We start from the raw sequence: 52,939 nt of genomic DNA, 5'->3' as shown, positions 1-52,939 counted from the left end.
TGTCCATCTCAAAGGAACCTCATTTGACGAGGTTCATAAAAGCTCTACTGGCTTTCAATAGATCGACACACTGTTGAGTTCTCAAACAACACACGCACATCTCTCAGGGCGACACTGGGTCAACCTTCAAGAGGCTGGTTACTTCTAGGTTCTTGGTCCTGCGCTCCGTTCCCCCGACTTTCTGGGGCCCGTTCCGCGCTGACCTGGATAAAGTTACACGGCCGCCAACGAGAGGTCAAATCGCGCCCCTCAAGCCCCGCTGCGAGGTAAAGCCGCAGGTGAGCGGCCCTACAACGGGGCTACCGCCACGCTATCGGACCTCAGCCGGAGCGCAAGTGTGTTGCCCGTCACACCAAGATATTCAAAGTTCCTTGTTCTGATCATGAAAGGTGTCCGTGAGCTGGGCAAACATGCGAACAGGCCGCCAGTCGAACCGACTGACGGCCTGTGCTACGGAACAACTCGATCAGGGCGTGACACGCACTCCAGCGGTATTCCGCTTGCCCTTGCGCACCACAAGCCACTTGCCGTGCAGCAGGTCATCGGCCGTGGGACGCCAGTCGTCAGCGCTGACACGCGTGTTGTTCACGTACGCGCCTCCCTCACTGACCGTCCGCCGTGCAGCGCCATTACCTGCGGCAAGGCCGCTGGCCACGAGGATCTCCACGATCGTCGGCTGGTCCGCCAGGCGCAGATCCCCGGTCGGGACCTCGGCCATCGCGGCGTCCAACGTGCTCGCGTCCAGCTCACGCAGCTCGCCCCGGCCGAACAGGGCCTGGGACGCGGCGATCACCTGCTGGGTCTCCTTCTCGCTGTGCACGAGGTTGGTGAACTCCTCGGCCAGCCGCTTCTGCGCGGCGCGCAGCTGCGGCTTCTCCTCGGTCTGCCTGGTCAGCTCCTCGATCTCCTCGCGGGGAACGAACGTGAGCATCCGCAGGTAGGTCAGCGCTTCCGCGTCGTCCACGTTCACGAAGTACTGGTACCAGGCGTACGGCGAGGTCATCGCCGGGTCGAGCCACACGTTCCCGCCGCCGGTGGACTTGCCGAACTTGCGGCCCTGGGAGTCGGTGACCAGCGGCGCGGTCAGCGCGTGCACGCTCTTCTGCTCGACCTTCCTGACCAGGTCGACCCCGCCGACGATGTTGCCCCACTGGTCCTGGCCGCCGAGCTGCAACGTGCACCCGTGCTTGCGGTAGAGCTGCAGGTAGTCGTTGGACTGCAGGAGCAGGTAGCTGAATTCGGTGTACGACATCCCGTCGCCTTCAAGCCTGCGCTTGACCGTCTCACGGGCGAGCATGACGTTGACCGAGAAGTGCTTGCCGATGTCCCTGAGGAACTCGGTGACCGGCACGTTCGCCGTCCAGGTCAGGTTGTTCTCGACCAGCGCGCCTGTGGGTGACGAGTCGAAGTCGACGAAGCGTTCCAGCTGACCGCGGATGCGCTCGGTCCACTCGGCCACGATGTCCAGCGAGTTCATGGTGCGCTCACCGGTGTCGCGCGGATCGCCGATCATTCCCGTGGCCCCGCCAGCCAGCACGATCGGCCGGTGGCCTGCCTTCTGGAACCGGCTCAGGCCGAGCAGCGGGACCAGGTTGCCCGCGTGCAGGCTGGGGGCGGTCGGGTCGAAGCCGCAATAGAGGGTGAGCGGGCCCGAGCCGAGGTCACGGCGCAGGGCGTCGAGGTCGGTGGACTGCGCGATCAGGCCGCGCCAGGACAGCTCGTCAAGGATGTGCTCACTCACGAAACCCATCATCCCCCACGACGTCGAGCGCTTATCGCACGGCGTTGACGTCCTCCGGGTACAGGATCTTCAGCGGAGCTGCCTCGTCCGTTTCCCGCCACGGCGGTACGCGCTCACCGCGGGTGAATCCACCCAGAACCGCCATGGGACGTCCATCGCGACGGCCACGCCGACGCGAGGCCCGCTGTACATGTCACCGGCGGGCTCGCCCTCGTAGAGCTTGATCGGCGAGTCGGGGTCGGTCAGGTCCACGCCGTTCTGCGCACGGTCGATACCCAGAACGCCGGTCAGCCTCGCCGGGCCTTTGGCCAGCTCGGCGTCCTTGCGTGCGCTGGGCCTGCGACTACGGGCCAACTCGACCCCGTCGATCACCTCACCCGCGCGCAACAGCACGGCACCGGGAACGCCATCGGTCAACGAAACGATGTTGGCGCAGAAATGCATGCCGTACACGAAGTACACATAGAGATGCCCGGCCGGACCGAACATCACGTCGTTGCGAGGAGTCCGGCCGCGGTAGCAGTGCGACGCCGGGTCGTCACCGCCTCGGTACGCCTCCACCTCGACCAGACGGACCCGCACGATTCCTTGCGGGCTTCGGGATTCCAGCACGCTGCCGAGCAGGATCTTCGACGCGTCGACGGGATCGATGGCGAGTTCGTCGCGGGTCAGTTGCCTCACCGGATGACCACTTCGCCCTTCGGCGTGCGGATCGTCGCCGTCAACCCCGGCGGTCCGGCCTCGACGGCCACATCGATGTCGAGGGCTTTCAGTGCCGCGTCGAGCCCGTCGCCCTGGATCCGGAACGACACCAGCTCCGCGCCAGTCGGCAGGGAGTCGGCCGGGTGGGGCGTGGTTCCCCAGTCGACCAGGAACGGCAGGGGACTCGGGACCATCGGCGTGTGGCGCCACTCCAGCAGCACACCGTCCGCGCGCTTGCGGGACATCGCGGCGACCGGCCCGGGGTCGTACCCCCGGGCCTTCGCACGCTCCACCACGTCGTCGATGTCCTCGACCCTCGCCGCCCACGTCACCAGCTTCGGCTCGGTCAGCTCGTCGATGCCGAACGGCCGGGGCACGCCGGGCTCCGGCTGGTCCCGGTCCGGGCCGATCACCTCGAAGTACGCGCCGCCGCCGAGGTTCGCCAGCAGGTTGCGCGTGCCGCGGCCGACGTGCCTGCCGCCTTCGGTCAGGTCGATCCCCAGGTCCCCGAGTTCCGCCAGGTCAGGCACCGCGTACACCAGGTGGTCGATCAACGCCGCTCCCCTTTCGCCTGGCACCACGATGCCACGGCTGGTGCCTCAGGGCGTCAACCACTCCCGGTGCCCTTGGACGCGGGCGACAAGGCGCTCCCGCTGTTCGGCGACGCGTGCGGGCGCCGTACCGCCGTACGCGTCGCGTGAGCCGATCGATCCGGCGACGGTCAGCACGTCACGGACCTTCGGCGTGAGGTTCGGGTCGATCTCGGCGAACTCGGCGTCGGTGAGCTCGTCGAGCCCCACGCCCCGGGTCTCGGCCGCACGGACGCAGGCGCCCGCGGCCTCGTGTGCGACGCGGAACGGAACGCCCTCACGCACCAGCCACTCGGCGATGTCGGTGGCCAGGGTGAAGCCCTGCGGCGCGAGTTCGGCCATCCTGGCCGTGTCGAACGTGAGCGTGCCGATCATCCCGGCGATCGCGGGCAGCAGCAGTTCGAGCTGCTCGACCGAGTCGAACAGCGGTTCCTTGTCTTCCTGCAGGTCACGGTTGTACGCGAGCGGCTGGGCCTTCAGGGTGGCCAGCAGGCCGGTCAGGTTGCCGATCAGCCTGCCGGACTTGCCCCTGGTCAGCTCCGCGACGTCCGGGTTCTTCTTCTGCGGCATGATCGAACTGCCGGTGGCCCACGCGTCGTCGAGCACCGCGTAGCGGAACTCCGCGGTGGTCCAGATGATCATTTCCTCGGCCAGGCGGGACAGGTTCACACCGAGCATGGCCAGGGCGAACGCGATCTCGGCGGCGAAATCACGCGACGCCGTGCCGTCGATCGAGTTCTCCACCGGGCCGTCGAAGCCCAGGTCGGCCGCGACCGCGGCCGGGTCGAGACCGAGCGACGAACCAGCCAGCGCGCCCGAGCCGTACGGCGACAGCGCGGCGCGGGCGTCCCAGTCGCGCAGGCGCTCGATGTCCCTGGTCAGGGACTGGGCGTGGGCGAGCAGGTGGTGCGCGAGCAGGACCGGCTGCGCGTGCTGCAGGTGCGTCCGGCCCGGCATGACAGCCGTGTCGTGCTGGGTCGCCTGGGCGATGAGAGCGTCGACAACGTCGAGGGTTCCCGCCGTGACCCGGCGGGCGGCGTCGCGCAGCCACATCCGGAACAGGGTCGCGACCTGGTCGTTGCGGGACCGGCCCGCGCGCAGCTTGCCGCCGAGCTCGGGGCCGGCGCGCTCGATCAGGCCGCGCTCCAGCGCCGTGTGCACGTCCTCGTCGGCGATGGTCGGGGTGAACGTGCCCGCGACGACGTCCTCCTCCAGGGTGTCCAACGCCTGGAGCATGCCGTCGAGCTCGTCCACGGTCAGCAGACCCGCGCGGTGCAGGACGCGGGCGTGCGCCCGTGATCCGGCGATGTCGTGCCTGGCCAGTCGCCAGTCGAAGTGCGTCGACGCGGACAGCGCCGCCATCGCCTCGGCCGGACCAGCGGCGAACCTGCCGCCCCACAACGAGCTCACAGTGCAAACTCCCAGGTCAGAGCTCGTGAATGAGTACCGGGGTCAGAACACGGGTAAACACTCACGAGGTTTCTTTCAGTCCGGCCATTGTCCTGAACCGGTCGGCCAGCTCCGCGCCGGTGGTCAGTTCACGGGCGATCACCATGACGGTGTCGTCGCCCGCGATCGTGCCGACCACCTCGTGCAGCGCCGCCCGGTCGATCGCGCTGGCCAGGAACTGCGCCGCCCCGGGCGGGGTGCGCAGCACAGTCAGGTTGTGCGAGTAGTCCGCCGAGACGAGCACCTCGCTGAGCAGCCTGGTCAGGCGGCTGGTGCCGCCCTGCACGCCGCGCACGGGCGAGCCGTCCTCGGGGATGACGTACACGGGGGCACCCGCGTCCGGGCCGCGGAGTTTCACCGCGCCGAGTTCGTCCAGGTCGCGGGACAGCGTCGCCTGGGTGACGTCGACGCCTTCCGCGGCGAGGATCTTGGCGAGCTCGGTCTGGCTGCGGATCGCCATCCTGGACACGAGCTCGACGATCCGCGCCTGCCTGGCGACCCGGGTGCCCGCGGCCGTCACGGTTGCTCCAACAGCCAGGTCAGCAGTGCTTTCTGCGCGTGCAGCCGGTTCTCCGCCTCGTCCCACACCGCGCTGGCCGGGCCGTCGAGCACCTCGTCGGTGATCTCCCAGCCGCGGTGTGCGGGCAGGCAGTGCAGCACGATCGCCTCCGGCGCGGCCCGCTTCAGCAGTTCCGCGTTGATCTGCAGGCGGCGGAACGGGGTCACGCGGTCGCGGCCGTCGTTCTCCTGCCCCATCGAGGTCCACGTGTCGGTCGCGAGGACATCCGAGCCGTCGACCGCCTCGTGCGCGTCGGTCAGGATCGTGACGCTGCCGCCCGTCTCCTCCGCGCGCTTCTTAGCGTCGCCGACGAAGGCGTCGTTCGGCGAGAAGCCTTCCGGCGTGACGAGGCGGATGTGCATGCCTGCCGTGACTCCGCCGAGCATCAGGGAGTGGGCCATGTTGTTGGCGCCGTCACCGAGGTACGTCAGGGTCAGCCCGGCGAGTTTTCCCTTGCGCTCACGGATGGTCTGCAGGTCCGCGAGCACCTGGCACGGGTGGAACTCGTCGGTCAGCGCGTTGACGACGGGCACGCTGGACACGGACGCCATGGCGTCGATGCGCTTCTGCGCGAACGTCCGCCACACCACCGCGTGCACGTACCGGGACAGCACGCGTGAGGTGTCCTCGATGGTCTCCTCACGGCCGAGCTGCATCATCCGGCCGTCCACGATGATCGGCTGGCCGCCGAGCTGGGCGATGCCGACCTCGAACGACAACCGGGTGCGGGTCGAGTTCTTCTCGAACAGCACCGCGACGCTCTTCGGCCCCGCCAGCGGCTTGTGCCCGGTCGGGTCCTTCTTCAGCTCGTCGGCCAGATCGAGCACGGCGAGCTGTTCCTGCGGTGTCAGGTCGTCGTCACGCAGGAAATGCCGGATCGTCGGCGGGGTCACAGTCCCTCCAAAGCGGACGGCAGGTCGGCCACGAACCGCGCGGCGTCGCCGTGGTCGAGGATGAGCGGGGGCGCCAGCCGGATCACGTCCGGCTGGATCGGGTTGATCAGGTACCCGGCGTCCTTGGCTTTCGCCGCGACGGCGGTGGAGACCTTCTCGCGCAACAGGATACCGATCAGCAGCCCGGCACCGCGGACACCGCCGACCAGCGGGTGCCCGAGCGCTTCGACGCCCGCGGCGATCTCCTTGCCCACCGAGGAGACGTGGTCGAGCAGGCCCTCGGACTCGATCGTGTTCAGCACGGCGAGACCGGCCGCGCAGCACACCGGGTTGCCGCCGAAGGTGGTGCCGTGGTGCCCTGGCTGGAACAGGTTCGCCGCGTCACCGAACGCGAGGCACGCGCCCAGCGGCAGGCCACCGCCGAGCCCCTTGGCCAGCGTCACGACGTCGGGCACGACACCGACCTGTTGGAACGCGAACCACGTGCCGAGGCGGCCGATCCCGGTCTGCACCTCGTCGAGGATCAGCAGCGCGCCGTGATTCGCGGTGATCTCCCGCGCGGCCTGGAGGTAGCCCTCCGGCGGGACGACGACGCCCATCTCGCCCTGGATGGGTTCGACGACGAACGCGGCCGTCTCACCGTCCACAGCGGACTCGATGGCGGCCACGTCGCCGTACGGGATGTGGGTGACGCCAGGCACGAGCGGCCCGAACGGGGTGCGCTTTCCTGCCTGCCCGGTCAGGGTCAGCGCACCCATCGTGCGGCCGTGGAAGCCGCCCTGCGTGGACACGACCTTGGTGCGCCCGGTGAGGCGGCTCAGTTTCAGCGCCGCCTCGACGGCTTCGGCGCCGGAGTTGCTGAACACGACCTTGCCTTCGACACCGGCGACGTCGAGCAGGCGCTCGGCCAGTTCCAGCGCGGGCAGGTTGATGTTGAGGTTGGACGTGTGGCCGAGCTTGCCGATCTGCTCGGTCACCGCGGCAACGACCGCCGGGTGCGCGTGCCCCAACGCGTTCACCGCGATCCCGCTGAGCAGGTCGAGGTACCGGTTGCCGTCGGTGTCCCAGACGTACGCGCCCTCGCCTCGTTCGAGTCCCAACTGCGGCGTACCGTAGTTGTTCATCATCGCGGCTTCCCACCGCCGTTGGAGCGTCATCACGCGTTCCCTTCATCCGGTAGCACCATGGTGCCCACTCCCTCGCTCGTGAACACCTCCAGCAGCACCGAGTGCGCTTGCCTGCCGTCGATCACGTGTGCCTGTGGCACCCCGCCGCGAACCGCACGCAGACAGGCTTCCATCTTCGGCACCATTCCGCTTGCCAGGTCCGGCAGCACCTTCTCCAGTTCGGCGGCGCCGATCCGTTGCACCAGCGAGGACTTGTCCGGCCAGTTCTTGTACAGCCCTTCGACGTCGGTCAGGACGACGAGTTTGCGGGCCTTCAGCGCCACCGCGAGCGCCGCGGCGGCGGTGTCGGCGTTCACGTTGTGCACGACGCCGCGTGCGTCTGGGGCCACTGTGGACACGACCGGGATGCGGCCAGCCGCGACGATGTCCTCGACCGCGGCGGGGTTCACCGTGACCACGTCACCCACCAGGCCGAGGTCGACTTCCTCGCCGTCGACCAGCAGGCCGCGGCGTTCGGCGGTGAACAGGTGCGCGTCCTCGCCGGAGATCCCGACCGCGTACGGACCGTGCGCGTTGATCAGGCCGACGAGTTCCCGCCCGACCTGGCCGACGAGCACCATGCGCACGACGTCCATCGTTTCCGGTGTGGTGACACGCAGCCCGCCGCGGAACTCGCTCTCGATGCCGAGCTTGCCCAGCATCGCGCCGATCTGCGGGCCACCGCCGTGCACGATCACCGGTCGCAGCCCGGCCAACCGCAGGAACACCATGTCCTGCGCGAACGCGCGTTTGAGTTCGTCGTCGACCATGGCGTTGCCGCCGTACTTGACGACCACGAGCGCGCCGTGGAACTCCTGCAGCCACGGTAACGCCTCGATGAGGACCTCGGCCTTGCGATCCGCGTCGTTGTTCATGAGGAGTAGGCGCTGTTCTCTTCGACGTACCCGTGTGACAGGTCCGTGGTCAGTATCGTGGCTTCACCGTGGCCGAGCGCCAGCTCGATGACGACGTCGACCTCCCTGCCGGACAGGTCGGCGTTCGCGCGGTCCTCGCCCCTGGTTCCCTTGTCCATCACGCGGATCCCGTTGATCACGATGGACAGCTGGTCCGGGTCGATCCGGGCCTTCGCCCGGCCGAGGGCCATCGCGATCCGGCCCCAGTTCGGGTCCGAGCCGAACAGCGCGGTCTTCACCAGGTTGTCCTCGGCCACGATCCGTCCGATGTGGACCGCTTCGTCCTCGGTCGCCGCCCCGGTCACGGTGATCGCGATTTCCTTCGTAACGCCCTCGGCGTCACCTTGCAGCTGTTTGACCAGGTCCGCGCTCACCTCGGTGAGCAGCGCCGTGAACTCCTCGGCACTCGGCCTGACGCCGGAAGCGCCGGAAGCGAGAACGAGGACGGTGTCGTTGGTCGACGTCCCGCCGTCCACGTCGAGCCGGTCGAAGGTCCTGCGGGTGGCCGCACGCAACGCGGCGTCGAGGGTGTCCTTGTCGACGTCGGCGTCCGTGGTGATCACCGAGAGCATGGTCGCCAGGTTCGGTGCGAGCATGCCCGCGCCCTTCACGAACCCACCGACCGACCAGCCCCGCTCGTGCGCCTGCCACGACTGCTTCGGACGGGTGTCCGTGGTCATCACACCCGTCGCCGCGTTCAGCCCGGCGGTGTCGTCGGCCGCGAGCGCGCCCACCGCGGTGTCCACACCGGACAGGACGTTGCCCATCGGCAGGCGCTCGCCGATCAGGCCGGTCGAGCACACCGCGACCTCGATCGCGCCGCACGCCAGGACTTGCGCGACCTTCTCGGCGGTCGCGTGCGTGTCCTGGAAGCCCTCGGGGCCGGTGCAGGCGTTCGCGCCGCCGGAGTTGAGCACGACCGCTTTGAGGCTGCGCTGCTTGAGCACCTCCTGCGACCACAGGACCGGCGCGGCCTTGACCGCGTTCGTGGTGAACACGCCCGCGGCAGCGGTGTTCGGCCCGTCGTTCACCACCAGCGTGAGGTCCGGTGCGCCGCTGGCCTTGATCCCGGCGGCGATCCCGGCGGCACGGAACCCGGCGGGCCCGGTGACACCCTTGTCACGGTTCACGGAGCGACTCCCACGGTCGAAAGTCCGGTCGTCTCGGGCAGTCCGAGAGCGATGTTCATGCACTGCACAGCGGCACCGGCGGTGCCCTTGGTCAGGTTGTCGATCGTGCCGACGACGATCAGGCGCCGCAGGTCCGGGTCGACGGTGATCTGCAGCTGCACGGCGTTGGACGCGAGCACCGCGCCGGTCGTCGGCCACGAGCCGGTCGGCAGGACGTGCACGAACGGCTCGTCGGCGTACGCCTTCTCGTACGTGGCGACCACGTCGTCGAGCGTCTTGTCCGGCTTCAACGTGGCGCTGCACGTGGCCAGGATGCCGCGCGGCATGGGCGCGAGGACGGGTGTGAAACTGACCGAGACCGGTTCGCCGGACACGCGGCTGAGGTTCTGGATGATCTCGGGCGTGTGCCGGTGTGTGCCGCCGACGCCGTAGACGCTGACCGACCCCATCACCTCGGAGCCGAGCAGGTGCGGTTTCAGCGACTTGCCCGCACCTGACGTGCCGGACACGGCGACGATCACCGCTTCGGGCTCGACCAGGCCGTCGGAGAACGCGGGTATCAGCGCCAGCGAGGAGACCGTCGGGTAGCAGCCGGGGACGGCGACCCGTTTGGCGCACTGAAGCACGCCCCTTTGGTCCGGCAATTCCGGCATTCCGTACGGCCACGTGCCCGCGTGGTCACCGCCGTACCAGCGGTTCCACGCCGCCGGGTCCTCCAGGCGGTGGTCCGCGCCGCAGTCGATGACCAGGGTGTCCGCCCCGAGCTCGGCGGCGATCTTCGCGGACTTGCCGTGGGGGAGGGCGAGGAAGACGACGTCGTGGCCGCCGAGCTCGGCGACGGTCGTATCGCCGAGCACCCGGTCGGCGAGGGGCAGCAGGTGCGGCTGGTACTGGCCGAGCGTCATCCCCGCGCTGGCGCCCGCTGTCAGCGCCCCGATCTCGACATCGGGGTGCCCCAGCAGGAGCCGCAGCACCTCACCGCCCGCATATCCGCTCGCCCCGGCTACCGCCGCCCGTACCGTCATATGGATGATTATGCACAACCATGCAAACTCACTCAATCAACGGAGGAGCGAGATCACACCATCGGCGCCAGCGCGGCGAAGTCGTGATCCGCCCAGATGAGCCGGGAAGCCTCCTCCGGATAAGTCGCAACAGTGGACTCGACGTCGAACAACCTGGTGAGCCGCTGCTCTGCCCCGAACGCGGGCCAACCGGGGTCGCCGTGCTTGGCGAACGCGGTCCAGGCGGTCCGCATCTCGGCCGACAACGTCTCCGCCTCAGCCGACGGACCGTCGATCAGCATGGCGGGTTGTCCTTTGTCCAAGTTGCCGAAAACAAGCGGCACGTCCAGACCGTGACACGCGCCGAGTACGCCGCCCATCCCCGGTGCGGGCCAGGTCAGCTCGTACATGTAAGCCCGGCCGCCCCCGGCCACCTGCGCCTCGGCGAGACGCAACGACGACATGCGCATCAGCCAGTCGCTGTGCACCAGGTCGTACAACTGCTCCGGGCTCGCGTCCGGGAACGCCTCGCGATAGCGGCGCGGGTCGGGCGCGAAGATCTCCAGCGCTGCCTGCGCCTGGTCCGGCGTCACCTGCCCGAGCACGCCCTCGACCAGGCTGAACAGCCGTTGTTCGGCACGGGTGTGCCCGGCGATGATGTCGATGCCGCGACCGGCACCGTCGGCCAACGCCTGCCACGGCGTCCTGGGCAAGACATCACCGTCCACGACAGGAGCGAACGGGATCCGCCGGTGCCCCGGTCTTCCCCACGCGGCGGCCCACTCCCCCATCTTGGCCACCATCGCGTCACCGGCACCGGACAGTTGGGCCGGAGTGAGCGCGGCCAGGTCCGTCTTCGCCTCAACCGCGAAAGCGGTAGCGACGCGGTCGGCGAGTTCCGGGGTGAAGACCGTGCTCGGCACGCTCTGCGCGATGGCCCGGTGGAACAGACCGGCCGCCCGGGGCATCGCCAGCAGCGCCGCGACCGAGCCGCCACCTGCCGACTCGCCGAAGACGGTGACCTGGCCCGGATCGCCGCCGAACGCGCTGATGTTGTCGCGCACCCACGCCAGTGCGGCGACCTGGTCCAACAAGGCCCGGTTGTCCGGTGCGCCCTTGATCCGCAGGAAGCCCTCGGGGCCCACGCGGTAGTTGAACGTGACCACGAGGACGCCGTCGCGCGCGAGCCGGGCGCCGTCGTATTCGGGCTGGCTCGACATGCCGTACACGTATCCGCCGCCGTGGATCCACACCATCACCGGCAACCCCGCGTCCAGGCTGGGCTCAGGTGACCAGATGTTGACCGTCAGCCAGTCGTCGCTGTCCTGCACCAGCGCGTCCATGCCGAACACGCCCGCTTGTGGCGGCGGTGGGCCGAACTCCACGGCGTCCCGTACGCCGTCCCAGCGCCGGGCCGGCCTTGGTGCGGCGAAACGCAGGTCGCCGACGGGTGGTTCGGCGAACGGGATGCCGCGGAAGACCGCCACGCCTTCCTCCCAGACGCCGCGGACGGCACCGACAGGCGCGCGAACCACTGCCGGATCGGTCATGTGCTTGCTCCTCTGGACTCGCGGGGAACTGACACGGCGGATCCTCGCCAACGCTCCGGCACCGGTGCCAGCCAATTGACGCCCCTTCGGGCACCTTGCGGTGACTTTTCCGCAGGCGCGTGGTCTACCGGTCATGGACCTGAGCAAGTCCGTGGCCGATGGCAGGTTGCCGGGCGTGGTCACGCTGATCGCCCGAGGCGACGACGTCGACGTCGCGGTCGCGGGCCCGTACCGGCGGGACACGATCTTCCGGCTCGCCTCGATCACCAAGCCGATCACGGCGGCCGCGGTGATGCTGCTGATCGAGGACGGCCGGATCGGCCTCGACGACGCGGTCGACAAGTGGCTGCCGGAACTCGGCGACCCCCAGGTCGTGCGCACCCCGGAAAGCCCGGTCGACGACGTCGTCCCGGCCGCGCGCGCCGTGACCGTGTTCGACCTGCTCACCTCCCGCGCCGGATACGGCTTCGCGCCCCGGTTCGAACTGCCCGCCGTGCATGCGTTCGGCGACGTGATGGGCTGGGACGGCCGCCAGGTCCAGGATCCGCCCCCGCCCGACGAGTGGATGGCCCGGCTGGCAACGATTCCGATGGCCGCGCAGCCCGGCGAGGCGTTCCTGTACCACGCCGCGTCCGACTTGCAGGGCGTGCTCGTCTCGCGCGTGTCCGGGCAGTCGCTCCCCGACTTCCTGCACGAGCGGGTCTTCGAGCCGCTCGGCATGGTGGACACGGACTTCTGGGTCACACCGGACAGAATCGACCGGTTGCCCGGCTACTACCGCAGTGGACTGGACCTGGTCGACCCCGCCGAAGGACTGTGGAGCAGGCCGCCCGCGTTCCCGTCCGGCGGCGGTGCCTGGTCGCCACGGCGGACGACTGGCTGCGCTTCGGCCGTGCGCTGCTCTCGGACACGCTGCTCACGCGCGAGTCCGTGAAACTCATGACCACCAACCACCTGACCGGCGAACAACGCGTGGGCGGCGGCTTCTTTTTGGACGAACAGGGCTGGGGGTTCGGCGGTTCCGTCGACGTCACCACCAAGAACCCGTGGAACGTGCCCGGTCGTTACGGCTGGACCGGCGGAACCGGGACGACCGCGTACATCTACCCGGCCACCGGCACAGTGGCGATCCTGCTCACCCAACTCGAGGCCGAAAGTCCCGAATCCGCGGCGCACCTCATGGAATTCTGGTCCTACACGAACCGCTAGGAAGGCGAACTGATGGATCTGCGTGCCTACGTCGACAACGGCACTGTGCCCGGAGCGGTGTCACTGGTCGCGAGCGGCGGCTCCGTGGAGGTTCAGAAAGCCGGGATCGCCCACGGCACGACCCCGATGCGCCGGGACACGATCTTCCGGATCGCCTCGGTCACCAAGACGATCACCGCCGCCGCGGTGATGCTGCTGATCGAGGACGGCCGGATCGGCCTCGACGACGCGGTCGACAAGTGGCTGCCGGAACTCGGCGACCCCCAGGTCGTGCGCACCCCGGAAAGCCCGGTCGACGACGTGGTGCGCGCCAAGCGCCCGATCACCGTCTTCGACCTGCTCACTTTCCGCGCCGGCTACGGGTTTCCGGCCGACTTCTCGCTCCCTGCGGTGGATCTGCTGATCCGGGCCGCGCACCACGGCGGCGAGTTCCACTCGCAACCCGCGCCGGACGAGTGGCTGGCCGCGCTGGCCGCCATCCCCATGCTCGGCCAGCCCGGCGAGAAGTGGCTGTACCACACCTGCGCGGACATCCAGGGCGTGCTGATCGCCAGGGTGTCCGGCCAGTCGCTCCCGGATTTCCTGGCGGAGCGCGTGTTCGAGCCGCTGGGTATGTCCGACACCGCGTTCGAGGTGCCGCCGGGCAAACGCGACCGGTTCACCACCAGCTACAGCCACGACCTGGAACCCGCCGACCCGGTCGACGGCAGGTGGAGCACTGCGCCGCCGTTCCCCTCCGGCGGAGGCGGGCTCGTGTCGACCGCGGACGACCTGCTCAGCTTCGGACAGGCGCTCTTGGGCGACACGCTGGTGTCCCGCGCGTCTGTCGACCGGATGACCACCGATCACCTGACCGCCGAGCAACGTGCCGCCAGCGAGGTGTTCCTGGAAGGTCAGGGCTGGGGCTTCGGCGGCACGGTCGACATCGCCACGCGCGACCCGTGGAACGTGCCCGGACGCTACGGCTGGGTCGGCGGGACCGGGACCGCCTTCCACGTCATCCCCGCCACCGGCACTGTCACCGTCCTGCTCACCCAGGTCCACATGACCGGTCCCAGCCCGACGGCGATGATGCGCGACTTCTGGACCGCCGCTAGCTGACGTGGGTCAACCGGCCGCCGACCATCGTCAGCACGATCGGGATCTCGCGGAGTTCGTGCGGTGCGAGGGTTCCCGGGTCGACCGCGGTCACGGTCAGGTCCGCGGTGTCACCGACGGCGATCGCGCGGCGGCCCCGGCTCGCCGCGGCCAGCGCGATGTCCAGGGCAATCGCCTGCTCCGGGTGCCAGGCCGGCCGGGTGTCGTCGGTCCGGCTCACCGCCGACGCGATGCCGTCCCACGGATCCAACGGCGAGACGGGCGCGTCCGACCCGATCTCCAGCGTGGCCCCCGCCGCGAGCAAAGCCCCGTAGGGGAAGGCGTTCGCGGTCCGGCCCGACCAGTGCTGGTCGGCCACGTCCCGGTCGTCGGGCTGGTGCGCGGGCTGGACACCGGCGATCACACCCAGTTGCGCGAAGCGCGGCAGGTCGTCGGGGTGCACCAGTTGCGCGTGCTCGATCCGCCCGGTACAACCGACTTTGGCGAACGCGTCGAGCGCGATCGTGTTGGCCCGGTCGCCGATCGCGTGCACGGCCGGGCTGATGCCGTTGCGCGAGGCCTTGTCCATCAACGTGACCAGCTCGTCGAAGGGCAACTCCAGCAGGCCGTGCGAGTCCTGCCCGGGATACGGGTCGTGGCAGTACGCCGTGCGGGTGTTCAGCGAGCCGTCCACGAAAAGCTTGTACGGGCCGACTTTCAGCAGCCCGTCCGCACCGGGCACGACGTCGCCGGTGCGGTGACCGCGTTCGATCGCCGTGTCGAGCAGCGGCCGCGAGACCACAGCGGACACGCGGGTACCCAGCACCCGCCCCAGCGAGGTCGCCAGCGCCGACCTGCGCAGCCAGTCGGTCACCGTGTCGCTGTACTCGTAGTCGACGATCTCGGTCACGCCCCGCGCCGCGGCGGCGTCGGCCGCCTCGAGCACCCACTCGTCCGTGGCGCCGGGGAGCGCGGCGGTCGCCGCCATGCAATCGTTCTCCAGCAGTACGCCCGTCGGGTGCTCGCGGCCGACCAGCCGCAAAGCCGCCGGGCTGAGCCAAAGCGTGTGCAGGTCGTTGCTGAACAGCGCGACCGGTTGCCCCGGCAACGCGCGCTCCAGCAGATCCTTGTGCGGCACGTCCGGCCAGGCGCTGTCACGGAAACCGTGACCCATCACCAGTTCGCCGGGCCTCGCCGGGCCCGCCGCGGCGATGATGTCCACCACCTCGACAGCGGACTTCGCCTGCGCCAACGAAATACGGCGCCGCGAGCTGGCCCATTGCGTCACGTGCGCGTGGACGTCGACCAAGCCCGGCAGCACCGTGCCGCCCCGGCCGTCGACGACCTCACCCGTCCGGGGAAGGCCGGGACCGACAGCCGAGACACGCCCGGCGGTCACGGCCACGTCCACCCGGGGGCCGCCCAGCCCGAGTCGGACATCACACAGTAGTAACGCGGTCACGCGCGCCACGCTACACGCTGGACGCGGGTACTCTGACTTGGTGGCACGTATGAAAAGGATGGTCGGCGCAGCTGTCGGCATCACCGTCGCGAGCCTGTTCGCGCGTGCGGTGTGGGGAGTGCCTGCCGCGATGGGTGGCGTGCCGCGGGGCGAGCGCGCCGATCGCGTCCGGCGATCTCCGCAGTTCCGGGATGGCAAGTTCCGTAACGAACACCAGACGCAGTCGATGCCGAACGGTGACGCGGGCGACCTCGTCCGCCGGTACCGGGCGGACAAGGAGCGCCGCAAGCCCCGCCGCCCCGTCCCCCTTGTCACACAACCGGGAGACCGGCCGCGTCAGGACGGTCTGTTCGTGACGTGGTACGGCCACGCCAGCGCGCTGGTCGAACTCGACGGCGCACGGGTGTTGTTCGATCCAGTGTGGAGCGACCGGGTGTCACCGTCGGCGCACGCCGGCCCGCGTCGGCTACACCCCGTACCCGTATCGATCGACGAGCTGCCCGAGCTGGACGCCATCGTCATCTCGCACGACCACTACGACCACCTCGACCTGCCCACGGTACGCGCGCTCGTGCGCACGCAGCGTGCGCCATTCGTTGTGCCGCTGGGAATCGGGGCGCACCTGGAACGCTGGCACGTGCCCGCCGACCGGATCGTCGAACTGGACTGGAACGAGAGCACCACGGCCGGTCCGCTGCGGCTGACCGCGACCCCGGCGCAGCACTTCTCCGGCCGCGGGTTCGCCCGGGACGGGACGCTCTGGGCGTCGTGGGTCGTCGCCGGTCCGGCACGGCGCGTTTTCTACAGCGGGGATACAGGATATTTCGACGGTTTCGCACGGATCGGCGCCGAGCACGGGCCGTTCGACGTGGCACTGGTGCAGATCGGCGCGTACGACCCGATGTGGCCCGACATCCACATGACGCCCGAGGAAGGCGTGGCCACGCACATGGACGTGCATGCGCACGTGCTGATTCCCGTGCACTGGGCCACTTTCACGCTCGCGCCGCACGCGTGGTCCGAACCGGTGGAACGGCTGTGGCGCGAGGCAAAAGCCCAGGATGTGACGCTCGTTGTCCCCAAACCGGGTGAACGAGTGGACATCGACTCGCCGCCCGCGGTAGACGGATGGTGGCAAACGCTTTGACGCGATGCACTCGAAAGGGCGTAGAGAACTGACGCACCGTCGAGTGAGAATATTGCCCTCGCCATAGCTCAAGTGGGAGAGCACTCCGGCCGGTGTCGCCACCGCGTGGGAGAGGACGCTCGGTTCGATTCCGGCTGGCGAGTCCACGCCGCAGGGCCGGTCGGCGCGACCGGCCCTGTCACCGCCGTTACTCCGAAGTGGACGTTCAGCCCGTGGTGATCCGCTTCTGTTCACCCTCGGCCGAGACCTCGATCCGGCGCGGTTTGGCGCGCTCGGCGATCGGGATCGTCAGCGTGAGCACACCGTTGGCGTACGAGGCGTTGATGTGGTCGGCGTCCAGGCTGTCACCGAGGAACAGCTGCCGCGAGAACACTCCCAGCGGCCGCTCGGACACCTGCATCTGCACATCGGCCTTGTGGGCGGGGCGTCGTTCGACCTTGACGGTCAGCACGTTGCGTTCGACGTCGAGTTCGACTGCCTGCGGGTCGATGCCGGGCAGATCGAAGTGCACGACGAAGTCGTCGCCGTCGCGGTAGGCGTCCATCGGGATCGACGCGGGCCGCGTCCATGTCCCCGCGGGCTGGAAGAACTGCTGGGTCAGCCGGTCGAGCTCGCGGAACGGGTCGGTGCGCATCAACATCTTCGATTCCTCCCTTGGTGCTGTGCCGTTGTCACGCACTGGTCTAGTTGTAGCACTGTCGTCAACCCGTTGACAAGAGCTGATGTCATCACAATGATGACGGCATGGACGGCTACGAAGACGCGCGACGCCTGTTGGGCGACAACGGATGGAACGCGGGCACCTCAGCCTCGGCCGATGCGATGAACCTGGTGCAGGGCGTGGCCGAAGGCGGGGGCAAACCCACGTCGACCGAACTGCTCGCGGCATTGATCGTCCTGCGCCGCCTGCGCGAGGACCTGGCCAGGTGGGAGCCGGAGCTCATCACCGCGGCCCGCGAACTGGGCACGAGTTGGGCGACGATCGCACCCGCGCTCGGCGTGGCCAGCAGACAGGCCGCCGAACGCCGTTACCTCAGACTCAGCCCCCTGCCGTCGGGGACATCCGTTGGCGAGCAACGGGTACGCGAGGTGCGCGACCATCGGGCGGCCGACCGGGCGGTCAGCGAGTGGGCCCGCAAGAACGCCGCTGTGCTGCGTCAACTCGCCGGGCAGGTCATCGGCTTGCCGGGGCCGCAGCAGCGCAAACTCACCGCGGCGCTCGCCCAGGACGACCCGACCGCACTGCTCGCACCCCTGACCGCGGCGCGAGAACGCCTGCGCCACAGCCAACCGGCGTTGGGCGACCGGATCGAGCAGATCACCGAGCGCGTGCAGGAGCTCAGAGACGCGTCCGACGAGTCCCGGACGCACGGCGAACCACGATGACATCGACAGCTTGATCGAATTCTCTTACAAGGCCGTGTTTCGCACCCGGTGCACGGCCCGTTTCGCTGTGTGCGGCAACGACCGAATATCGTGTCCGCGTGCAGCACGTCGACTACTACGAACTGCTTGGCGTCGACGAGAACGCCACAGCCGGCGAGATCAGATCGGCGTACCGCGCACTCGCCAAGGTCATGCACCCGGACGCGGGTGGCACCGCGGGGACGTTCCGGCTGCTCCGCGAGGCGTACGAGACGTTGTCGGACCCCCAGCTGCGTGCCTACTACGACAGCGAGGGCGACGAGGAGGAAGCCGAGGAACCGGCTCCGGCTCCGGTCAGGCGCGTCGCACGCAAGATCGTCCGCGACGACCCGAACTACGTTCCCGCGCAGGCGGAGATCCCCGCGGAGACGATTCCGTGGTGGCACACCGTAACCAGCACGAGGGCCGTGATGTCCCCGCCGATCCGGCCCGAACCACCGGTCCTGGCGGCCGCGGTCGCGGCGTGGGTCATCCTGTTGCTGGCGTTGGTGCTGGTGGCGCCGCCCGTCCCGCTGCTGGTGATCTGGCTGCTCGCGATGGCGGCGTCCGGCGCGGTCCTGGTCAAGTCCGTGCGGCGGCACCTGGACGTGCGTACGGCGAACCGGGCGTTTCTCGCGCGGTTCGGCGTGAAGCAGATCTTCGGCGCACCCGGCGTCGGCACGGACCACCGCGCCGAGCGGTTGACGGCGAACCTGCTGGCCACGTACCTGACACGGCTGCCGGCGGCCCGGATCTTCCACGGCATCGCCGAGCCGGGGTCGGTGTTCGCGGACGTGGACCACGCGGTGCTGTGCGGCCGCAGGCTCGTGCTGATCGAGTCGAAGATGTGGCTGCCCGGCCACTACGACGTCGACGAGGACGGCGAGGTGTGGCGCAACGACCACCCGTTCCGCGGCGGAACGATCCAGCTCGCCGACCAGATCGCCGAGTTCCGCGCGCTGTGGCCGGACCTGGAGGTGCGCGGCGTCCTGCTGCTGTACCCCAGCAGGCCGGGGGACATCACCACGGACCAGACCGGCGCGGTGATCCCGCCGATGGTCCCCGGCGACTTCGTCAGGGAGATCGGCGCGTGGCTGGCCGCGGACCCGGTCACGGTGGACAAGAAAGCCTTCACCGAGGTGCTGGCCCAGCTGGCACACTAGGCCGCGCATTGGGGCCTCCCCAATACACGACCTAAGCCCCGGTCAGCGTTGACCGGGGCTTGATGATGGATGTCCCTTGGCTCAGCCTGCCAGTGCGAGCAGGTTCTGGTTGCGGCTCGGGTGCCGCAGTTCGGCGAGAGCGTGCTTCTCCAACTGCCGGATCCGCTCACGGGTCAGACCGATCCGCTCGGCCACCTGTTGCAGCGTGTACTCGTGGCCGTCGTGCAGGCCGTAGCGCAGGGAGATGATCAGCGCCTCGCGCTGCGGGAGCGTCGCGATCTGCTTGCGCAGTTCGCCGTAGAGCTCCTCGCGCTCGAGGATCTCGGCCGCGTTCTCCGCCTCCGCGTCGGGCACGAGGTCGGCGATCTTCGAGTCGCCGTCCTCACCGACGGGGGTGTCGAGGCTGACGGCGTCACGACCGGCGCGACGCAACTCGACGATGCGCTCCGGGGTGGTGCCGACCTCCTCGGCCAGCTCCTGCGGCGTGGGGTCGCGGTTGAGCTTCGTCTCCAGCTTGCGCTCCACCCGCCGGAACTTCGCCAGCTCCTCCACGACGTGCACCGGCAGCCGGACCGTGCGGGTCTGCTCCGCCAGGCCACGGCCGATCGCCTGCTTGATCCAGGCCATCGCGTACGTGGAGAACTTGAAGCCCTTCGAGTAGTCGAACTTCTCGACCGCGCGGATCAGCCCGAGGTTGCCCTCCTGGATGACGTCCAGCATCGGCAGCCCCGCCTGCGAACGCTTGCGGGCCTGGGAGACCACGAGGCGCAGGTTGGCGCGGATCATGTGGTCCTTCGCCTGGGCGCCCTCACGGGCGAGGATCTTCAGCTCGGCCGGGTCGTGGGCGATTTCCTCCCCCTCGGCGTGGCGGCGGAGCAATTCCGTGGCGTAGAGTCCTACTTCGATACGCTTGGAAATCTCCACTTCCTGCTGAGCGGTGAGCAGTGGTGTCGCTCCGACCTCGGCCAGGTAGTATCCAACCAGATCGGCGTCTTCGCGAGGGCGTGGAACGGCCTTGGTCGTCTCGACGGACATGGTCTCCCCCTTTCAGGGCGCGCAGGTCTTCCCCGCGCCGCCGCGGTTGGCGAGCGAGGAGCGAACGACGTCGCCGGAATTACCGGTTACGCAGCGTTCAACGGTACCTGTCTACTAGGTATTCCACGTGTGCGACGATCGACACATGGCCGTATGACGCCAAACATTCCGGCGTCACTCGAACAGGTCAGGTTCATCCACCATGATAGCCCTGAGCAGGGAGGATCCGCGCCCTGTTTAGTGCAGGACCCTGTCAAGCCGACACACAGCCCGGGTGACCAGTATCACCCTCAGGGTTGGACGCTGGCTAAAGCCTACCTCAAGCGAACTCACCCACGCCGGAGCATGGCGGCGTGAGTGGCTCGTTGTGCCCGCGTGCAGCCAGCCCAGCCCAGCCCCGGCCGACGCACGCGCAAGCAGCCCAGCCCTGACGCAGCCCGCGCGCAAGCGCAGAAAGGGGCTTCGGGCGGATTGCGATGGGTGTCGCGGGTCGGCCGGGTTTCGTGCGTCGGCGGTGTAGTCCCATTTCCGAGCGACGAGTCTGCGTGCCAAGACAACAGGGGCGCCGGCGTGACGGGAAGGACCGGCGCCCACTGGTGACGGGGGACGAGCCTGGAGAGGGCGCTGAACCAGAGCCGGTCCGCGGGCTGGGAGCGCAGGCGTTTGCAGCAGATCCGTTGACCAGCAGCGATGAGTATTTGAGCCCCACAAGTTGACCAAGGCCGTCCCCAGTTCCATGGTCGTGCCTGACTTCTGGTTCCGCGCCGTGGCGGCTCACCGATCAGGTCGCCCGTGCAGGCAGATCAGGGTCTGCTGGCCGGTCGCGACGAGTTCGCCGCCCACACCGAACACCTCCAATCGGCACACCGTCAGCGTCCGGCCGGACTTGAGTACGGTGCCGACCGCCTCAAGCTGCTCACCCGCGGCCGGGGCGAGCAGGTTGATCTTGTACTCGACAGTCAGCACCGAGGAGTCCTCGGGGAACAGGGTGAACGCCGCGTAGCCCCCCGCGCTGTCCGCGATGGCACTCGTGGCTCCCGCGTGGACGTAGCCGTGTTGCTGGGTGACTTCCAGACGTCTCGGCAGGACGATGTGCACACACCCCGGCCCGATGTGCGCTAGGCGGGCACCGAGGTGGCGCATCAGGCCCTGCCGGTCGAAACTGTCCTGGACGCGGGCCCGTACCTCGGCGCTGGCCTGCTCCCGTTCCACCCCAGCCTCCCTTACTCGACGTCGGCAACGATCATGATCGCAGTGGCGTACCCCGCGCCAAGCTGACCCTTATGGGAACAGTCTTGTCCGCCGCCCGATGATCGCGATGCTCGAAGACCGCGGAACACTCCCGCGGGGTAGCGGGCGGCCAGGGCCCGGGTGGCACAGATGGCCAGCTCGGTCTTTCCGGTCCCAGGCATGCCAGTGATCGCCAAGACAACAGGTCTGGGCTGGTTTCCCTCATGAGCGGAGGCTGTCAAGCGGCCCGGTTCGGGCGCCGCGACTGAGCTGCACCCCGCAGCCGCGTCCCAAGGACAGCGTCACGATTGCCATTGCCCGGGATCGCAGGATCGCGGGTCATGGAGCCAGCACCGCCCGTGCCGAACGCCTTACCTCAGATCGGTGAGGAGGCCGTCAAGGGCGTCCTGGAGGGCTGCGGTGTTGGCCTGGTCGAACCAGGTGGTGCGAATGCGCTCGTTGTTCCCCTTGGGCGTCTCGTGGTCGGCGGCTAGTTGGTGCAGAGGGCGGGTCTCGTCGCCCAGGGAGCGGCCAAGGTTCTGGAAGAGACCGCGCACATACTGATCGGCGGTGTCAGGCGCGATGCCGTGGCCGATGGCCCACGCGGTGAGCGTGGCAAGGTAGGCGTAGTGGGCCGTGAGCGTCCCGGTCAGTGCGGAGAAGACGTTGAAGGCGCTCTCGTTCGAGACGGGGAGCGCTCCGCCCAGCTGCTCGAAGAGAGAGTCCACCACGGCGTGCGAGGGGCAGGTCACGGTGACCGAGCGACGCTCGCGAACCGCGGGCAGTGGGATGGCGCGGACGATAGGGGCGCCGGTGGCGAGGGTCCGGCGCAGGTCGGCGGTAGCGACACCGGCCATCAGGTTGACCACGGTCTTGTCGTCGTTCACCGTCAGCCCGGTGAGTGCCTCGTGGTGGTCCTGGCGGCGCACGGCGATGATCACGAGCTCGGAGCGGTCCACCACGTCCTGGTTGTCGGCGCACACGTGGACACCCTCGTAGTGCTCGGACAGTTCGGTTGCGGCGCGGGCCCCGCGGGGAGAGAGGAAGACCTTTGGCGACGTGCCGCCCCCTTACACAGGCCATCGACGATGGCCCGGCCGATCTCGCCCACTCCGATGATCCCGATCCGCTTCACTGTGCTTTCCTCCCTGGGTGCGTGGTTGTGGTGCACCGTGTTGGTGCGGGCGCCAGGGCCGCGCGGAGGAACTGCACAATCTCCGCCTGGGCGGCCTCGGCCTGTGGTTCCACACCGGGCATGGTGAGGAAGGCGTGCTTCGCGCCCGGGTATTCGGAATGGCGCACGGGTGTTCCTGCCTCCCGCAGCCGCTCGACGTAGCGGCGGCCGTGATCAGCGAGGGCGTCCTGGGTGGGAACCACCACGAGCGCCGGGGCGAGCCCGCTGAGGTCGTCCGCGTACAGCGGTGAGAACGTGCCGGCGTCGGTTCCCGGCGGGACGGCGAGTCGCTGGAAGAGCCGCAGCAGCGGCAAGGCCCGGGTTGGGCGGTATGCGTACTCGGCGATCGAGGCGTAGTCGAACATCGCCTCGGTCACCTCGACCGCGGGGTTGACCAGCACCTGCGCCTTGAGCTTCAGGCCGGTCTCCCGGGCTCGGATGGCCGTCAGGGCGCTGATCAGCGCGCCACAGCTTTCGCCGAAGACGGCCGTGCGCGTTGGGTCGACGCCCCACTGCACGGCGTGTCGCACCACGTGGTCGAGTACGTCCCAGCCGTCCTCGGCGGCGTTCGCGAGCGGGCTGTCCGGGGCGAGGAGGCGGTGCTCGACCGAAACCACGAGCGCGGGCAGCCAGGCGGCGAGGCGACTGTTGGTCCAGTCGCACTGCACCGCCGTGCCCACGAAGCTGCCTCCGTGGACATGGACCACCAGCGGCAGATCGGTTCGGGCCTCGGCCTCGTCGTCTCCAGTTGGGGCTGGCCGGTAGACCCGGACTGGGATGCCGCGACCAGGCAGCGCGATCTCCTGCCAGTTGATCGCGGCGCCGGGGTCCGGTTCCCCGAGGATTGCCCGCGCCGCATCGGAGGCACGGAAGCGGTTCTCCGCGTCGCGGTAAGCGAGCAGTTCCCCGGTCGTGATCGTCGAGAAGTCCGGCTCCGGCTGCCGTGTCACAGCAGTCGTCTCGCTCATGAATCCTTCTTCTCTCCCGACCGGATGCCGGGTGTCTCGTTGCGGCCGGACAGCGTCTAGTCCTCATTATGCACGCGGTGCGTGCAACAGCAAGTGCATAGTCTAGGATGAACCTGGACGAGAGGGACGAGATGACTGGCCGAAGGCGATGGTCCACCGAGGAGATCCTGGACACGGCGGCGGAACTGCTGCGTACCACCGACGCCGAGTCGTTCAGCGTGCGCAAGCTCGCCGCGGCGCTCGGCACCGACTCGTCCAGCCTCTACCGACACTTCCGCAACAAGACCGAACTGCTGCGCGCGGTCGCCGACCGGATCCTGCTGGCCGCCATGGACGGCTACCACCCCGAGGGCGATTGGAAGCAGCGCATCACCGGCCTGGCCCTGCGCCTGCGCGAGTCCTTCGGCGAGCAACCCCAACTCGCCACGGTCTGGGGGCGCTATGCGTCCAGCGGTACCGGGTCCCGCTTGTTCATGGAGGAGCTGCTGCAGGCCCTGCGCGCGTCCGGTCTGCCCGATGAAAAGATCCCGGTGCGATACCACCGCATCGCGATCCTCATCGCCGCGCTGATCGCCTCCGAGGCCGGGACCAGCACCCTTCCCCCCGCAGAGTACGAACAAGGCCTGGAACTGTTCCGTGTCGCGGTGCTCGGCGCCGACCCTGACCGCTTCCCCGCCCTAGCCCAGTTCGCCCGTGACGTCCGCCCACTCGGGGCAGACCGCCGGGCCGCGTTCGAAGAAGTCCTCGCCGCCCAACTCGCCGACGTCGAAGCTCAGATCCCCTGACGTGCCGGTCATCAGCGGTCGAGCGCTGGTCGCCGCAGTCAGGGGCATGACGAACGCCAGGACCGGAGTTTCCGGTCCTCAGCGTGGTGCCGTAGGTCAGTGGTGGGTGCGCACTTTGCGCAATCCCCACATTTGCAGAGCGGCGAATCCGGCGACGGTACCGGCTTGCAACACTGTCCAGGTCGTGCCGATCACGTTCGTGCCGAGGACGCTGAACGCGGCGACTCCGATACTGGCCAGTGCCCACAGCAGGTTCGCGCCGATCACCAGCTTCGTCATCGACGCCGACGGTTTCCGTTGTGCGGCCAGCACACCGACCGCGAGTCCGTATGCCGCCAGGAAGGTGCCGACACCGAGCAGCAGGCCCGCGCTGGTGCCGAGAAGTTCGGCGACGGGTCCGGATGCGACCAGGTAGATCAAGCCGTTGCCGCCGGTCACGAGCGCGTCCAGCGCGAGTACCCGACGCAGGGTCGTTGTGGCGGACGCCGTCGTGGCGTTGGTGGTCGGGACGGTTGCGGTGGGGGCGGTCATCTCATTCTCCTCTGTCCAGTAGTGAGTAGTTGTTGTGCTAGGTCCGCTGACGAAACTCCGCCTCGGCATGGCCGGGATCAAAGAGTGTGGATCTCGTCGAGGAAGCCGTAGACGCTGCGGATACGCCCGTTTTCGAAGACCGCGACGTCGAAGCCGACCACCATGGCCTCAGCGCCCTCCGTCCCGAGCTCCCAGGTGAACCGGGCTTGCTCGTGATGGATGTCGACGCCCTCGCCCAGGGTGAACACGAAGCCGGGGAACTGGGCTTGGACCGCGCCGATCGTGGCGTCGAGCTGGTCGCGACCGCGCGCTTCCGCCATCGGGTCGATGTAGCTGCAGTCCTCGGTCCACACCGCGTCGATCTTGGCGCGGCGCACGGCTGGGTCGGTCTCGTTCCAGATCGCGAAGTAGTCGTTGACGAGTTCGTTGAGGTCGCTCACCTGAGTGCTCCTTGCCGCGTTCCTGTTTGCTCGTTCTTGCTGATGAGAACGTTATGCAAGGTCAGCGGCCGAGGAATCGGTCACGCATAGGTACTTCTGGCAGGAGCGGCGGGCCGTCATAAGTAGGATTCGCGACATGCTGCACGGCCGGGACACCGAACGCCGCGTCCTCGACGAGCTGCTGTCGGCCGTGATGGCCGGGCACAGCGGGGCGCTCGTGGTGCTGGGTGAGCCCGGAATCGGCAAGACCACGCTGCTGGACTACGCGGCGAAGACAGCGACGTCCGAAGGCGCGCGCGTGCTCCGCGGCAGCGGTGTGGAGTTCGAGGCCGAACTGCCGTTCGCCGGCCTGCAACTGCTGCTGCGGCCGGCGCTGCGGCACCTCGACGCGCTGCCGGACGTGCAGGCGGCGGCGCTGCGCAGCGCCTTGGGCCTGGCCCCGGCAGGCGGTGGCGACCAGTTCCTGATCGGGCTGGCGGTGCTGTCCCTGCTTGCCCGTCTCGCTGAGGACAAACCATTGGTGTGCCTCGTCGACGACGCCCAATGGCTGGACCGCGCCACGGTCGAGACATTGCTGTTCGCTGCCCGCAGGCTGGCCGAGGAGGGCGTGCTGCTGGTCTTCGGCGCGCGGGCGCACTTTCCCGCGCAAGGCCTTCCGGAGCTCAAGCTGACTGGTCTGGACGCCTCGGCCGCCACCGCGCTGCTCGCCGAGCACGCTGACGACCTGGCCCCGCGACTGCGCTACCGGCTGCTGACCGAAGCCGCGGGAAACCCGCTGGCGCTGATCGAGCTCCCCGCCGCCCTCGGTGACGCGGGATCCGCCCTGGACACGCACCTGCCGCTGACGGACAAGCTACGCGCGACCTTCAGTGCCCAGCTGGACCGCCTTCCCGACGCCACGCGGTGGCTGTTGCTGGTCGCAGCCGCAGAGGACACCGGTGACCTCGCGATAGTCCTGCCCGCCGCCGCAGGGTTCGGTGCCACGGTCGCCGACCTGCGCCCGGCCGAACGCGCCGGGCTGGTCGTCGTCGCCGACGGCACCATCGGCTTCCGGCACCCGCTGGTGCGGACGGCGACCTACCAGGGCGCCCCGCTGGCCGACCGGCTCGCACTGCACCAGGCACTCGCCGGCGCGCTCAGCGGCCCCGAACACGCCGACCGGCGCGCCTGGCATCTGGCCACGGCGAGCACCGGACCGGATGAAGCGGTGGCCGAAGAGCTGGAGCGGACCGCAACCCGCGCGGGCCGTCGCCATGGCCACACCGCCGCCGCGACGGCCTACGAGCGAGCCGCGCAGCTCAGCCCCGCCGTTGCCGAGCGCGCGCGCCGGCTCGTGCTCGCCGCCGAAGCCGCCGCCGAGGCCGGAGAGGTGTCCAGGGCTCGTTCGCTGGCCGCCGCGGTGACCGAGCCGCCGGAGGATCCCGAGCTGCGAGCCCGGCTGGTCCAGGTCGACGCCCTTGCCCGGTTCGGCGAGGGACGGGCGAGCGAAGCGCACCGGCTGCTGCTCGACGCGGCGAACCTGGCCGGGCTCGGGCCGGACCAGTCGCTGGAGCTGCTGCTGGAGGGCTCCTACTTCGGCTGGTTCGCCGGACAGCGCGAACTGGCCGAGAGCCTCGACCGGCTGACGGCTCTGCGGCACGAACCAGGTGGTGCCAGGGGCGCGATGGCCCGGCTACTCGTCGCGGCGATCTCGGTTCTCCTCGACCGCGATGTCGGGCCTGCCGACCTGGCCGCGCTCGGCGAGCAAGCCGGCCTGCACGCGGACGCACCGCATCAGCTGCTGCTGGTCTGCGGTCTTGAGCTGGCGACCGGCCAGGACGCCGCCGTGCTCTCGCTCGCCCGCCGGGCCGTGACCGAGGCCAGGGCGGCCGGCCGGATCGCGCGGCTGCCGAACTTGTTGTTCCTGCTCGCCGAGGCGCAACTCGCGGTAAGCCTCCACCGCGACGCCCTCGCCTCGGCCACCGAGGGGAACCAGATCGCGGAGGACACGGGCCAGCACCAATGGCGCGGGATGCACGCCGGGGTGCTGGCCTACCTCACGGCCATCGAGGGCGACGACACGCGATGCCGCGATCTCGCCGACAGCGTGCTCGCCGCGCCCGATGGCCCCGGCACCCACCGGGCCACCTGGGCCCTTGGTGTGCTCGACCTCGGCAGAGGCCGCGCCGCAGCCGCGGTGGCCCGGCTCGCGACGCTCGCCGAGTCACCGAGCGCCTACGGCGTCGCGGTGACCCGCAGCGTGCCGGACCTGGTCGAGGCGGCGGTGCGGCTCGGCGAGCCGGCCCGGGCAGGCGAGGCGTTCGATCGGTTCACCACGCGCGCCAGGAGCATGCGCCAGGCGTGGGCTGATGCCTTGGTCGCACGCTGCCGGGCCCTGCTCGGCCCCGAGCAGGAAGCCGAACACCACTTCACGACCGCGCTTTCCCTGCACGGCAAGGATCGACGGCCGTTCGAGCAGGCGCGAACCGAGCTGCTCTACGGGGAATGGCTGCGTCGCGCCCGCCGCAAGGCAGAGGCGAGCACCCACCTGCGTTCCGCCAAGGAGACGTTCGAACGATTGCAAGCCAGGCCGTGGCTCGAACGGGTGGAAGGCGAACTCAGCGCCACCGGAGTAGCAGGCAGCGGCGGCGGGCACGCCACGCTGCGCGGCCCGCTTGCCCAACTCACCCCGCAGGAACTGCAGATCGTACGACTGGCGGCCACTGGGCAGTCCAATCGCGACATCGCCGCGCAGCTGTTCCTCAGCCCGAGAACTGTCGGACACCACCTGTACAAGGCCTACCCCAAGCTCGGCGTGCAATCCCGCGCCGAACTCGCCAGCCTCACCCTGCACGACCCTGCCGCCGCTTAGTGGTCACGACCGGAAGTCTGTCGGGGTCTCGACGGCCCGGCTTCTCCGGCGACGACCGCGCCCCGTCCAAACCACACCAGGTCGCCGTCGAACGCGGTCCTCGCCCGGAATTCCTCTCGCAGCCGCGGCAGTCGAAGACCGACGACTACCCCGACCGGGAATGGGTCGAGCTGCGCTTGTGGCTTCTCACCGGCCGGTCGCAGGTCGATCACGACACCCGCATCGGCACCGCCGAACTCGACGCGGGGATATCCGACCACGCCCATTCTCGTGAGCGGTCCCACCACTCGGCATTCGGGTCCACTTCGAGCAGATGCAGCGATCGGCGCCCGAACTTGACCGGAATCCGAAGAATCAGTGAGCGGTTTCAGGTCGCCAGTGGCCTGTTTCAGCACGGGCCGATGATCGCGTTGCGCTGTGAGGCATGTGATCGACGTTCTGGAGTCCGCTCAGCCGCCTGGGATGGGGCGGCTGACTCCCTGTGCTGGACGGTCAGGACAAGGGAATCAGCCGCCATTACCGATGGGCTGGTCGTGCAGCAGTCGGTCGGAGTGGGTCGACTTTGTCATCAAGCCTTCACGTACACCCCCCACCCGGCCAACCGGAGCCGCGAGTCCTCAATGGACAATCTGGAACGGTCGGTCAGAGATGCAACAGGGTGGCGGCTTTGTCGATGGCGGGGTCACGGCCTGCTGAGAGGTCCTCCGCGGTGAACGGGATGTAGTGGTCTGGGGCGACGCCGATGCCGTTGATGATCTCCCGGTTGGCGCTGAGGCCCATGGACCTCGGCAGGGTCAACGTGGTCCCGTCGTTCAGCGTGTAGTTGTAGCTCAGCCCGGAGACGAAGCCGCCAGTCCGGGTGCCGATGATCGGGCCGAGCCCGAGGTCCCGCACGGAGCCGGAAAAACTGTCACACGCCGAGACGCAGTCGCGGCTGGTGAGCACCGCCAGCCGAAGGCGAAGCAGTTCGACCTGGTCGTCGGTGGTCTCCGGGACGCAGTTGTTGTAGTTGTAGTCGCATTTGTAGCTGGACGTCTTGTGGTGGACGAACGCGCTGAGCAAACGCCTGGCTTCCTCCCCGGAGCCACCCATGTTCCGGCGCAGGTCGAGCACGATGCCATTGATCGGGCCGCTCTGCTTCAGGTCGGCGACCGCGCGGAAGATGTCGTTCGCCGTCTGCGGGACGAACGCGCCGACTGTGACGTGCGCGAGGTCGCCCGCCGCTCTCCTCGCGGTCACGTTCCTGATCACGTCCGGGTTCTGCTCGTACCGGCCGGGCGTCAGGGTGGCGGTCCAGGAACGGCCGGTGACCGGCCGGGTCAGCCCCAGCTTCACCGGCTCCTTCGACGGGTTTCGCAGCCAGTCGAGCACACCGGGGGTGGGTTTCCCGTTGACGAACGGGGCAGCGTCGTTGACCGAGGTGATGATGTCGCCGGGCAGCAGACCGGCCTGCTCCGCGGCCCCGCCGAGGATCCGTCGGATGAACAGCGGCCCGGTGACCTCGTTGGGAACCCAGCTGGCCATTTCCGCCCGGGGGGCGAGGTCGAGTCCGATCGCGTAGTGCGGCGGCGGGCCTTCCTGCCGCGTCCACATGGCGTGGTTGTCCCGCAGGCTTTCGATCATCCCGCGCATGGTGGCCGCGGCCAGCGCCTGGTGCAGCGTGGGATCGGCCGGGAGCTGCCCGATCACCTGCTGGTAAGCGGCACGGAAGGCGACCCAGTCGCGGTCCCGGTTGCCGGACAGCGCGGGCATGGTCGCCCCGGTGCGGTCCAGTTGCCTGCGGTGGAGTTCCTCGGTCAGTCCGGCGAACGCGGAGGCCAGCAGGCGGCGGTGGTTCACCTGGTCACCGCCGACGTAGTTCTTGAAGACGCAGTAGTAGGCCTGGCCGATGGTGGCAATCGTGGTCGGGGTCAGTTGCGGTGGCATCGGCGCCGGGTCGCTGGAACAGGCCGCCGGTGGCGCGGCGTTCTCCTGCCGGGCGCTCGCGCCGTTCGCGCCTGCCAGTGCGATCATCGACGCCAGCAGCGCTGGCATGGCCAACGCGGGTACCGTGAATCGTTTGCGTAGCAAGGTTTCTCTTTCTCTGGAGGTTCAGCGGGTGCCGGTGATGGCCAGCCGCTCCTGGCGGAGGATGTCCTGGAAGTCCGCGTAGTCGTAGTTGCAGAGCACGATGCCAACCCAGTCCGTGTCGAGGTGGATCGACCAGTTGGTGTTGCCGCCACCGATTCCGCCGCCGTGCCCGATCACGCGCCCGAAGTTGAGCAGGCCCGCGGTGACGCCGTAGCCGTGGAACGGTAGGCGAGACGGGTCGAGCGGAGCGTTCGGCGGTGGCGGGACGGGGACCTTCGGGCAGGTGAACACCTGGGTGAAGCCGGGTTTCAGCAGCTTGTTCTGCTGGAGTGCGAGCGCGAAGCGGAGCAGGTCGGGCGCGGTGGAAAAACCACTTCCCCCACCCGCGCCGACGAATGCCCGCGCCGGATTGGTCCCGGGCGCGCCGAGCACGGTGCCCGCGTCGAGGTTGCGGACGCCGTCGATCCGGGTGCCGTCGGCCTGCAGCATGTGCGGGTGCGCGATCCGCGGATCGGACTCCCACTGCGTTCGCGTGCAGTACGCCGAGTCGGTCATCCCGGCCGTGGTGAAGATGTGCTGCTCGACGTAGTCCCAGAACGGCTGTCCGGACACAGTGGCGACGATTTCGCCGAGCGCGTCCATCCCGGTGTTGCTGTAGGCCCAGCCGGTGCCGGGAGTGAACTCCAGTGACGCCTTGCGCGTCCTGCTGGTGGTGTTCTCCCACTCCTCGGCCTTGCTGTGGGTGACCTTGTGGATGTCGAACGGGCCCCCGCGCATGCCCGAGGTGTGGGTGAGCAACTGGTGCACGGTGATCTGGTTCGCCAGCTCGGCCGGGAACCCGGACAGGGAGGTCCCGAGCTTCTCGTGCAGCCCGAGCTTGCCCTGCTGCGCGAGCTGCACGACGGCCAGAGCGGTGAACGGTTTCGACGCCGAGGCGAGGTTGTAGATGGTGTCCATCCGGTTGGGTACCTGCCGAACCCGGTCGGCGAGACCGTACGCCTTCGACAGCACCGGACGGCCCCGGTAGGCGAGCAGGGCGGTGCCGGAGAAGTTGTCCGCCGCGGCCCGCTGGGCGAGGTATCGGTCGTAGGCCTGTACGGCCTCGCGCGGCACCTTGCCGTCCGCGGATTCGGTGTCCGCGCGAGCGGTTGCGCCGGTGGCCAGAGTGGTGCCCGCGACCAACGGCGCGGCGCCCATCAGCGCGAGCACCGAACGTCGAGACGGTGACGACGATTCGGCATGGTGGGTCATGGCTGGCTCCTCATGGGTTTCGGTTCCCGAGAGCCTGCCGACCACCGGTCAGGATCTTGTCAAGATCGACGCCTCCCAGGGTTTTCCCGGCGCATTCCCAGGAACTTCCAGCGAAGGCCGGACGAGACTTTCGCCATGCCCATGCGCATCGTGGTCGCTGAGGACGATCGCAAACAGGCCGACCTGATCCGCCGTTACCTGGAACACGAGGGCCACCAGGCCACCGTGGTGCACGACGGCAGGCAGGCCATCGAGCTGATCCGGCGGTGCGACCCCGATCTGCTGGTGCTCGATCTGATGCTGCCGTCGGTTGGCGGGCTGGAGGTGTGCCGCGCGTTGCGGGCCGAACGCGACCTGCCGATCGTCATGCTCACCGCCCGCAGTGGAGAGAACGACGTGCTGGCGGGGCTGGCGCTCGGCGCCGACGACTACGTCACCAAGCCCTACCGCCCACGGGAACTGATGGCCCGGGTGCGGGCGGTGCTGCGCCGGTCGGCCCGCGCCGACGTCACCGGGTCACCGCGGTACGGCGTCGGCGACCTGGTGATCGACACCGCCCGGCACGAGGTGCGGGTGGCAGGCGCAGTGGTACCGACCACCCCGGCCGAGTTCACCGTTCTCGAATGCCTCGCGGCCTCACCCGGCCGGGTGTTCACCCGCCAGGTGCTGCTGGAACGCCTCGGCGGATTCGACCGGCAGGTGACCGGCCGCACGATCGACATGCACGTGCTGAACCTGCGCCGCAAGATCGAGCGGACACCGACCCGGCCGCGGCATCTGCTCACCGTGTACGGCGTCGGCTACAAACTCGCCGAACGGAGCGGCGAGGCCGACAGTGCGCCATAGCCTGCTGGTCCGGCTGCTGGCGCTCGCGCTCGGGGTGGCGGCCTTGTCGGTGTGCACCGTCGCCCTGCTCGTCACCGGTGATCAGGGGCGGGAGGAGCTGGCAGGCGATGCCTCGCTGCTGGAGACCGACCGGGAGATCCGGTCCGCGCTGCACGGCTACGCGACCGAGCACAGCAGCTGGGCCGGAGTCGACTCGCTGGTCGACGAGCTGGCCCGGCGCACGGGCCGCCGGATCGCGCTCACCACCCCCCACGGCAAACCGATCGTGGATTCGGCGCGGACGCCGAACAACAACGCCACCGCTTTGCCGAAGGCACCCGCTGCCCGGATCGACGCGACCACCCCACCCGACGACCAAGCCCTCACGCTGCCGCCGAACATCGTCGCCGGGAAACCCGCCGAGGGCGTTCTCACCGTCTACGGCTGGCGTTTGACCGACGGCGAACGGCGGCAGTGGCAGGCGTTCGCCGATCAGGCAGCCGACTGCCTGCGCCGCACCGGCGCCGGGGCGCGGCCCGCGGTCGCGTGGTACGGCCGACCGATAACGGACGCCGCGGGTCCCACCACGTCGTCGGGGGATCCGTGTGTCTCCTCGGGGCCGCCGGGCCAGACCGAGGCGGTCCGCCGTCTCACCGCGCGGGTCGCCGAGGAGTCCAGCGGCTGCCCCGCCGACCCAAACAGTCTTCTGTGGACAGAATGCCTGCGGGACGCCCGCCTGGAGGTGCTGCGAGGCCACGTCGCCGGGCCCGCCGACCTCTACCTCGGCGAAAGCGACCGCTTCGACCCGTTGTCCCCGGCTGACCGGTTGCGGACCGCCGGGACCGTCGCGGCGGTGCTGATCGTCGCGGCCGCGGCCACCGTGCTGGTCGCCCGGCGGCTGGTGCGCCCGATCCGCATGCTCACCGCCGCTGCGGGGCGGATGGCGGCCGGGGATCGCGCCGCCCGCGTTCCCTTACGCGGCAACGACGAAATCACCCAGCTCGCGGTCGCCTTCAACACGATGGCCGACGCGATCGACGGCGCCGACCGGCATCGACAGGCCATGCTCGACGATGTAGCCCACGAGCTGCGCACGCCGCTGGCGAACGTCCGCGGGTATCTCGACGCCGCGCAGGACGGCGTGGTCCCGGTGGACTCGGCGCTGATCCGGTCGTTGATCGAGGAATCGGAACTGCTCGAACGGCTCGTCGCCGACCTGCGTGACCTCGCCCTCGCCGAGGCGGGCGAGTTGCGGATCCACCCGGAGGAGCAGGACGTGGCAGACCTGGCAGCGGCCGCGGTCGCCGCTCACCGCGCGGGTGCCGAGGCATGCGGCGTCGACCTACGGTTCACCGTGGCCGAGCCGGTCGTCATGCACGTCGACCCGACCCGGCTCCGCCAGGCCCTCGGCAACCTGGTGTCCAACGCGGTGCGGCACACCCCGAGCGGCGCAACTGTGGACGTCGCCGTGCGCGGGTCGGCCGACGCGGTGGTGATCACCGTGGCCGACACCGGAATCGGCATCGCAGCCGAGCACCTGCCGCACATCTTCGACCGGCTCTACCGCGCCGACCCGTCCCGCGGCCGGACTACCGGCGGGGCCGGGCTGGGCCTGGCCATCACCAAGTACCTGGTGCAGGCGCACCACGGTCGCGTCGAGGTCACCAGCACCCCGGGCGTGGGCTCGACATTCACCATCCGGCTGCCACGAACCGACGCCGTCCCGGAATGAACCGGGCTGTCCTCAAGCGACAGTCCCGGCTGCGGGCGATCAGCGATGTTCGACCGTCAGCGGCACCAGTTCTGCATATGTGCCCCGACGGGGTGGAGTTTGGTGCACCCCGATCGGGTTGCCAGGCGCATTCCCTGGTGCTCGACCGACCGGCATCGTCGATGACCATGAAGATCCGAACTCACCTGTGGCCCGTCGTAGCGGTGTTCTTCACGGTCGCCCTGCTCACGTCTGGTCTCCTGGGTGCTTTGCAGCCCATGACCGGCATCCCGACCGTAGTGATCCAGCTGACTCAATTGGGGCCGCTGCTCGGTGTCGTTGTGGTGGCGTTGTGCTGGCCGGTGCGTACTCGTGAAGCGTTGGCCGGTGCCGTTGGCGGACGAGGTGGCACCTGGGCACCACTGCTGTTGCTGTCCGTGACGGCGGTGCTGGTCATCGGCGCTGCCGCGGCCGGGTATGGGCTGTTGACCGGCGACGTCCGGGCGACCGCCCCGGCCGATCTCGGGAACCCGTTCGTGCTGATCGTGGTCGCGCAGTTCGCTGGTGCGTGCGCTGAGGAGATCGGCTGGCGATGCCTGTTGCAGCCGTTGCTGCGTACTCGGCTTGGAGTGGTTGCCGCGTCGGTGGTCGTAGGTGTGTTGTGGGGCGTGTGGCACCTTCCGGTGTTCGCGCACGATGCGGCGTACGTGGTCGGTTTTCTGCTGGCGGCGGTGTCGATGTCCGTCGCGCTGGGCGTGGCGCTCGACGGCGTGCGTGCGCAACGGCTGGTCCTCGCCGGGGCGTTCCACACGCTGACCAACCTCGGGATGCTGCTGTTCATGGACGAGGAGTCGGGTGTTGCCCTGCCGATGATCCTGTTCGGCTGCGCGTGCCTGGTCGCAGCGGTGGCGTGGCTCGGGAGGCGCACTAGTATCGCCGCCGTGCGGGAGAACGTTCGGAGTCGGTTGGGATGAACCGGCGCGCGGGCTGGCAGGCGGTTGGCCGGTGCTGGGTGTGGTTCTGGTTCACGTTGGCCGAATCCGCCGTCGGCACTGTCGTGGTGGTCGCGGTGCTCCTCCTCCCGACCGGTCTCGGGTTCAGGTTGATGCCGCGTGCGGCCATGGCCCTGCGCCGGCTGTCCGACCGGGCCAGGGGATGGTGCCACGACTGGTCCGGCGTGGCCGTCAGCCAACCCGCCCCACTGCCCACCGATCCGGCGTTGAGCGCCCGATCGCGTGGCCGTGCGATCCTCGCCGACGAAGGGTTCTGGCGTGACCTGCGGTGGGCCACCCTCACCCCGTTGCTCGGCGGGCTGCTGTTGTCCGTGCCGGGTTGTCTCATCGGATACGGCGCATTCGGCGTGCTGGTGCAGCCGCTGATCTGGCAGGCGCTCGGCGACGGCAACTGGTACGCGTTCATCCCGGTGGTCGACACCGTGACCGCGATCGCCGCGGTCCTGTTGGGACTCGGATTCATCGCGTCGGGAGTGTGGTGTGCACCCGCGGTGCTGGGGCTGCATGCCCGGTGGAACGGACGGCTGCTCGCCGCGCCGCGCAGCGTCGAGTTGGCCAGGCGGGTGGAACAACTCGCGGACAGCCGGGCCGAGGCACTGGACGCGCAGGCCGCGGAGCTCCGCCGGATCGAACGTGACCTGCACGACGGCGCGCAGGCTCGGCTGGTGGCGTTGGGCATGACCGTGGACAACGCGACCCGGGTGCTGGAGTCCGATCCGGACACAGCCCGGCGGCTGCTGCGGCAGGTGCGTGAGACGTCGATGTGCGCGCTGGCCGATCTGCGTGACCTGGTCCACGGCATCCATCCTCCCGTGCTGGCCGACCGCGGACTGGGCGACGCGGTGCGGTCGGTCGCCCTCGACAGCCCGCTGGACATCACCGTTGACGTCCGGTTGCCGGGGCGGCTGCCGTTGCCGGTGGAGTCGGCCGCGTACTTCGCGGTCAACGAGCTCCTCACCAACGCCACCAAGCACGCCGGTGCCCGCACGGTGGCGGTGACGTTGGCCCACAACGGTCACGCGCTGCGGGTCACGGCCCGTGACGACGGCAGAGGCGGTGCCGACCCCACACGTGGCACGGGCCTGCGTGGGGTCGAGCGCAGACTGGCCGCGTTCGACGGCACCCTCGCCCTGCACAGCCCGCTGGGCGGTCCGACCACTGCGACGCTGGAGATCCCGTGCGCGTTGTCCTCGCCGAAGACCTCTTCCTCCTCAGGGACGGACTGGTCCGCACCCTGACCGAGCACGGCTTCGACGTCGTCGCCGCGGTCGACAACGGCGAGGCCCTGCTCCACGCGTTGCTTCACCAGCAGCCCGACGTCGCCGTCGTCGACATCCGCCTGCGCCCGAAGTTCACCGACGAAGGGCTGCAGGCCGCGCTGGAGGCCCGGCGTCGTCGTCCGCGTCTGCCGGTTCTGGTCCTCTCCCAGTACGTCGAGCAGCTCTACGCCAACGAACTGCTGGCGGGCGGCGAAGGGGCGGTCGGCTACCTGCTCAAGGACCGGATCACCGACACCGAACAGTTCGTCGACGCGGTGCGCCGGGTCGCGTCCGGCGGCACGGTCATGGACCCGCTCGTCATCGCCAAGCTGCTCACGCGCAGCGACGCGCGCGGACTGATCAGCGACCTCACACCGCGCGAGCGGGACGTGCTGGAGCTGATGGCGGAAGGACGGTCCAACGCGGGGATCGCGAACAGCCTGCACTTCAGCGAAAGTGCCGTCACCAAGCACACCGCGCGCATCTTCGCCAAGCTGCGCATCACTCCGTCAGACGACGACAACCGGCGGGTACTGGCGGTCCTGGCGTACCTCAAGCGATGACGACACCCCGCGTTGGTTGTGCAGTCGGGATCGCAGTCCGACGCGGAGGTATCGGGTCACCGGGAGGCCACTTCCGGAAGGAGGTGAGCCAGCAGGAGTTTGATGAGCAGCAGCGGGGCGAACCAGCCGAGTTCGGGTGGGACGGTGACCACGCTGGTGGTCAACGTCAGGGCGAACGCGGTGACGGCGAAGGCGACCGGCCTCCGCACCGGTGCCGGAGCGATGGTAACCACTGCGGCTCCTACCAGGGCTGAACCGTGAATCGCGGCAGCGGCGGTCCAGGTGACCCCGGGCACCGTCGCGGCCAGCAGGTAGGGCTGGACGTGCAGGGCGACGAAGGTCAGGTGGTGCCGGGCGGTGCGCCCCGGTCTGTGGTACCACCGCTTCGCCGCGTTGGTGGCGTTGACGACCGCCCCACCGAACAGGTCGAAGGCCACTACCGTCACGACGGCCACGGACAGCGCGGGCAGGTGTGCGTCCAGCGCGAGTGACAGGGCGAGCCCGGCGCCGGCGATGGCTGCGCCGAACCCGGCCAGGACTTCCTGCCGGGTCGCGCCGGGGGCGATGGCACGGTCGACGAGGTTCACGCGCGGATCCCTTCGACAGTCAGTTCGATGATCGGTGCCGCCAGGTCAGTGAGGGGCACCCGATCGTCGGTCAGCCATTGCAGCAGGCAGCCCTCGATCGTGGCGACGATCAGTGTGGCGTGGTGTTCGCTGACGTCGGGCCGCAACTGGCCCTCGGCCCGTGCCTGGCGCAGCAACGCCGAGATCGCCTCTCGGTACTGGCGGTAGACCGCGGCCATGTCCAGCGATGGCGCCGACGCCCACACATCCAGCAGGACGCGGGCGTGATCGCGGTGCGTGGCGAGCATGTCGACCACCTCACCCACCAGTCGCGCCAGACGCTCCAGCGCCGGACCTTCTCCCACTGTCGCCAGCACCGCGTCCGAGCGGGCCCGGTAGCTTTCGAACACGCCCGCCAGCAGAGCGTCGCGGCTGTCGAAGTACAGGTAGACGCTGCCCTTGGCGATGCCCGCCTCGGCCGCGACATCCTCCACGCGGGAGGCGGCGAACCCCTTGCGCGCGAACACCCGCACTGCCGCGTCCAGGATGTCCTTCCGCCGCCGAACCCGATCAACTGCCTTGGCCATGGATTGATGGTGACTGACCGGTCAGTCATTGTCAATGGCGACATCGTTGGTACGACACGTCAACCAGATCAAAATGCTTGAACGCCAGATGTTCGACCGCGCCAAACCCGATCTGCTCCGCGAACGCGTCCTGCTCACCCACTGAGCACGACGGGACCAGATCACGGACGGCAGACCACCGGAAGGGGAGGAGCGGCCGGGCAATCGGCCCAGCTGAAACGTTGCCGGGGCGGAACAAGGGCGCGGTCCCGAAGAACCGGTCTGGGAAAGCTGCACACCCCGTCAAGCCGCACAGCCCACCCGAATGGCCTGGTCAGCCCGCCTTTTCCGCGCCGATTCGCGGGAACGGCGCCGTGGAGAAGACCACCTCGACGGCGACCTCGAAGTACTCGGCGATCCGCAGCGCCAGGAAGAGGCTGGGGCTGTACTCGCCCCGTTCGAGGTAGCCGACGGTCTGGTAGTGCACGCCCAGTGCCTCCGCCAGTTGACGGCGTGAGATGCCGCGTTCCGCGCGTAGCATCGCGATGCGGTTGTAGATGACCTCGCCGCTCATGCTCGCCCCACGCATGACCTGGGCACTGTGCCGGACAGCTTGTTCATCAGGTGACCCTCTGCAGTGCCTTCTCCCTACGCTCGGCCACCGCCGCGCCCGACTCCCTGCGCGCCATCCTGCGCAGCACCGCAGGCGCCACCACCAGTCCGATCACCGCCCACAGGCCGAGGACACCGACGGTTTCCCAGTGCCGCCATGAGCCGCCGATCTCCACCACCTCGAGACCGTCGGGCAGCATAGCCGAGCGCATCCCCAGCCCCAGCCAGTAGATCGGGAACACCTGGCCGACCAGCTGCATCCACTGGGGCGCCTCGCTGAGCGGGGTGAAGATGCCGGACACCGCCACCAGGCCCATCACCGGCAGCATCATCAGCCCCGACGTCCGCGGGTTCTCGAACATCGAGCCGAGGATCGCGCCGATCGGCATCGTGGCCACCAGCCCGAGCACCAGGACCCACACCAGGGTCAGCCAGGCGCCTGCCGTGTCGAGTGCCAGCCCGTCGAACAGCAGCATGCCGGGAACCAGGATCATCAGCAGGGTCACCACCGTCAGCCCCGCGATCAGGACGATCTTGCCCACCAGGTAGCCGAACATCCCGTTGGGGATGGCCTTCGCCCGCAGCAGCGTGCCGTCCTCCCGTTCGACCGCCAGGTGCTGCATCACGGTCATCATGCCGTTGAACGCCACGCTCATGCCGACGACGCTGCTCAGCGACATCGTGCCGAGCGAGAAGCCCGTGGCACCCACGGTCGAGTCGCGCATGAAGATCATCACAGTGAGCAGGATGACGTTCGGGAAGATCAGCGCGAAGATGTCCGTCGCGGTGGTGAAGGACTGCTGGAACTCGAACACACCGCGCCGCGCCCCTGATCGGGCGGCGGCCGCGAGGGGCGTGGTCATCGCGTCACCTCCACGAGCTCCCGCTGGTCGGAGCCGTACTGGCCGGACTCGAAGGCCACCACCATCGCCATGTACGTGTCCTCCAGGCTTCCCCCGCGCACTTCCAGGTCACCGATGTCGTCGCCGTGCTGCTTGAACAGGTCGTGCACGAACTTGGTCGCTTCCCGCGTGGAGTGCACGTACCGCTGGCCGTGCAGGGTCCACTTCACCTCGGTCTCGGTGGCCATCTGCAGCGAGAGCTGGTCCGCCGAGCCGTCCGCGATCACCGCTCCGCCTGCCAGGATCAGGATCCGGTCGGCCAGCTTCTCCGCCTCGGCCAGGTCGTGCGTGGTCAGCAGGATCGTGGTCTCGTCGTCGTCGGCCAGCCGGTGCACCAGGTCGTGGAAGTCCCGCCGGGCCGCCGGGTCGAACCCGACCGTCGGTTCGTCGAGGAACAGCAGGTCGGGACGGCCGACGATGCCGATCGCCACGTCGAGCCTGCGCCGCTGCCCACCGGAGAGCTGCCGGACCCGCTTGCCCGCGTGCTCGGTCAGACCGACCACGCTGATCAGCTCGTCGGTGTCCCACGGTCTGCGATAAGGCTCGTAGTACGTGGCCACATGCCCCAGCAGGTCACGCACGCGCCACTTGCCGTGGTCCCGCCATGACTGGAGGACCACCCCCAGCCGCGCACGCCACCTCTCGTCGACGTGCGCGGGGTCCTCCCCCAGCACCGAGACCTCCCCGGCCGACCGCATCCGGAAGCCCTCGAGGATCTCGATCGTCGTGGTCTTGCCCGCGCCGTTCGGCCCGAGCAACGCGAGGACCTCCCCCTTGCGCGCCTGGAAAGTGACGCCCTTCAGCACGTCGTTCGTGCCGTATCGCATCCGTAAATCACGGATGTCGAGTACGAGGTCGTCGCCCATCACGCCCCCTCCCCATCCAATGTCTCGGCCAGAATGTAGCAGGTCTACTACATTTGACACTACATGTCGGTCAGGTAGGCGCGGACGCGATCCGCGTCGGAGGTGACAGTGCCGATGTGACCGTCCGGACGAATGAGGACGAACATCCCGTCGAACTCCTCATAGCCGCCCACACCGGACACAGACCGGACGTGAACACCCGGCCCGAGGTCCCCGGCGGACGCGCCCCCGAAGACGAGCAGCGTCCATTGAGGTCCTTTCAGGACATCGAAAAGCCGCGTTCCTCCATCGAGCAACGCATCGGGCGCACGGTCGCCTGCCCGCAGATGCCCGGGGTTGTCGCGGTCGTCGACGGCCAGCGTGCTGCCGCGATACGTGATGTCGAGCTGGTGAATCGCGGGCGACGACCCGGCGGGAGCGAGCGTCGCCCGGAAACCGCGGTGGTGCAGGGTCGTGCTGAGGTCGAGCACGTCCGCCGCGACCGGGAACCGCTCCTCGTGGTAGGTGTCCAACAGGGACTCCGGCGCGCCACCGAGCACGGCGGCCAGCTTCCAGCCCAGGTTGTAGGCGTCCTGCACGCTCGTGTTCAAGCCCTGACCAGCCGCTGACGAGTGCACGTGCGCGGCGTCACCCGCCAGGAACACCCGACCGGTCCGGAACCGGTCGACCATCCGGACATTGATGCGGTACAACGAGATCCACCGCAGGTCGAACAGCCGGATGTCGGTACGCCCGGACCGCTCGTCCAGCATCTTCCGCACAGTCGCCAGGTTCAGCTCCGGCTCGTCGTCGGGGTCGACCGCGGCAACGAACTGGTAGTGGTCGCTGCCGGGCAGGTTCCACAGGGAGAACCTCTTCGCCAGGTCCCCGCCGGTGAACATGTGGCAGAAGAACCCGTCGATCCCTTCGGCACGGACGTCACCGATCAGCGTGCGTTCGCTTTCCCATGTGGTACCGAGGAACCCGGCACCCGAGTGCTTGCGCACGAAGCTGCGGCCACCGTCGGTGCCGACCAGGAACTCGGCTCGCACGTGTTCGTCGCGGCCGTCGTGTCGCAGGGTCGCGACCACGCCGTCGTCGTCCTGGCCGAAGTCGACCAACTCGGTCGACAACTCCACCCGCCCACCGAGCTCCTCGAACCGGTCGCGCAGGATCTCGTCCGTGCGCCACTGCGGGATGAGCCACGGCATCGGATAGGGCACGTCCGGAGTGCGCCGCGGCAACGGAGAACCGAGCATTTCGTGCAAGGGGCGTTCCCACAGGATCTCCTTCCCGGAGTACATCCGGAAAGCCGGGAACGGTGCGCCACCGGCGAACACGGCGTCGAGCACACCGAGATCCTCGAACACCTCCAGCGTGCGTGGTTGCAACCCCTTGGCACGCGAACCGATGAACAGCTCCGGCGCCTTGTCGACGATCCGGCAGTCGACGCCGCGACGGGCGAGTTCGACGGCAAGGGTCAGGCCGCTCGGGCCCGCCCCGGCGATCAGGACAGGAAGCATCCGGATTTTCCCTCGTTCGCTCAGCGTTGGATCAGGGGAAGCAGTACGCGGTCGACGACCCTGGCGATGAACGCGTCGTCGAACGGCACATCGATGGCCAGTTGACGCATGATCAACGCCTCGGCAACGTCGTGCACGAGTGTCATGTCCACATCAGGCGGCAAGTCACCTCGGGCCACGGCTCGCTGCAGGCACGCGGCGAACGGCGACAGCTCGTCGTCCTCTTGGTGTTCCCGCAGGGCCGCCGCGAGTTCGGGGTCATATCTGGCGGCGCTGATCAGCGCGTTCAGCAGACCGAGGAAGCGGTCGGTGGCCTTGTTCCGCGCGGCTCGCACCACCTCGACCAGGTCCGCTCGTAACTCGCCGGTGTCGGGGATGGTCAGGTTGAACTCGGCGTCGTGGACGTCCAGCGCCGCCTTCACCAACTCGGCCTTGTTGCGCCAGCGGCGGTAGATCGTGGCCTTGCTGGCGCGCGCCCGTGCTGCCACGGCGTCCATGGTCATCGCCTGGTAGCCGACCTCGCTCACCAACTCGGTAGTGGCGTCGAGGATGGCCCGCTCACGCTCCTCACCTCGCACCATCCAGCGCCCCTTCTCCTGAAGTGTACGAAACCGTATCGTACACTTCAGGAGCCGACGTGGGCAAAGAGCGAGCAAGCGTCAGCTCAGCGGGCGACGATGGCGAAGTTCTCCGGCGGAACCACGAGGTCACGGACACCCTGTGACGAGAGCAGCACCTCGCCCGCCGGATGGGGCACGTCGGTCGTGCCCAGGTTGCAGACGAGCTGGATCCGGCCGCGGTGCAGGATCACGACCCGGTCGTCCTGCTCGACCGAGAACGCGTCCAGCCGTGGGTCGGACAGCTCGGGATGTTCCCGGCGCAGCGCGATCAGGGCCTTGTACGTCGACAGCACCGAAGCGTGCGCCGGGTCGTCCACTTCGGACCAGTCGAGCCGGGATCTCACAGCCGTCGCCGGATCCATCGGGTCGGGAACCTCCGACTCGCCCCAGCCGTGCTCGGCGAACTCGCGGCGGCGGCCAGTCCGGACAGCCTCGGCCAGTTCGGGGTCCGGGAAGGACGCGAAGAACTGCCACGGAGTCGACGCGGCCCACTCCTCACCCATGAAAACCATGGGGGTGTAAGGAGAACAGAACATGATCGCGGCGCCGCACAGCAGCACACCCGGCGACACGGTCGCGGACATGCGGTCGCCCTGGGCGCGGTTGCCGATCTGGTCGTGGTTCTGCAGGAAGCACAGGAACCGGTGGCCCGGCGTGACCGCCTTGTCGATCGGACGGCCGTGGGTCCGTTCACGGAAGGACGACCACGTGCCGGCGTGGAAGAACGCGTTCTCCAACGCTGTCTTCAACGCGTTCGGCGCGCCGAAGTCCTTGTAGTAACCCTGGGTTTCACCGGTCAGGAAGACGTGCAACGCGTGATGCAGGTCGTCGCACCACTGCGCCGCCAGGCCGTATCCGCCCGCCGCACGCGGTGTCACGTGCCGCGGGTCGTTCAGGTCCGACTCCGCGATGAGCGAGAGCGGACGCCGTACAGCGACTGCCAGCGCGTCGACCTCCTGTGCCATTTCCTCGAGGAGATGCGTGGCCCGAGTGTCCAGAATGGCGTGGATGGCGTCCAGGCGCAACGCGTCGACGTGGAAGTCCCGCAACCACATCAGCGCGTTGTCCAGCACGTACCGGCGGACCTCGTCGGAGCCGGGTCCGGTGACGTTCAACGCCGGGCCCCACAGGTTGCGCCCGGCGAAGTACGGCCCGAAGCGGTCAAGGAACGCCCCGGACGGGCCCATGTGGTTGTAGACGACGTCCAGGACGACACCGAGCCCACGGGCGTGCGCCGCGTCGACGAACCGCTTGAACCCGTCGGGACCGCCGTACGGCTCGTGCACGGCGCCCCACAGCACACCGTCGTAGCCCCAGCCCGTTGTGCCGTCGAAGGAGTTCACCGGCATCACTTCGACGAAGTCGACGCCCAGGTCCACCAGGTGGTCCAGCTTCCCGATCGCCGAGTCGAACGTGCCCTCCGGCGTGAACGTCCCGATGTGCAGTTCGTAGAGCACGCTGCCGGGCAACGCGCGCCCGGTCCACGCCTGGTCGCTCCATTCGAAGCTCGTGTGGTCGTACACCTGCGACGGGCCGAAAACGCCGTCCGGCTGGCGCAGTGAACGCGGGTCCGGCAGCGGTGTCTCGTCGTCGTCCACGAAGAACGAGTAGTCCGCACCCGTGACGTCCGCACGCCACCAACCACCGGCTTCCTCGACCATCGCGTGGATCTCACCGTCGACACGCACCCGTACCCGGGACTTGCCGGGCGCCCACACCGAGAAAGTCACTCGCCGCTCCGAACCAGAAGTGCCACCGGATACCGGGACAACACCTCTCCCACCAGAACCTCTCGTGAGTGTTGATCGGTGTTGGAATCCGGGTAACCACTCACAAGGATGTCGGTCCAGGTTCCGGGTAGGGTCAGGGTTGTGTCACGCCAGCCGCCGGACCGCTCCAGTCCGACCGGCAGGCGGGTCGCGACGGCGATCAGGCCGTTGCGCGCGAAACCGACCAGGTGCTCGGCGGCCGGGCCGGACGCCTCGATCGGCGTGTAGCCGGTGAACAGGTCCGGGCGCTCCCACCGCAGCCGCAGCGTCCGGGAGACGACGTGGAGTTTCGCCGCGCCGGACTCGTCGATCGGCGGCGGCGCGTCCTCGATCTCGGCCAGGATCTCACGCCGCAGCTCGAAGTCCACCGGGCGCCGGTTGTCCGGGTCGACCAGCGAGTAGTCCCACAGCTCGGTGCCCTGGTAGACATCCGGCACACCGGGCATGGCCAGCTGCAACAGCTTCTGCCCCAACGAGTTCGACCAGCCCGGACCGCGGACGCGGTGGACGAACTCCTCGATCTCACCACCGAGTTCGGCCAGCACGCGGTCCGGCCACGCGGCCACCTCGGCGTCGAACTCGTCGTTGCGTTCCGTCCAGCTGGTGGCGATCTTGGCTTCGCGCGACGCCTTCTCCAGGTAGGCCGCGAGCCTGTCCGCGCTGATCGGCCACGCGCCGACGATCGTCTGCCACGCCAACAGGTTCAGCGTCGGCTCGGACAGCCCGGCCTTGGCCGTCCACCGCCGCACCCGCTCGGCGAACTCGCCGGGCAGCTCGGACAGCACGGCGAGCCGGGCACGCACGTCCTCGGAGCGTTTGGTGTCGTGTGTGGACAGCGCGGTCATGCTCGCGTCGGCCGCCGCGGCCGTCTTGGCGTGGAACTCCGCCACGGGAACGCCGAACCTGCCCGGGTCGCTGCCGACCTCGTTCAACGCCGTGAACCGGTTGTACCGGTAGAACGTCGTGTCCTCGACGCCCTTGGCCATCACCATCGCGGCCGTCTGCTCCACCCGGGAAGTCAGCTCGCCCGACGGGTCGGCCAGCATCCGCTCACCGATCTCCCCGGTCGGCAGGTTCTCGGCGATGCCGTCGGCGACGTACGACCGGTAGACCCCGAACCGGGGCAGGAAGTCGATGACGGCCTGCTCCGGCACACCGAGCCGGGAGATCCGCCGCACCTCGGCCCGCAACAGGTGTTCGGCGACCCAGCGCTTGCGGTCGGCCTCCATCGCGTGCAGGTCCTGGTTTCCCGCCAGCTCGGAGAAAACCGGTTCGCCCGCCGGGTCGATGAACAGCCCGCACACCAGGCGAAGCGCGTCGTATCCCGTGGTTCCGTGCACCGGCCACGTCGACGGCAACGTCTCGTCCGCCCCGAGGATCTTCTCGGCCACGATCCACGCCGACGGTGCCGCCGCGCGCAGCCGCCGCAGGTACTCCCCCGGGTTGGCCAGGCCGTCCGGGTGGTCGATCCGCAGCCCGGTCACCTCGAGGTGCGAGATCCAGCGCAGCACGGCGGAGTGCGTCGCCTCGAAGACCTCGGGGTCCTCCACCCGCACGGCGGCGAGCGTGGTGATGTCGAAGAACCGCCGGTAGTTCAGCTCGGTGTTGCCGCGCCGCCAGTTCACCAGGCGGTAGTGCTGGCGCTCGTGCACCTGCTGCGGTGAACCACCCGAAGTTCCGTCGGCGATCGGGAACCGGTGCTCGTGGTACCGCAGCTCGCCGTCCACGAGGGACAAGTCGTCGAGCGCGTCCGAACCGAGCACCGGGACCAGGACCGGCCCGGTGTCCCAGTCGATGTCGAAGTACTTCGCGTACCGCGACTGCCTGCCGTTGGCCAGCACGTCCCACCACCACGGGTTCGCGGACGGGTCCGCGATCCCCATGTGGTTGGGCACGATGTCGATGACCAGGCCCAGCTCCAGCTCCTGCAACTCGCCGACCAGGCGCATCCGCGCGTCCTCCCCGCCGAGCGCCGGGCTGGCGATCGTCGGGTCGACCACGTCGTAGCCGTGCGTCGAACCCGGTGTCGCGGCCAGCACGGGCGAGGCGTACACCGCCCCGACGCCCAGTGCCGCGAGGTAGTCCGCGATCTCGGCGACCTGGTCGAACGTCATGGCCGGGCCGAGTTGCAGGCGGTAGGTGGCGCTGGGGATCATCGCTGGTCTTCTTCTTCCTCGGCTCGTTGCAGCACGACCAGGGAACGGGCTTCCACCTTGAGGCTGGACTTGGCCGGGATCGTCGGACCTTCGCCGACCTCGCCGGTCGCGGTGTCCACGACGACAGTCCAGTTCTCGGCGTAGTCGCCGTTGGGCAGCGTGACGTCGATGTCCTCGTGGTGGGCGTTGAAGCACAACAGGAACGAGTCGTCGGTGACCTGCTCGCCGCGCTGGTCCAGGTCCGCGATGCCCTCGCCGTTGAGGAACACCACGATGCACCGGCCGAACCCGGACTCCCAGTCCTGTTCGGTCATCTCCTGACCGGACGGAGTGAACCAGCCGATGTCCCGCAGTTCGTCGCTCTTGCGGATCGGCCGCCCGGCGAAGAACCGGCGGCGTCGGAACACCGGGTGCTCGCGCCGCATCCTGGTCAGCGCCGAGGTGAACGCCTTGAGCTCGCCGAAGTCCTCCGCGCGTTCCCAGTCCACCCAGGAGATCTCGTTGTCCTGGCAGTAGGCGTTGTTGTTGCCGCCCTGGGTGCGGCCGATCTCGTCACCCGCGACCAGCATCGGCACGCCCTGCGACAACATCAGCGTCGCGAGCATGTTGCGACGCTGTTTCGCGCGCAGGGCAAGCACTTCGGCGTCCTCGGTCGGGCCTTCGACACCGCAGTTCCACGACCGGTTGTCGTTGGCGCCGTCCCGGTTATCCTCGCCGTTGGCCTCGTTGTGCTTGTCGTTGTACGAGACCAGGTCGTTCAACGTGAAGCCGTCGTGCGCGGTGACGAAGTTGATCGACGCGAACGGGCGGCGGCCGTCGTCCTGGTACAGGTCAGACGAGCCGGTGATCCGCGAGGCGAACTCGCCGAGCGTCGCGGGTTCACCGCGCCAGAAGTCCCTGACCGTGTCGCGGAACTTGCCGTTCCATTCCGTCCACAGTGGAGGGAAGTTACCGACCTGGTAGCCACCGGGTCCGACGTCCCACGGCTCGGCGATCAGCTTGACCTGGCTGATCACCGGGTCCTGCTGGACGATGTCGAAGAACGCGCTCAGCCGGTCCACGTCGTAGAACTCACGGGCCAGCGTCGCGGCGAGGTCGAAGCGGAACCCGTCGACGTGCATCTCGGTCACCCAGTACCGCAGCGAGTCCATGATCAGCTGCAGGGTGTGCGGGTTGCGGACGTTCAACGAGTTCCCGGTGCCGGTGTAGTCCATGTAGAACTTGCGTTCGTCGTCGACCAGCCGGTAGTAGGCGTCGTTGTCGATGCCACGCATGGACAGCGTCGGCCCGAGGTGGTTGCCCTCGGCGGTGTGGTTGTAGACCACGTCGAGGATGACCTCGATCCCCGCCTCGTGCAGGTCACGGACCATCGCCTTGAACTCCTGCACCTGGTTGCCGCGGCCGGTGGCCGAGTACGCCGAGTGCGGGGCGAAGAACCCGATCGTGTTGTAACCCCAGTAGTTGCGCATGCCGCGCTCGAACAGCGCGTGGTCGGTGATGAACTGGTGCACCGGCATCAGCTCGACCGCCGTCACACCCACCTTCTTCAGGTGCTCGATGACCACCGGGTGCGCCAGGCCCGCGTACGTGCCGCGGATCTCCTCCGGCACGAACGGGTGCTGCAGTGTGAGGCCGCGCACGTGCGTCTCGTAGATGACCGACTCGTTGTACGGGATCTTCGGCAGCCGGTCGTTGCCCCAGTCGAAGTACGGGCTGACCACGACGCCCAACGGCACGTGACCGGCGGAGTCGGCGTCGTTGCGGCCGTCCGGCTCGCCGAACGGGTAGCCGAACAGCGACTCGTGCCAGTCGACGTTACTGCCCGCGACCGCCTTGGCGTACGGGTCGAGCAGCAGCTTGTTCGGGTTGCAGCGCATGCCGTTGGCCGGGTCGTACGGGCCGTGCACGCGGTAGCCGTACAGCTGACCAGGGCCGACAGTCGGCAAGTAGCCGTGATGCACGAACCCGTCGACCTCGGGCAGTTTGATCCGCTTCTCCGTGCCGTCGTCGTCGATCAGGCACAGTTCGACGAACTCTGCCACCTCGGAGAACAGCGCGAAATTCGTCCCGGCGCCGTCGTACGTGGCGCCGAGCGGGTAAGGGGTTCCTGGCCAGGGCCGCACACTCGCTCCTCGTGTTGCTTTGCGATGACCCTAGAAGGTGTCACCGCGCTACCCGTCAGTGGCACGGGAGATGTCACCCAGGGTTCGCTTCCAGAGCGTGCACGACTCGCCGTACGCCCGGTTGTGAGAACAATTGCTCCACCGGTACCGGCAAGGGGATCCGCCAGTTCGGGTACTCGTCCACCGTACCCGGCAAGTTGGGTTGTCGCAGGTCACCGAGCGCGTCGGAGGGTGATGTGAGGACCAACGCGCTGCGGGCGCGGGTGAGCACGGCGTGCATGGCCACCAGGATCTCGTCTTCCGCGGCGTCCTGCGACTCCAGCACACCCTCCTTGACCAGGAAGGCGATCAGATCCCTGCGTTCGGCGGCCACCCGTTCGTACTCCTTCCCGGCGTCGTCGACGAGCCCGAGGTCCGCGCGGACGCGGACGTTCTCCGCCTCGAGGAACCCGGCCGCTGTCGGCAGGTCGTGGGTGGAGATGCTCGCCATCGACGCGGGTTCCCACGAACGGATGGGCACAAACGGGTGACCATGTGCTTCGTAGTCACGCTGGAAGTAGAGCACGGCCGAGGAGAGCATGCCGCGCTCGTGCAACGTGGTCGTGACGTGCGGCTGGACCGTGCCGAGGTCCTCGCCGACCACGACGGCCGAGTGCCGGTGTGCTTCCAGGGCGAGGATGCCCAGCATGGCCTCGCTGTCGTAGTGCACGTACGTGCCACGGCTCGGCGGCTCGCCCGGTGGGATCCACCACAGCCGCCACAGCCCCGCGACGTGATCCACCCGGATTCCGTCGCCGTGCTTGAGCACACTTCGCAAAACTTCGATGAACGGTTGGTATCCCGCCGCCGCGAGCTTGTCCGGACGCCACGGTGGCAGCCGCCAGTCCTGACCCTGCTGGCTGAAGGCGTCCGGGGGCGCGCCGACGGTCACACGCGGGGCGAGCACGTCCTGCAACGCCCACGCGTCCGCTCCGCCCAGGTCCACCCCGACCGGGAGGTCGTGCACGACCCCGACGGACATGCCGCTCGCGGCCGCCCGCGCGGCGCCCAGTTGCTTCTCACACACCTCCTGCAACCACGCGTGGAAGGCCACCCGCGGCGCCAGTTCCCTACGCGCGGCAACGACATCCGGGCTGTCGGGGTGCCGAAACCCGGACGGCCACTCGCGCCAGTCGCCGCCGTGCTTCTCGGCCAGCGCGCAGAAGGTCGCGTAGTCCCGCAGCCCCGGTTCGAGTTCGCGGATCTCGCCGGGCCACAACAGGTCCAGTGCGGCCACTTTGGCCGCCCACACCGCGTCGTAGTCGATCAGGTCGCCGATCGGGCCCGGCGCGAGCGCGAGCACGTCCGACCGCACGGCAGGATCGGCGGCGCGGAACTCGTCGGTGTCGGTGACCTTGATGTACAAGGGATTGGCGAAGCGGCGGCTGGACGGCGAGTACGGCGAGCGGTTCACCGGCAGGGTCGGCACGATCGCCTGCACCGGGTTCACCAGCAGCACGCCCGCGCCGTGTCCCTGCGCCTGGCGGGCGAACGACGCCAAGTCACCGAAGTCGCCCATCCCCCACGACTCCCGCGAGTGCAACGCGTACAGCTGGAGCATCCAGCCCCAGGCGCGCGGAACGTCGGGCAGGCGCGCGGGCGTCACCGCCAGTGGGATCTCCCGGCCATCGGCCTCCAGCACGTGCCAGCCCAGCGGGAGATCGGCGGGCAGCCGGTCGGCGATGTCGAGCCGCGCGCCGTCCTCGGTGCGCAGCAGGCCGCGGCCTGTTTCGTAGCGAGTGCCCTGCCGGACGACGATCGTGTCCGGCAGTCCCGGGCGTTTCGGGGGCGCGCCCGGGTCCACTTCGAGCTGTTCGAGGATCGCGAGCACGACGGCTCGGTCCACTTCGACCCGGCGCTGGTCCGCGTCCTCGTACCAGGTGGCTACGCCGTGGGCGCTCGCCAGCGCCGCCAGGTGTTCGTCGATCGAGTCGCTCAGGAGAGGTCCTTCTTGGCCGACGGCGGGGTGAGCCGTTCGCGTGCGGTGGTCAGTGCGACCCTGGCCTGGCTCAGTTCGGAGGCTTCGAGGTGCTCCTCGGCGGCGTGCACCGCCTGGACCGCGGCCGCGACCAAGCAGGTCTCCCCGATCGCGGCGGTGTGCGCCAGCGCGCCGTGCAGGTTGTCGTTGACCCTGCGCATCGCGCCGAGCATCTCGGTTCGCTCGGACTGTGCGACTTTCTGCAATTCCACCAGAGCGGTGTCGACGGCACGGCGCAATTGCAGTCCCGGCGTCAGAGCCAGTACCGGCCGGGGCAACTCCGTGTGCACACGTCTTTGCTCCGGCGGGGTTCTGGGTCTCGTCGCACCGATTGATACGACGGAAGAACGCTGACGGGACATCGTGAACCACTCCTTCCGGCCGATCCCCGTTCGGGAGATTACCCCTGTTTTCCACCCGCGCTACCCACCAACCGCGTCGTTCGCTGAAACGTGTGGGCGAGGGTGAACCACACGTTTCCTACTCGTGTCGGCGTAATCGTCCGGTCATTCCGCCGACACCCGTCGATAACCGAGCAGATCGCCCATTTCACCGACCCTGGCGCGCACCTCGTCCGCGGTGAACGTCAGGTCGTCCACGTGCTCGCACTCCTCCACTTCCTGCCAGGTCACGGGCGTGGAGACGGTCGGCCGCGGCCGGGCCCGCAGCGAGTACGGCGCGATCGTGGTCTTGGCCGGACGGTTCTGGCTCCAGTCGATGAACACGCGTCCGCCGCGCTGCGCCTTGGCCATCGTGGCGACAACCTGTCGCGGGTACTCCCGCGCTAATCGCTCAGCCAGTTTGCGCGAATACGCCCCCGTGTCGATCTCGCCGGGCTCGACCGGGACGTAGAGCTGCATCCCCTTGGACCCACTGGTCTTCGGGAACGCCTCGTAGCCGCCCTCGGCCAGTTCCTCCCGCAGCCACAGCGCGACCTGGCAGCACTCGACGACGGTCGCGGGCGGGCCGGGATCGAGGTCGAACACCAGCAGGTCCGGCTCGCCGCCCACCTTCCACTGTGGAACATGCAGCTCCAGTGCGGCCAGGTTGGCCACCCACACCAGCGTCGGCAGGTCCTGGACCAGCACGAAGTCGAGCGACTCGTTGCCCTGGCTGCTGCCGGGCGTGGCCAGCCGCTCGGTGCGCACCCACTCCGGCGCGTGCCGGGCCACGTTCTTCTCGAAGAACGACTGGCCGTCGACCCCGTTGGGATACCGGCGCAGCGTCACCGGGCGGTCGCGCAGGTGCGGCAGCAGGACGGGCGCGATCCGGGCGTAGTAGTCGATCACCTGCGCCTTGGTGAAGCCGCTCTCCGGGTAGAGCACCTTGGTCATGTTGGTCAGCTTCAGCGTGCGGTCCTCGACCTTCACCAGCTGGTCAGCCATTGAGCTCCACCTCGTCCGGTGACTTGTCCGCGCGCAGGCCGCGCCAGACGGGCGCGCGCATCCGACCGTCGGTCGTCCAGATCCGGAACACCACTTCCCCGACCAGTTCCGGCTCGACCCACTCGGCGCCGCGGGCCCGCTCCGGCGGGAGCTTGCCGTTGAACGGTGACGTCCGACGCCCCAGGGGGCGCAGCCGTTCGGTGAGCGACTCCAACTCCGCGTCGGAGAACCCCGTTCCGACCGAACCGACGAACCTGAGACCACCCTCATCGGGTACCCCGAGCAACAACGCGCCAAGCACGCCCTCACGGCGTCCTTCCCCGGGACGCCAGCCGCCGATGACCACTTCCTGCGGCCGCACGTCGGCGACCTTGATCCACGCCGGGGACCGGCCGGGAACGTAACGCGAGTCGAGGCGCTTGGCGATCACGCCTTCCAGCCCCTGCTTCCTGCTGGCCTCGAGCACCGCGTCGCCGTCGGCGGGGTAGGACGGCGCCGTGTACCAGTGGCTGCCCTTCAGCTCGAGCTTCTCCAGCAACGCCCGGCGGTCGGCGAACGGCAGCTTCAGCAGCGACCGGCCCTCGAAGTGCAGCAGGTCGAACAGCAACAGGCTGACCGGGGTCTGGCCGACGAGCTTGCGCGCCTGCGCCGCGTTGCCCACGTGCATCCGCTTCTGCAGCTCGGCGAAGCTCGGTTTGCCCCCGGCGAACGCGACGATCTCACCGTCCAACCAGGCCTGCGCGCTGCCCAGCTGCTTGCCGAGGTCGGCGAGCTCCGGGTAGGTCGTCGTGACGTCGTTACCGGCGCGGCTGTAGATCTGCAGGCGGCCACCCTCCACCCGGACGAGCGCGCGGACGCCGTCCCATTTGAACTCGTACGCCCATTTGTCGCTCTGACCCGCGGGCGGCATCGGGCCGATCGTGGCCAGCATCGGCTTCATCTCGTCCGGCAGCGGTCGCCAGTTCGGGTCCTGCGGTGCGCCGCGCCTG

At 68.9% G+C, this 52,939-nt stretch carries 47 protein-coding genes, 1 tRNA gene and 1 pseudogene (1 of these 49 cut by a window edge); 14 read left to right on the top strand and 35 right to left on the bottom strand.

The genetic code is table 11. The features are described from left to right. Window positions 1-466: 466 nt before the first annotated feature. The 11 genes from tyrS to ALI144C_RS27455 form a co-directional block, all read right to left on the bottom strand. Window positions 467-1,741, bottom strand: a complete 1,275-nt coding sequence (gene tyrS / locus ALI144C_RS27505) for a tyrosine--tRNA ligase (protein ID WP_076990097.1) — start codon at window positions 1,739-1,741, stop codon at window positions 467-469. 69 nt (window positions 1,742-1,810) lie between these two features. Next, window positions 1,811-2,422: a DNA-3-methyladenine glycosylase gene (locus ALI144C_RS27500; protein WP_237774333.1), complete on the bottom strand. Its 612-nt coding sequence runs from the start codon at window positions 2,420-2,422 to the stop codon at window positions 1,811-1,813. After that, window positions 2,419-3,024 carry a VOC family protein gene (locus ALI144C_RS27495; RefSeq protein WP_237774332.1) on the bottom strand — a complete coding sequence of 202 codons (606 nt, stop codon included), beginning with the start codon at window positions 3,022-3,024 and terminating at the stop codon, window positions 2,419-2,421. The genes ALI144C_RS27500 and ALI144C_RS27495 overlap by 4 nt, the downstream gene beginning before the upstream one ends. 18 nt (window positions 3,025-3,042) lie before the next feature. Beyond that, a complete protein-coding gene (argH, locus tag ALI144C_RS27490; protein WP_083753419.1) occupies window positions 3,043-4,443 on the bottom strand; it encodes an argininosuccinate lyase in 1,401 nt (466 codons plus the stop codon). 61 nt (window positions 4,444-4,504) lie between these two features. After that, the gene (locus ALI144C_RS27485) at window positions 4,505-5,002 is read right to left on the bottom strand and encodes an arginine repressor (RefSeq protein WP_076990029.1); all 498 of its coding nucleotides are present in this window, start codon (window positions 5,000-5,002) and stop codon (window positions 4,505-4,507) included. Then, a complete protein-coding gene (argF, locus tag ALI144C_RS27480; protein WP_193441231.1) occupies window positions 4,999-5,934 on the bottom strand; it encodes an ornithine carbamoyltransferase in 936 nt (311 codons plus the stop codon). The genes ALI144C_RS27485 and argF overlap by 4 nt, the downstream gene beginning before the upstream one ends. Then, window positions 5,931-7,091, bottom strand: a complete 1,161-nt coding sequence (locus ALI144C_RS27475) for an acetylornithine transaminase (RefSeq protein WP_076990028.1) — start codon at window positions 7,089-7,091, stop codon at window positions 5,931-5,933. Before ALI144C_RS27475 ends, argF begins: the two co-directional genes overlap by 4 nt. Continuing rightward, window positions 7,091-7,975: an acetylglutamate kinase gene (gene argB, locus ALI144C_RS27470; RefSeq protein WP_076990027.1), complete on the bottom strand. Its 885-nt coding sequence runs from the start codon at window positions 7,973-7,975 to the stop codon at window positions 7,091-7,093. The genes ALI144C_RS27475 and argB overlap by 1 nt, the downstream gene beginning before the upstream one ends. After that, window positions 7,972-9,144 (bottom strand): bifunctional glutamate N-acetyltransferase/amino-acid acetyltransferase ArgJ, encoded by a 1,173-nt coding sequence (gene argJ, locus ALI144C_RS27465; RefSeq protein WP_076990026.1) that lies wholly within the window; start codon window positions 9,142-9,144, stop codon window positions 7,972-7,974. Before argJ ends, argB begins: the two co-directional genes overlap by 4 nt. Beyond that, the gene (gene argC / locus ALI144C_RS27460; protein ID WP_076990025.1) at window positions 9,141-10,169 is read right to left on the bottom strand and encodes an N-acetyl-gamma-glutamyl-phosphate reductase; all 1,029 of its coding nucleotides are present in this window, start codon (window positions 10,167-10,169) and stop codon (window positions 9,141-9,143) included. Before argC ends, argJ begins: the two co-directional genes overlap by 4 nt. Before the next feature lie 53 nt (window positions 10,170-10,222). Beyond that, on the bottom strand, window positions 10,223-11,698 hold the full coding sequence (locus ALI144C_RS27455) for a carboxylesterase/lipase family protein (protein WP_076990024.1): 1,476 nt from the start codon (window positions 11,696-11,698) through the stop codon (window positions 10,223-10,225). A 133-nt stretch (window positions 11,699-11,831) separates the two neighbouring features. On the opposite strand from ALI144C_RS27455, the gene ALI144C_RS27450 reads away from it, so the two are divergent. Genes ALI144C_RS27450 through ALI144C_RS27445 form a run of 3 tightly spaced genes read left to right on the top strand, consistent with a single transcriptional unit; the run spans window position 11,832 to window position 14,008 of the window. Beyond that, a complete protein-coding gene (locus tag ALI144C_RS27450; RefSeq protein ID WP_237774331.1) occupies window positions 11,832-12,632 on the top strand; it encodes a serine hydrolase domain-containing protein in 801 nt (266 codons plus the stop codon). A 5-nt stretch (window positions 12,633-12,637) separates the two neighbouring features. After that, a complete protein-coding gene (locus ALI144C_RS59165; protein WP_237774330.1) occupies window positions 12,638-12,907 on the top strand; it encodes a serine hydrolase in 270 nt (89 codons plus the stop codon). Between the two features lie 12 nt (window positions 12,908-12,919). Next, window positions 12,920-14,008, top strand: coding sequence for a serine hydrolase domain-containing protein (locus ALI144C_RS27445; RefSeq protein WP_076990023.1), 1,089 nt, complete (start codon window positions 12,920-12,922; stop codon window positions 14,006-14,008). Here the strand turns inward: ALI144C_RS27445 and ALI144C_RS27440 are convergent. Continuing rightward, complete coding sequence (locus ALI144C_RS27440) at window positions 14,001-15,446, bottom strand: amidohydrolase (protein WP_168211362.1); 1,446 nt, start codon at window positions 15,444-15,446, stop codon at window positions 14,001-14,003. The genes ALI144C_RS27445 and ALI144C_RS27440 overlap by 8 nt on opposite strands. 49 nt (window positions 15,447-15,495) lie before the next feature. Here ALI144C_RS27440 and ALI144C_RS27435 point away from each other — a divergent pair, with 49 nt between their 5' ends. Beyond that, entirely contained in the window at window positions 15,496-16,593 is a 1,098-nt protein-coding gene (locus ALI144C_RS27435) for an MBL fold metallo-hydrolase (protein ID WP_076990021.1), read from the top strand. A gap of 57 nt (window positions 16,594-16,650) precedes the next feature. Next, a tRNA-OTHER gene (locus tag ALI144C_RS55765) sits at window positions 16,651-16,739 on the top strand. 59 nt (window positions 16,740-16,798) lie between these two features. Here ALI144C_RS55765 and ALI144C_RS27430 read toward each other — a convergent pair. Continuing rightward, window positions 16,799-17,233 (bottom strand): Hsp20/alpha crystallin family protein, encoded by a 435-nt coding sequence (locus ALI144C_RS27430; protein WP_076990020.1) that lies wholly within the window; start codon window positions 17,231-17,233, stop codon window positions 16,799-16,801. Window positions 17,234-17,337: 104 nt separating this feature from the next. Between ALI144C_RS27430 and ALI144C_RS27425 the strand changes: the two genes are divergently transcribed. Next, complete coding sequence (locus tag ALI144C_RS27425; RefSeq protein ID WP_143230896.1) at window positions 17,338-17,979, top strand: hypothetical protein; 642 nt, start codon at window positions 17,338-17,340, stop codon at window positions 17,977-17,979. Window positions 17,980-18,077: 98 nt separating this feature from the next. Further along, window positions 18,078-19,160: a J domain-containing protein gene (locus ALI144C_RS27420; RefSeq protein ID WP_076990019.1), complete on the top strand. Its 1,083-nt coding sequence runs from the start codon at window positions 18,078-18,080 to the stop codon at window positions 19,158-19,160. An 81-nt stretch (window positions 19,161-19,241) separates the two neighbouring features. On the opposite strand, the gene ALI144C_RS27415 is transcribed toward ALI144C_RS27420, so the two are convergent. From ALI144C_RS27415 to ALI144C_RS27400, 4 genes and pseudogenes are all read right to left on the bottom strand, one after another. Then, window positions 19,242-20,195, bottom strand: coding sequence for a sigma-70 family RNA polymerase sigma factor (locus tag ALI144C_RS27415; RefSeq protein WP_076990018.1), 954 nt, complete (start codon window positions 20,193-20,195; stop codon window positions 19,242-19,244). Between the two features lie 774 nt (window positions 20,196-20,969). Beyond that, the gene (locus tag ALI144C_RS27410) at window positions 20,970-21,407 is read right to left on the bottom strand and encodes a PaaI family thioesterase (RefSeq protein ID WP_076990017.1); all 438 of its coding nucleotides are present in this window, start codon (window positions 21,405-21,407) and stop codon (window positions 20,970-20,972) included. Between the two features lie 389 nt (window positions 21,408-21,796). Beyond that, window positions 21,797-22,450, bottom strand: a pseudogene (locus tag ALI144C_RS27405) (NAD(P)-binding domain-containing protein); the annotation flags it as partial. A gap of 106 nt (window positions 22,451-22,556) precedes the next feature. Next, window positions 22,557-23,567 (bottom strand): alpha/beta hydrolase, encoded by a 1,011-nt coding sequence (locus ALI144C_RS27400; RefSeq protein WP_076990016.1) that lies wholly within the window; start codon window positions 23,565-23,567, stop codon window positions 22,557-22,559. Window positions 23,568-23,674: 107 nt separating this feature from the next. On the opposite strand from ALI144C_RS27400, the gene ALI144C_RS27395 reads away from it, so the two are divergent. Next, window positions 23,675-24,352 carry a TetR/AcrR family transcriptional regulator gene (locus ALI144C_RS27395; RefSeq protein ID WP_237774328.1) on the top strand — a complete coding sequence of 226 codons (678 nt, stop codon included), beginning with the start codon at window positions 23,675-23,677 and terminating at the stop codon, window positions 24,350-24,352. A 96-nt stretch (window positions 24,353-24,448) separates the two neighbouring features. Here the strand turns inward: ALI144C_RS27395 and ALI144C_RS27390 are convergent, their stop codons facing one another. Both ALI144C_RS27390 and ALI144C_RS27385 read right to left on the bottom strand, forming a co-directional pair. After that, a complete protein-coding gene (locus tag ALI144C_RS27390; protein WP_076990015.1) occupies window positions 24,449-24,883 on the bottom strand; it encodes a hypothetical protein in 435 nt (144 codons plus the stop codon). A gap of 77 nt (window positions 24,884-24,960) precedes the next feature. Next, window positions 24,961-25,323 carry a nuclear transport factor 2 family protein gene (locus ALI144C_RS27385; RefSeq protein ID WP_076990014.1) on the bottom strand — a complete coding sequence of 121 codons (363 nt, stop codon included), beginning with the start codon at window positions 25,321-25,323 and terminating at the stop codon, window positions 24,961-24,963. A 136-nt stretch (window positions 25,324-25,459) separates the two neighbouring features. On the opposite strand from ALI144C_RS27385, the gene ALI144C_RS27380 reads away from it, so the two are divergent. After that, entirely contained in the window at window positions 25,460-28,174 is a 2,715-nt protein-coding gene (locus ALI144C_RS27380) for an ATP-binding protein (RefSeq protein ID WP_076990013.1), read from the top strand. Window positions 28,175-28,816: 642 nt separating this feature from the next. Here ALI144C_RS27380 and ALI144C_RS27370 read toward each other — a convergent pair. After that, window positions 28,817-30,244 carry a S41 family peptidase gene (locus ALI144C_RS27370; RefSeq protein ID WP_143230894.1) on the bottom strand — a complete coding sequence of 476 codons (1,428 nt, stop codon included), beginning with the start codon at window positions 30,242-30,244 and terminating at the stop codon, window positions 28,817-28,819. A 21-nt stretch (window positions 30,245-30,265) separates the two neighbouring features. Continuing rightward, window positions 30,266-31,495 (bottom strand): serine hydrolase domain-containing protein, encoded by a 1,230-nt coding sequence (locus ALI144C_RS27365; protein ID WP_076990010.1) that lies wholly within the window; start codon window positions 31,493-31,495, stop codon window positions 30,266-30,268. Between the two features lie 135 nt (window positions 31,496-31,630). Here ALI144C_RS27365 and ALI144C_RS27360 point away from each other — a divergent pair, with 135 nt between their 5' ends. From ALI144C_RS27360 to ALI144C_RS27340, 5 genes are all read left to right on the top strand, one after another. Beyond that, a complete protein-coding gene (locus ALI144C_RS27360) occupies window positions 31,631-32,341 on the top strand; it encodes a response regulator transcription factor (protein WP_076990009.1) in 711 nt (236 codons plus the stop codon). Continuing rightward, window positions 32,331-34,052, top strand: coding sequence for a HAMP domain-containing sensor histidine kinase (locus tag ALI144C_RS27355; RefSeq protein WP_076990008.1), 1,722 nt, complete (start codon window positions 32,331-32,333; stop codon window positions 34,050-34,052). The genes ALI144C_RS27360 and ALI144C_RS27355 overlap by 11 nt, the downstream gene beginning before the upstream one ends. A 167-nt stretch (window positions 34,053-34,219) precedes the next feature. Then, window positions 34,220-35,005, top strand: a complete 786-nt coding sequence (locus ALI144C_RS27350) for a CPBP family glutamic-type intramembrane protease (protein ID WP_076990007.1) — start codon at window positions 34,220-34,222, stop codon at window positions 35,003-35,005. Then, window positions 35,002-36,282, top strand: a complete 1,281-nt coding sequence (locus ALI144C_RS27345) for a sensor histidine kinase (RefSeq protein ID WP_076990006.1) — start codon at window positions 35,002-35,004, stop codon at window positions 36,280-36,282. The genes ALI144C_RS27350 and ALI144C_RS27345 overlap by 4 nt, the downstream gene beginning before the upstream one ends. Beyond that, a complete protein-coding gene (locus ALI144C_RS27340) occupies window positions 36,222-36,866 on the top strand; it encodes a response regulator transcription factor (RefSeq protein WP_076990005.1) in 645 nt (214 codons plus the stop codon). Before ALI144C_RS27345 ends, ALI144C_RS27340 begins: the two co-directional genes overlap by 61 nt. A gap of 56 nt (window positions 36,867-36,922) precedes the next feature. Here ALI144C_RS27340 and ALI144C_RS27335 read toward each other — a convergent pair whose 3' ends face one another. From ALI144C_RS27335 to ligD (ALI144C_RS27275), 14 genes are all read right to left on the bottom strand, one after another. Then, window positions 36,923-37,453, bottom strand: coding sequence for a hypothetical protein (locus tag ALI144C_RS27335; protein ID WP_076990004.1), 531 nt, complete (start codon window positions 37,451-37,453; stop codon window positions 36,923-36,925). Next, window positions 37,450-38,019, bottom strand: coding sequence for a TetR/AcrR family transcriptional regulator (locus tag ALI144C_RS27330; RefSeq protein ID WP_076990003.1), 570 nt, complete (start codon window positions 38,017-38,019; stop codon window positions 37,450-37,452). Before ALI144C_RS27330 ends, ALI144C_RS27335 begins: the two co-directional genes overlap by 4 nt. A 313-nt stretch (window positions 38,020-38,332) precedes the next feature. Then, complete coding sequence (locus tag ALI144C_RS27325; RefSeq protein WP_076990002.1) at window positions 38,333-38,572, bottom strand: helix-turn-helix transcriptional regulator; 240 nt, start codon at window positions 38,570-38,572, stop codon at window positions 38,333-38,335. Window positions 38,573-38,618: 46 nt separating this feature from the next. Beyond that, window positions 38,619-39,473, bottom strand: coding sequence for an ABC transporter permease (locus tag ALI144C_RS27320; protein WP_076990001.1), 855 nt, complete (start codon window positions 39,471-39,473; stop codon window positions 38,619-38,621). Beyond that, on the bottom strand, window positions 39,470-40,378 hold the full coding sequence (locus ALI144C_RS27315) for an ABC transporter ATP-binding protein (RefSeq protein WP_143230893.1): 909 nt from the start codon (window positions 40,376-40,378) through the stop codon (window positions 39,470-39,472). The genes ALI144C_RS27320 and ALI144C_RS27315 overlap by 4 nt, the downstream gene beginning before the upstream one ends. A gap of 59 nt (window positions 40,379-40,437) precedes the next feature. Beyond that, complete coding sequence (locus ALI144C_RS27310; protein ID WP_076990000.1) at window positions 40,438-41,880, bottom strand: FAD-dependent monooxygenase; 1,443 nt, start codon at window positions 41,878-41,880, stop codon at window positions 40,438-40,440. A 20-nt stretch (window positions 41,881-41,900) separates the two neighbouring features. Further along, window positions 41,901-42,461 (bottom strand): TetR/AcrR family transcriptional regulator, encoded by a 561-nt coding sequence (locus ALI144C_RS27305; RefSeq protein ID WP_076989999.1) that lies wholly within the window; start codon window positions 42,459-42,461, stop codon window positions 41,901-41,903. 83 nt (window positions 42,462-42,544) lie between these two features. After that, window positions 42,545-44,230, bottom strand: coding sequence for a malto-oligosyltrehalose trehalohydrolase (gene treZ / locus ALI144C_RS27300; protein WP_076989998.1), 1,686 nt, complete (start codon window positions 44,228-44,230; stop codon window positions 42,545-42,547). Further along, the gene (locus ALI144C_RS27295) at window positions 44,227-46,425 is read right to left on the bottom strand and encodes an alpha-amylase family glycosyl hydrolase (RefSeq protein WP_076989997.1); all 2,199 of its coding nucleotides are present in this window, start codon (window positions 46,423-46,425) and stop codon (window positions 44,227-44,229) included. Before ALI144C_RS27295 ends, treZ begins: the two co-directional genes overlap by 4 nt. Beyond that, window positions 46,422-48,548 carry a glycogen debranching protein GlgX gene (glgX, locus tag ALI144C_RS27290; RefSeq protein ID WP_076989996.1) on the bottom strand — a complete coding sequence of 709 codons (2,127 nt, stop codon included), beginning with the start codon at window positions 48,546-48,548 and terminating at the stop codon, window positions 46,422-46,424. Before glgX ends, ALI144C_RS27295 begins: the two co-directional genes overlap by 4 nt. A 73-nt stretch (window positions 48,549-48,621) precedes the next feature. Then, window positions 48,622-50,514 (bottom strand): 4-alpha-glucanotransferase, encoded by a 1,893-nt coding sequence (gene malQ / locus ALI144C_RS27285; protein ID WP_076990091.1) that lies wholly within the window; start codon window positions 50,512-50,514, stop codon window positions 48,622-48,624. Between the two features lie 8 nt (window positions 50,515-50,522). Continuing rightward, complete coding sequence (locus tag ALI144C_RS55760; RefSeq protein WP_168211345.1) at window positions 50,523-50,855, bottom strand: hypothetical protein; 333 nt, start codon at window positions 50,853-50,855, stop codon at window positions 50,523-50,525. 216 nt (window positions 50,856-51,071) lie between these two features. Then, window positions 51,072-51,950, bottom strand: coding sequence for a non-homologous end-joining DNA ligase (ligD, locus tag ALI144C_RS27280; protein WP_076989995.1), 879 nt, complete (start codon window positions 51,948-51,950; stop codon window positions 51,072-51,074). Beyond that, on the bottom strand, window positions 51,943-52,939 hold the 3' portion of the coding sequence (ligD, locus tag ALI144C_RS27275) for a non-homologous end-joining DNA ligase (protein WP_076989994.1). It continues 437 nt past the right edge of the window; only the last 997 of its 1,434 coding nucleotides appear in the window; its start codon lies beyond the right edge, outside the window — the gene reads right to left on this strand; its stop codon occupies window positions 51,943-51,945. Before ligD (ALI144C_RS27275) ends, ligD (ALI144C_RS27280) begins: the two co-directional genes overlap by 8 nt.

The sequence above is a fragment of the Actinosynnema sp. ALI-1.44 genome, assembly GCF_001984155.1.
Lineage (GTDB): Bacteria > Actinomycetota > Actinomycetes > Mycobacteriales > Pseudonocardiaceae > Kibdelosporangium.
This window is presented reverse-complemented; position numbering and strand designations above follow the sequence as displayed.

What these genes read in the sequence shown, in the direction of transcription:
- ALI144C_RS27475 (WP_076990028.1), bottom strand. Translation starts at nt 7,091, where the DNA reads ATGACGCTCCAACGGCGGTGGGAAGCCGCGATGATGAACAACTACGGT.
- argB (WP_076990027.1), bottom strand. Translation starts at nt 7,975, where the DNA reads ATGAACAACGACGCGGATCGCAAGGCCGAGGTCCTCATCGAGGCGTTA.
- argC (WP_076990025.1), bottom strand. Translation starts at nt 10,169, where the DNA reads ATGACGGTACGGGCGGCGGTAGCCGGGGCGAGCGGATATGCGGGCGGT.
- ALI144C_RS27455 (WP_076990024.1), bottom strand. Translation starts at nt 11,698, where the DNA reads ATGACCGATCCGGCAGTGGTTCGCGCGCCTGTCGGTGCCGTCCGCGGC.
- ALI144C_RS27450 (WP_237774331.1), top strand. Translation starts at nt 11,832, where the DNA reads ATGGACCTGAGCAAGTCCGTGGCCGATGGCAGGTTGCCGGGCGTGGTC.
- ALI144C_RS59165 (WP_237774330.1), top strand. Translation starts at nt 12,638, where the DNA reads ATGACCACCAACCACCTGACCGGCGAACAACGCGTGGGCGGCGGCTTC.
- ALI144C_RS27445 (WP_076990023.1), top strand. Translation starts at nt 12,920, where the DNA reads ATGGATCTGCGTGCCTACGTCGACAACGGCACTGTGCCCGGAGCGGTG.
- ALI144C_RS27435 (WP_076990021.1), top strand. Translation starts at nt 15,496, where the DNA reads ATGAAAAGGATGGTCGGCGCAGCTGTCGGCATCACCGTCGCGAGCCTG.
- ALI144C_RS27430 (WP_076990020.1), bottom strand. Translation starts at nt 17,233, where the DNA reads ATGTTGATGCGCACCGACCCGTTCCGCGAGCTCGACCGGCTGACCCAG.
- ALI144C_RS27425 (WP_143230896.1), top strand. Translation starts at nt 17,338, where the DNA reads ATGGACGGCTACGAAGACGCGCGACGCCTGTTGGGCGACAACGGATGG.
- ALI144C_RS27415 (WP_076990018.1), bottom strand. Translation starts at nt 20,195, where the DNA reads ATGTCCGTCGAGACGACCAAGGCCGTTCCACGCCCTCGCGAAGACGCC.
- ALI144C_RS27400 (WP_076990016.1), bottom strand. Translation starts at nt 23,567, where the DNA reads ATGAGCGAGACGACTGCTGTGACACGGCAGCCGGAGCCGGACTTCTCG.
- ALI144C_RS27395 (WP_237774328.1), top strand. Translation starts at nt 23,675, where the DNA reads ATGAACCTGGACGAGAGGGACGAGATGACTGGCCGAAGGCGATGGTCC.
- ALI144C_RS27390 (WP_076990015.1), bottom strand. Translation starts at nt 24,883, where the DNA reads ATGACCGCCCCCACCGCAACCGTCCCGACCACCAACGCCACGACGGCG.
- ALI144C_RS27380 (WP_076990013.1), top strand. Translation starts at nt 25,460, where the DNA reads ATGCTGCACGGCCGGGACACCGAACGCCGCGTCCTCGACGAGCTGCTG.
- ALI144C_RS27365 (WP_076990010.1), bottom strand. Translation starts at nt 31,495, where the DNA reads ATGACCCACCATGCCGAATCGTCGTCACCGTCTCGACGTTCGGTGCTC.
- ALI144C_RS27360 (WP_076990009.1), top strand. Translation starts at nt 31,631, where the DNA reads ATGCCCATGCGCATCGTGGTCGCTGAGGACGATCGCAAACAGGCCGAC.
- ALI144C_RS27350 (WP_076990007.1), top strand. Translation starts at nt 34,220, where the DNA reads ATGAAGATCCGAACTCACCTGTGGCCCGTCGTAGCGGTGTTCTTCACG.
- ALI144C_RS27345 (WP_076990006.1), top strand. Translation starts at nt 35,002, where the DNA reads ATGAACCGGCGCGCGGGCTGGCAGGCGGTTGGCCGGTGCTGGGTGTGG.
- ALI144C_RS27330 (WP_076990003.1), bottom strand. Translation starts at nt 38,019, where the DNA reads ATGGCCAAGGCAGTTGATCGGGTTCGGCGGCGGAAGGACATCCTGGAC.
- ALI144C_RS27325 (WP_076990002.1), bottom strand. Translation starts at nt 38,572, where the DNA reads ATGAGCGGCGAGGTCATCTACAACCGCATCGCGATGCTACGCGCGGAA.
- ALI144C_RS27320 (WP_076990001.1), bottom strand. Translation starts at nt 39,473, where the DNA reads ATGACCACGCCCCTCGCGGCCGCCGCCCGATCAGGGGCGCGGCGCGGT.
- ALI144C_RS27315 (WP_143230893.1), bottom strand. Translation starts at nt 40,378, where the DNA reads ATGGGCGACGACCTCGTACTCGACATCCGTGATTTACGGATGCGATAC.
- ALI144C_RS27310 (WP_076990000.1), bottom strand. Translation starts at nt 41,880, where the DNA reads ATGCTTCCTGTCCTGATCGCCGGGGCGGGCCCGAGCGGCCTGACCCTT.
- ALI144C_RS27305 (WP_076989999.1), bottom strand. Translation starts at nt 42,461, where the DNA reads ATGGTGCGAGGTGAGGAGCGTGAGCGGGCCATCCTCGACGCCACTACC.
- ALI144C_RS27295 (WP_076989997.1), bottom strand. Translation starts at nt 46,425, where the DNA reads ATGATCCCCAGCGCCACCTACCGCCTGCAACTCGGCCCGGCCATGACG.
- ligD (WP_076989995.1), bottom strand. Translation starts at nt 51,950, where the DNA reads ATGGCTGACCAGCTGGTGAAGGTCGAGGACCGCACGCTGAAGCTGACC.